The organism is Pseudoclavibacter endophyticus (genome assembly GCF_008831085.1).
GTDB lineage: Bacteria > Actinomycetota > Actinomycetes > Actinomycetales > Microbacteriaceae > Pseudoclavibacter > Pseudoclavibacter endophyticus.
Window position 1 is genome coordinate 229,082 of the sequence record NZ_WBJY01000004.1, and the last position, 57,279, is coordinate 286,360.

Genomic DNA, 57,279 nt, shown 5'->3' on the forward strand with positions numbered 1-57,279 from the left:
CGCACTCGCAGCGGTATGAGCGTGCCGAGGAGATGGTCGCCACGGTGCAGAAGCTGTGGGACTCCTGGGCCGACGACGACCTCGTCGCCGACAAGGATTCGGGCGTGTTCGTGCGCGACGCAAACGCCGGCGCCTACGAACACCACAGCAGCCAGTTCGACATCCGCGGCCAGTTCACCGTGCCGCGGAGTCCGCAGGGGCGGCCCGTCATCGTGCAGGCCGGCGTCTCGCCGCGCGGCCGCGACTTCGCCGCGTCGAGCGCCGACGTGATCTTCTCGCCATTCCTGAAGCTGGAGCAGGCGCAGCCGTTCCACGCCGACATGAACGCGCGCGCCGTCGCGCACGGCCGCGGCGAGGGTGCGCTCAAGATTCTTCCGTCCGCGAACTTCGCGATCGGCGACACGGAGGCCGAGGCGCGTGACAAGGCGCGACACATCATCGAGCAGCAGCTGAGCCCGCGCGCGATCCAGGTGCGTTTCGAGCAGGTGTGGAACCGCGACCTGTCGGGCTACGACCTCGACGGCCCCGTGCCCGAGATCGAAGCCGAGACGTCGCCGGATGCCCCGCAGATCATCCAGGGCCGGGCGCTCATCCACTCCGATCGCGCCGCGACCGTGCGCGAGTGGCAGCAGTTGGCACGCGAGAAGAACCTAACGCTGCGACAGCTCGCGCACGAGGTGATCGCAACACCCCTCGACTTCGTGGGCACGCCGTCACAGGTCGCGGAGCGCATGGACGACTTCGTGCAGGCGAATGGGTCGGACGGTTTCGTGGTGAGCCCCGAGGTCGTGCCAGCCGGGATCGACGAGTTCGTCGACCGGGTGATCCCGATCCTGCAGGAGCGCGGCGCCGTGCGCACCGAGTACGAGGGCACGACCCTGCGCGACAACCTGGGCCTGCAGGTGCCGGCGCGGGTGCCGGCCCGGGCTCGCTGAACCGGCGCGAGCGGGTGGGGGATCTCAGTCCGCGAGCAGATGGCGAAGGAAGCGGCCGGGGGAGTCGAGGAAGTTGCGGTGCAGCTGCACGACCTCGAGGTCGTCCCACACGGTCTCACGGATGCCCCAATCGCCGAGCTCGAGGATCGTCGCCCCCGGGAGGGCGGCGAGAACGGGGGAGTGGGTGGCGCAGATGACCTGGGTTCCGCGTGCGCGCATGCGGTCGAGCGCCGCGAGCCACCGCAGCGTCGATGAGAACGACAGGGCGGCCTCGGGCTCGTCGAGGCAGACGAGGCCCGCCACGTACCGCTCGTGGTTGAGCTTGTCATCGAGGAGCGCGTTGAACATCTCGCCGTGGCTCCGCTCGTGCAGCGGCCGGCCCGGTCCGGGCAGATCGTCTGCGTAGCTGGCGTAGCCGTGCATGGTCTCGGCGCGCAGGAAGAATCCGAAGCGTGGGGCGCGCGGCGAGCGGTCGACGCGCAGCCACTCCCCGAGCGGCGAGACGGCGCGGCGAGTCGTCACCCCGCCGTTCGTGCTTCCGCCCTCGACCGGCAGGCCGGCGGCCTCGGCGATGCCTTCGATGAGCGTCGACTTGCCTGAGCCGTTCTCGCCGACGAGGAACGTGACGCCCTCGCTGAACTCGAAGCCCTCGCCGGTGTCGGGGTCGGCGCGTCTGAGGACCTCCGCCACCGAGGGCACAGTCGCCGGCCAGCGTCGTCGGTCGACCGGTGCATCCCGAAACGTGTACAGCCGCTGAATCGGCCTCGGATCGTTCAACCAGGCCTCGGCATCGCTCATGCGGCGAGGGTACCGAGGCAGCGTGGCCAGCGGGCGAGCGCTCGGGCGCGTTGAACGCTGCGTGTTCGAAGGCGGGTGCTCCATGGGGTCGGCTCGGGCTCCGTGAGCGCGCATGCCACGCTGCAGAACTCGGCCGAGTCGCGGCACACCGGGTCTTGACACGGGCCGGCCGCCGTGAGCTAATAAAGGAACACATTAATTAAGGAACGGGCGAAATGGCGGCTTCGGACCCCCTCAGCCTCGTGTTCGCCGCACTCGCGGACCCGACACGGCGCGCGATCCTCACGAGGCTTGCGAAGGGGCCGGCGACGGTCGGTGAAGTCGCCGAACCGTTCGACGTGAGCGCGCCCGCTATTTCGCAGCATCTGAAGGTGCTCGAGCGTGCGGGACTCGTGACCCGCACGGCGCAGGCGCAGTGGCGAACGCTCACGATGCAGGCCGAACCCCTCGACGAGGCGTCGGCGTGGGTTGAGCAGCAGCGCCGCCAGTGGAATCTGCGCTTCGACGCACTTGCGGCGCACCTCGAAACCATGAAGCACGCATCACAACCGCAGCATCCCGAGAGGAACGAACCATGAACACGACAGGCACGACCGAAACCGAGACCCCGGAGTTCACGATCACTCGCACGTTCGACGCGCCCCGCGACCTCGTGTGGCAAGCGTGGACGGACGAGGCCGAGATGGCGCAGTGGCTGCACCCGTTCGGCGTCTCGACCGATGGCGTCTCGCAGGACCTGGCCGTCGGCGGCCGCTACCGCTACACGATGACGAACACGGAGACGGGCGAGACGTTCCCGACGGGAGGTGAGTACCTCGAGATCGAGCCGAAGACGCGGCTCGTGTTCACCTGGGGCGACCCGGATGCCCCGGCTGCCGACGCCCCGGTCATCACCCTGACCTTCACCGAACTGGGCGCGCAGACCGAACTGGTCTTCCACCTGAGCGGCATCGACGGAAAGCCCGGCGATGGATGGGTCTACGACGGCTGGGACGAGGCGCTCACGAACTTCGGCAGGCACCTCGCCGGCGAGTCGCTGGGGTAGCGGTCGTGTCGATCCGACTGCACAACGTCGGAATCGTCGTCGAAGACCTGACGGCGGTCACCGAGTTCTTCACCCACCTCGGCCTCGAACTCGAGGGCCGTGCCATGACCGAGGGGGAGTGGGCCGGGCGCGTGACCGGCCTCGGTCGGCAGCGAGTCGAGGTCGCCATGATGCGCACCCCGGATGGTCACGGGCGCCTCGAACTCTCGCGCTTCATCGAACCCGAGATCGTCGCCGACAACCGGAGGGCCCCGGTGAACGCGCTCGGGTATCTGCGCGTCATGTTCGAGGTCGACGACCTCGACGACGTGCTCGAGCGGGCGACCGCACGCGGCGCCGAACTCGTGAGCGACGGGGTCGTGCAGTTCGAGCACGTTTACCGGCTCTGTTATGTCCGCGGCCCGGAGGGAATCCTCATCGGGCTGGCACAGAGCACGCGGGAGCCTGCGTCGTCGTCGACGGAGTGAACGCCCGACTCAGACCGCCTGCGGCGAGGCCGTGCTGCTCGATCACCCCGAACACGGGTGCGAGCGCGCGTCCCGTCCAGAGCGTCAGTCGTGCTTCGCCAGCAGCTTCTCGATCAGCAACACCAGCAGTTGCTTCTCGATGTCGGTGAGCGCGTTGAACCACTCGCGTTCGAAGGCGAGGTGCTCGGTGTAGCTCTGGCGGATCTTGGCCTCGCCGAGCGGCGTCAGCTCCACCGTCACGGAGCGTGCGTCGTCGGTCGAGGCCTCCTTCGTCACGAGCCCGTCGTCGACGCTGCGCTTGAGGGCCGCCGAGACGGTCGCGCGGCTCATGTTCGTCATGGCCGTGACCCGGTGCGACGGCAGGGGGCCCATAACCCACAGCGTGATGCAGATGCGGTACGAGGCGTGCGACCACCCGGCGGGCTTGTACACCTCGCGGTGCGAGTCGTCGAGCATCGTCTGCCCGAGGCGCCGCGCGAGCAGGCTGAGCTTCGGCGTCAACGGGTCGACTTCGATGCCCTCCTCGATGGCCTTCACGGCGACGAGATCGGCGAAGGTCGGGAACTGCTGGCCGAGCCCGCCGGGCCCGACCTCAGTGATCGCGTCGCTCACGGCTTGGCCTGTTCACCCGCCGGCACGAATCGCGTGACGGTCACGAGTTCGGTGAACGCGTCGATGCCCGGCTTTCCGCCCTCGCGTCCGATGCCGCTCTGTTTCGCGCCCCCGAACGGCACGGCAGGGCTCGGCATGCCGAGCCCGTTGACCCATACCATGCCCGATTCGATGCCCGGCACCACCTTGGCGAGGAAGGCGTCGTCGCGTGACCACACGGTCGCCCCGAGCCCGAACGGGGTCGCATTCGCCAGCTCGATCACCTCTGCGGCGGTCGCGAACGGGATCACCGGCAGCACCGGCCCGAACTGCTCCTCGTCGACGACGGCCATGCCGCTCCGGGCGCCCGCCACGATCGTGGGGTGGGCGACGAACGCGGTCGCTTTTGTGCGCTCGCCGGCGAACGCGAGCTCGGCATCCGCGCTCGCCTCCGTGATCAGCCGATCGATCGTGTCGAACTGCGCTTCGGTCGTGAGCACCGGCACGGTCGCGTCGGGGTCGAAGGGATGCCCGACTCGCGCCGACGAGGCCAGCTCGACGAGGCGCGCGGTCACCTCGTCGGCGATCGACTCGTGGGCGTACACGCGCTTTGCGGCGACGCACGCCTGCCCGCTCGAACCGAACGCGCTGCGGTAGATGAGCGGCACGACCTCGTCGAGGTCGGCGCCCGGCCCCACGATGGCGGGGTCGTTGCCGCCGAGCTCGAGCTGTACGCGCGTGAGATTGGCGGCGGCCGAGCGCATGATCGCCTTGCCGACCGGCACACTGCCCGTGAACGACACGATCGCCACGTCGGGTGACGATGAGAGCGCCGGCCCGGAAGCGTCATCGCCTGCCACGAGATTCACCCATCCGGCGGGCACGACCTCGGCGATCGCCTCGGCGAGTCGCATGAGCGACAGCGGCGTGGCGGGCGATGGCTTGCCGACGAGCGTGTTGCCGGTCGCGAGCGCCGCGCCGATCTTGTTGGCCATCATGAGCACCGGCATGTTGAACGGCGTGATGGCGGCGACGACGCCGAGCGGGCGGCGCACGAGCTCGGTGGTGTGCGTGCCCGTGCTCGCGAGCACCTCCGTCTCGGGCGTGACGCCCGCCCAGTAGCGGAATGAACCGGCGACGGCTCCGGCCTCCATGGTCGCGGAGCGGAGCAGCTTACCGTTCTCGAACGCGATGATCGCGGCCAGCTCGTCGGCGATCGCCTCGGCGCGGTCGGCCATTGCGAGCAGCACCTCGGCGCGCCGCTCGGCCGAGCCGAGCCCGCTCGGGTCGTCCTTGCCGGCCCGGAAGGCGGCGGCCGCCGCCGTGACGGCCTCGAGCATCCCGTCGGCATCGACGGCGCGGTAGTCGACCGAGCGCGCGCGGTCCCACGGAGCCGTGACACGAGCTGCGACGGTGCCCTCGACGAGCGCGCCATCAATGAGGTGGGCGCTCCGCTCCGCGACTGCGGCGGCGAGCCGGTGAGCGCCCTCGGGGGAGAAGAGCTCGGCGGCCCCGGCCGGCGCGGGTGCCGTGCCTGCGGAGCCGGGCTTGGGGGAGGCGGTGCCGGTCATGGGAGCGATCCTTCCAGTTTGGTCACGAAGTGCTCAGCCATGGCGAGCACCGTGAGGTGGGTGTTCGCGCTCGCGACCGTCGGCATCGACGAGGCGTCGATGACGCGCAGCCCCTCCACGCCGTAGACGCGGCAGTCGGCGTCGAGCACGGCGCCCTCCGAGCCCTCGGCACCCATGGGTGCGGTGCCGCTGAGGTGCATCGTGTCTTTCACGGTGGCGACGATCTCGTCGTCGGTTTGCGGCATATTGGGCTCGCCCGTCATGATCGCGGCGAACGCCTCGTGGTCCATGAGCGAGCGCGCCCGTTGCAGGCCGTCGCGCATGCGGTCGAGATCGGCCTGCGACGAGAGGAAGTCGAGCTCGAAGTGCGGCTCCACGTGCGGGTCGGCCGACCGCAGCGACATGGTGCCGCGCGACGCGGGCGACTGCAGCGACACGGCGATGCCGGCGGTCTCGCGCCCGAACCAGTAGTTGTGGTTGGTCGCGAGCAGCATCATGTCGGCCTGGCGGCCGAGGCCCGACGTGTAACGCACAACGATGTTCGTCGGGCGGTTGCCGACCGACGTCTGCGCGGTCGGAACGACCGGCACCTCGACGAACGTGACGGCGTGGTCCTGCGCGCCCCTCGCGACCGGCAGGTCGACGCGCACCTCGATGCCGTGGGGGGTGAGCTCGTCGCGCGGTCCGATGCCCGAGCGAAGGAGGATGGCCGGCGAGAAGGTCGAACCGGCGCACAACACGACCTCGCGCCCCGCCTCGAGCTCGCGCCCGTCGTCGAGCACGACGCCGACGGCGCGGTCGCCGCGGAACAATACCCGGTCGACGAGCGTGTCGCCGACGATCGTCAGGCCCGGGCGCTCGCGCGCGGGCTCGAGGTACGAGTGGTTCGTCGACACGCGAAGCCCGTCCCGGATGTTCATGGCCGTCGGCGAGATGCCCTCCGATCCCGGCGCGTTGTGATCGGGGTGCCATGCGTAGCCCGCGGCGAGCGCGGCGTCGCGCATCGCGAGGTCGACTCCGCCCCACCCCGACTCGGGCTCGCGGTACACGGGGGTCGGCCCGCCGGTGCCGTGATACGGCTTATCGCCGAAGTCGTGGTCGTCCTCGATGCGGCAGAAGGCCTCGAGCATGGGGCCGGGGCCCCAGCCGGTGGCGCCGAGGCGTTCCCACTCACGAAAGTCATCCTCGACACCGCGGATCGCGTAGAGCCCGTTGATGGTGGAGCTGCCGCCGAGCCCGCGGCCGCGGCGGTACTGGAACGGCTCCTGCCCTCGGGCACGGCGAGCGGTCGTTTCATGCCAGTAGAACTCAGGGTTCAGGTAGTTCTTGGGCGCCTCAAGCGCGAGGCCGAGCCCCTTCGTGCGGTCGAGGAACTCCTTCGGCGTGTCTGCCGTGCGGAAGTCGGGCCCCGCCTCGATCAGCAGCACGGAGATGGCGGGGTTCTCCGTGAGCCGCCCCGCGATGAGCGCCCCCGCAGATCCTGCGCCGACCACGATGTAGTCCCATTCGGCCATATGCACCGGCTCCCTTGCCCGTCGGAGATGCTCTGTGCTGCGGGCCGGCGCGCGGGGCGCGGCCTCGCAGCAAATGCTGGAGTGTCGGCCTCATCGCCCGACGCTCACATCGTGACCAACTCACCCGATTTTGTCAATTGATATGTCAATTCAGCAGCGAATTATGCAGAGTCGGGCCGCGCGTCGCGGCGGGGCTCGAGGCGTGGCGCCGGCCTCAAATGGCTCGACATCGACGTACTTCGGCGAGAAAACACCGACGAAGTCGGACGATCGTCCAGCGATGCCACGGGTACGGATGCGAGACCGGAGGCATCGAGGCGTCAATCCACGTCCCCCGTTTTGTTGCGCACTTGACAAAATTTGTCGGGGCAGACACGCTGTTCCGCGAGACCGGTTCGCAGACGAATCGGCCCCCCTCCGAGCGTTCATCCCGATTGGATCTGCAATGAAGCACTCCCGAACTGCCAAGCGCGTCGCCGTCACCGGCGTCGCCATGACCAGCATCGCCCTGCTCGCCGCCTGCGGCAGCGGCGGCGGCGCACCCGCCGCCGACGGCGAGCTTGACCTGTCGCCTCTCCAGATCTCGGCCGAGCAGGAAGCCGAGCTCACCGCGCTCTACGACGCGGCGATGGAGTCGGGCAACAACGAGATCACGGTCTACGCGGGCCATCACGACGAGTTCCGTGAGATCTACACCCAGTTCGAGGAGCGCTTCCCCGGCCTCACGATCGTGCCCGAGACCCTCGTCGGGGCCGAGCTCCAGACCGCCCTTGAAGCCGAGCGCGACACGGGCCAGCACAATGTCGACGTCATCTCGAACCCGAACGCCGACCGGTACGCCGAGCAGGGATTCTCGGAGGAGTTCAAGCCGGCGACCTACGTGTCGCCCGAGTGGGCCGATGGGCGCATCGCACAAGACCAGTTCGAAGACCCAGCCGGCTTCTACCACTCGCCGTGGGCGCTGCTGTTCTCGTCGGGCTACAACACCGAGACGATGGACGAAGCCGACCTTCCGGCGAACTGGCCCGACTTCGCCGACCCGAAGTACGCCGACCAGGTCACGTTCATGACGCCGTCGACACCGGGCGGCATGCAGACGGTGCTCTCGATCCTGCTGCAGAGCGACCTTGTCGACGAGGACTGGCTGCGCACCGTCGCGGCGCAGTCGCGCATCGTGGCTCAGGACCAGCTGGCGCTCCAGTCGGTGAGCTCTGGTGAGTACGGAATCGACCTCACCTCGGCCGCAACGAGCATCCGGAAGGCCGTCAACGACGGTGCTCCGGTCGATCTGCACATGCTCGAGAACCCCGTCGTCGCGACCGAGAAGTGGATGCTCGCGGCGAACGCGCCGAGCTCGGACGGCGGCAAGCTGTTCCTCAGCTACCTGTTCACCTATGAGGCGCAGGAGCAGGCCCTCGTGACCGGGAACTTCCCGCTCAACCAGCACGAGGACCTCGAGTCGCCCTACGGCTGGCCCGCCATCGAGGAGATCGACTTCGTGCACCTGCCGTCGCAGTCGACGATGCGCGAAGAGATCGACAACAACCAGGACCTGTTCCAGGAGATCACGGCCTCCTAGCGACGGCCTCCTGCGACGGACGCCGACCGCGTCGCGCCGTTCACCACCACCACCACATTCAGGGGGACAACCATGTCCAATGTCGAAGCGCTTGCCGCGCGTCTCGAATCACTCGAGTCGAAGGTCGACGCACTCACCTCAGCCCAGGAGGTCCAGCAGCTGCAGCAGAAGTACCTGCGCGACCTTTCGGACCGCAACTGGGACGGCGTCGCCGAGGCGTACGCCGACGACGCGGTCTGCGACATCCGCCAGCACGGCGTGCACCGCGGGATCGACGAGATCAGGGCGATGTTCGCGAGCGACCTCAGCCCGGTCGTGAAGAGCAAGGACGCCTACATGCTCTCGTCGCCGCAGATCACGGTTGACGGCGACACGGCGTACGGCGAGTACGTGTGGCACCGCTTCGTGTGCGAGTTCCGCACGTCGTTCGGCATGCAGCGCATCTGGGGCCCGTGGTCGGAGGGCATCTACAAGGTGCACTACCGCCGGATCGACGGCGTGTGGAAGATCGCCGACCTGTGGACTCGCGTGATCCGCCCGGACCACGACGACGAAATCGCGAATCTGCCTGAGGGCGCCGTTATCGGCGGTGGCTTCGTGCAGCCCGCCGGAAGGTAGTCGTCCGACATGACGGTGCTTCGACAGATCGGGCGCTACCTCAGCAACCCGCAGGTGATCATCGCCCTGCTGTGCCTCGTCTGCTTCGTCGGCCCGGCGGCGATGATCGTGCTGGGAGCGTTTCAGACCGAGATGTTCGGTGGCCGCGGCCAGTTCACCGTCGAGGCATTCGTCGACGTCCTCACCTCGTCGCGCGTGCACTCGGTCGCCATCACGACCGTCGGAATGGGGGTGGCGGTCATCGCGGTCTCGACGACCGTCGCCCTCTTCTTCACCGCGGTCTACGCCAAGACGCGCACACCGCTGCGCAACGCGATCCCCGTTGTCATGTTCATCCTCGTGGCGACACCTGGACTGTTCTTCGCCATCGCGTGGGGCCTGCTCGGCAACCCGAACATCGGGCTCGTCAACGAGGCGCTCGGGGCCCTGTTCGGTGACGGCGGTCGCATCGTGAACGCCGAGTCGTGGTGGGGGATCGTCCTCGTCTCGGCCATCAAGCTCATCGGCCTGCAGTTCTTCCTGCTCCTCGGCCCCTTCCTCGCGCTCGACAAATCGCTCGAAGAGTCGGCGCGCATGAGTGGGGCCGGGCCGCTTCGCACGTTCTTCCAGATGGAGATCCCGATCCTCGCGCCCGCCATCACCGGCGCCATGATCCTCGGCTTCGTCCTGTTCCTCGAATCATTCGACGCGCCGCAGATCCTCGGTGTGCCGGCCGGCATCTTCGTCGTGCCGACCGAGATCTACCAATTCCTGTCGGCGTCGACCGGTCCCCGGTACGGTCACGCGAGCGCCATGTCGATCCTGCTCATGGTGATCCTGCTGCTCCTCGTGTTCGTGCAGATGCGGGTGCTCGGGCGCCGCTCGTACGTCACCGTCGGCGGCAAGGAGTCGCGCGCGCTGCGTCGCGACGTCGGGCCGTGGAAGTGGCTGTTCACGGGGCTCGTCGTGGGCTTCGGCCTGCTGACGGTCGCGCTGCCCATGTACCAGCTGATCCTCGTGTCGCTCTCGCCGTTCCTCGGCGCCACGAGCGGGTACAGCCTGGCGAACTTCGAAGCCGTGGTGAACAACGACCGCATGATGCAGGCGCTCGGCAACTCGCTCGGGGTCGCCGCCTTTGGCGCGTTGCTCGCGATGACGGCGTCGGTCGGCCTCACCTGGGCGGCCCGCTTCAGGACCGGCGCGCTGTCGCGCTTCATCGAGTTCAGCCAATGGCTCGGCCTCGCCATGCCCGGCCTCATCCTCGCCCTCGGCGTGCTGTGGTTCTTCCTCAAGGTGCCGGGGCTGTCGACGTTCTACGGCACCCCCGTCATCATGATCTTCGCGATGTTCATCGCGGTCATCCCGCTCGCCGGCCGCACGACGAGTGCCGCGATGGCACAGATCCCGAAGTCGCTCGAAGAGGCCGCCTGGGTGTCGGGCGCCTCGAAATACCGGGCGATCTGGGATGTGATCGTGCGGCTGATGCTGCCGAGCATCGTGAGCGGCTGGGTGCTGTGCTTCGTCGTGCTCTGCGGCGTGCTGTCGACGCCGCTCGTGCTCTCGGCGCCGCGCAGTTACTACTTCTCGGTCGAGATCTACAGCCGCTACGTCGAAGGGGCCGCGCCGACCTCGGCCGCCGCGTCGCTCCTACTCATCGGGGTGTTCATCGCCATCGGCGCCGTCGCACTCGCCATTGCGGCGATCCTGCGACGCCGCGCGAATGCCGCTTCGCCGGCGGCCGTGGCTGCGCAGGCCGACCCCGATCCATCAACACAGGTCATCGCTGCCCGTGAAGCCGTCAAGGCCGGCGCCGACGGTTCCTCACCGACCCGTACGAAGTAGAGAGAGAACTCCGACATGCACGTCGAACTCACGAACATCGAGAAGACCTTCGGCGCCACGCGGGTGCTGAAGGGGATTGACCTTGCGATCAAGGACGGCGAGTTCGTCACCTTCCTCGGTCCGAGCGGCTGCGGCAAGACGACGACGCTCCGCTGCATCGCCGGGCTCGAAGACCCGGACGGCGGCTCGATCGTCGCCGGCGACCGCGTCTTCGCCGACGCGGGCCAGCACAAGTACCTGTCGCCGAACAAGCGCAAGGTCGGCATGGTGTTCCAGAGCTACGCCCTCTGGCCGCACATGACCGTCGAGGCGAACATCGCGTACCCGATGAAGCGGCGCCGCGCATCCCGTGCCGAGATCACCAAGCGGGTGGCCGAGATCCTCGAAGCCGTCGGCATGGCGCAGCACGCCAAGCGCTACCCGCACGAGTTGTCGGGCGGCCAGCAGCAGCGCATCGCCCTCGCCCGGGGACTGGTCTCGTCGCAGGGCCTCATGCTCTACGACGAGCCGCTCTCGAACCTCGACGCGAAGCTCCGCATCGCGATGCGCGCCGAGATCCAGCGGCTCCACCGGGAGTTCGGCGTCACCTCGGTGTATGTGACGCACGATCAGGAGGAGGCGCTCGCGCTCTCGGATCGCGTCGTGATCATGAACGGCGGACAGATCGACCAGCAGGGAACGCCGGAAGAGATCTACTCGCGTCCGGCCTCGCGGTTCGCCGCCGACTTCATGGGCTTCGAGAACATCCTGAGCCCGGCCGGCGGCCGCGCGCGGGAGCTGAGTGGCGGGCTGAAGGTCCTCGACGACTCGCTGCCGCTCAGCGGTGAGGGGAAGACGATCGCGTTCCGCGGCAAGCACGTGCAGGCAGGCACCGGCGAAGGCGAACCCGCCGTCGCGCTCGCCGGCCGCGGCATGATCCGCGACAGCGTCTACGTCGGCGAGGTCCGCACGGCCACGATCGTCACGCCTGGGGAGGGCGCCGTCCGCGTCGCGTTCCCGGCCGACTCCAACCGCTTCGGTGCCGACGGCGCCGAGACCGACTTCCATGTGCGCGCCACCGACGTCGTCGCACTCGACGTCTGAGAGAGGGGACCAGGATGACTGCGAACGACGAGACCGTGACGAGGGGCCCTGACGGGGTCATCGACCGCCCCGGCGCCGATCCGACAAACGCTCCTGGCAAGCCGCCGCTGCCGCCGTTGCGGCACGAGATCATCGAGCACGGCGACTTCGTGCAGGAGAAAGACGTCGCGCTCCAGCTGCGCGACGGCGTGACGATCTACCTCGACCTCTATCGGCCGCGTGACGTGACCGGCGACCTGCCCGTCCTGCTCGCGTGGGGGCCCTACGGCAAGCACAACACGAAGGCGCAGCTGTGGCCTGGCGCCGGCATCGAGGACGGCTGGATGTCGGAGCGCACCGGCTTCGAGGCGCCGGACCCCGCCTACTGGTGCGCCCACGGCTATGCGATCGCGAACGTCGATCCGCGGGGCCTGTGGAACAGCGAGGGCGAGGGGCGCCACAACGGCCCGCAAGAGGCCGCCGACCTGTACGACACGATCGAGTGGCTCGGCGCCGCCGACTGGTCGAACGGCAAGGTCGGGATGCTCGGGGTCTCGTACCTCGCCGGCGCCCAGTTCATCGCCGCCGCCATGAAGCCGCCGTCGCTTGCCGCCATCAGCCCGTGGGAGTGCTTCACCGACTGGTACCGCGAGTTCGCGTTCCACGGCGGAATTCCCGAAACCGGATTCATTCCGCGAGCGTCGGCGAACATGGCTTTTTCGCGCACCCGCACGGAGGACACGGCGGCGAACGTCGCCGAGAATCCGTTGCTGACCGACTACTACCGCACCAAGGAGGCCGTGCTCGAGGACATCGAGGTGCCGGCCTACGTGGTGGCGAGCTGGAGCGACCACGGGCTGCACTCGCGCGGCACGCTCGAGGCGTTCGCGCGCATCTCCTCGACCGAGAAATGGCTCGAGGTGCACGGCCAGAAGAAGTGGGCCGAGTTCTACCGCCCCGAGCGTGTTGAGCGGCAGCGTGAGTTCTTCGACCACTATCTGCGGGGCATCGGCGACGGCCCTCGCGACTGGCCGCGCGTGCGCCTCGAGGTCCGTGACACGGCCGAGGCGCGCACGCACCGCAGCGACCTGCCGTGGCCCGTCGACGAGTCGCGCTCGATGCGCATGCACGCCGATTTCGCGAACGGGCTGCTGTCGGAAGAGCCGGTCGCCGCTGCCTCGTCGATCGACATCGACAGCCAGACGGGCGAGGCGACCGTGCGTTTCACGTTCGACGAGGACACCGATGTCGTCGGGCCCATGCGCCTTCGCCTGTGGCTTGAGACGATCGATGGTGCCGACGGAATGCCCGCGGCCACTGACGCCGACGTGTTCGCCGTCGCCCGAAAGTTCCGCGCCGACGGCAGTGAAGTCCGCTGGGCCATCGGCGCCCTCTTCGACGATGGGCCCGTCGCCCTGGGCTGGCTGCGCGCCAGCCACCGCGCACTCGACGAGTCGGCGAGCAGCGAGCTTCGCCCCGTGCACCCCCACGACGCCGAGGTGCCACTCGAGCCGGGCGTGCCGACCCCGCTCGACATCGAGCTGTGGCCGTCAGCGACACGGTTCCACGCCGGCGAGCAGCTGGCCATCACGGTGCTCGGCCACGACTTCCTCTACCGTGACCCCGACATGATGTCGCCCGTCACGCGCCACACTGACCTCCGCAACCGCGGCGCGTGGCGCCTGCACTCGGGCGGCGAACGTGACGCCCACCTCGCGCTGCTCGCGATGCTGGCTGGAAACGACGACGAGGCGGGGCAGCAGGCATGACCGCGGTCACGGCATCCGGACCCATGGCACCCGGCGAGACCACAGCATCCGTCACCCCCACCGCTGCGACGACGAACGGAGTCGACCGATGAAGCGACGTATGGCCCTCACGACGTTCCTGCTCCCAGCCGGCTACCACCGCGACAGCTGGCGCCGACCAGGGAGCCGGGCGGACGAGCTCGCGGGCCTGTCGCTCATGGCCGACCTCGCGCGCACCGCGGAGCGTGCGAAGCTCGACGCCGTGTTCCTCGGCGACTGCGTGCACGCCAACTCGACCATGCGCGGCGACATCATGATGAACGGCTTCTACGAGCCCATCTCTACCCTGTCGGCGCTTGCGGCCCTCACGTCGAAGATCGGCCTCATCGGCACGATGTCGACCTCGTTCACCGAGCCGTACAACGCGGCGCGGCAGTTCGCCGGCCTCGACCACATGTCGGGCGGGCGCGCGGGGTGGAACGTCGTGACCTCCCGCGACGGGTTCCAGAACTTCGGCGGCTCTGGCGCGCCCGACCCCGAGGTGCGCTACGACCGGGCGGCGGAGCACGTCGAGGTGGTGCAGAAGCTGTGGGACAGCTGGCACGATGACGCCATCCTCGTCGACCGCGAAGCCGGCCGCTGGCTCGACACCGACGAGCTCGTGCCGATCAACCACTCGGGCGAGCGCTTCCAGGTCGCTGGGCCCATCAACATGCCGCGCCCGCCGCAGGGGCGGCCGGTGCTCGTGCAGGCCGGCTCGTCGTCGAGCGGCATCGAGTTCGGCTCGAAGATCGCCGACATCATCTACACGGCACAGCCGCGGCTCGAGGGCGCGATCGACTTCTACGGGCGGCTCAAAGACGCCGTGCGCGGGCACGGGCGCGACCCCGAAACGGTGACGGTGCTGCCCGGCATCGTGCCCGTGATCGGCCGCACCGAGGCGGAGGCGCACGAGATCGCCGCCGACCTGAGCTCGATGATCGACCTCGACGCCGGCCGTCGGCAGGTCGCCGGCGACCTCTTCCTCGAGATCGACGACATCGACTTCGACGAGCACATCCCCGCGGAGCGGTTCTCGGAAGACCCGAAGATGGGCACGAGGTACCACATCTTCCGGAGCAAGGCCGTCGACCAGGGGCTCACGCTGCGCGAGCTCATCATCGACCGGGCGCGGTCGACGGGGCACATGTTCTTCGTCGGCACGGCCGGGCAGGCCGCCGACCGCATGATCGAGTGGTTCGACGCGGGCGCCTGCGACGGCTTCAACCTCAATGCGCCGTACAACCCCGACGGGCTCGAGCTCATCTGCGACCTGCTCGTGCCCGAGCTGCAGGAGCGCGGGTACTTCCGCGAGGACTACGAGGGCGACACGCTGCGCGACCACCTGGGGCTCGATCGACCCTCGGCGTAGGGGCGCTTCGGCGGGGGCGGTGGCGTCGGTGGCGGGCCGGCGCTGTTCCCCAGCGGCCGTCCATCTGCTGCCCGCCGTTGGAGCGAGCGACGAGGCGGCCCACCATTCCCCTGGGGGCGGTGCCTGCCTAGGCTCCTCCCTTGCGATTGCGGGGTGAGCCCCAGCCGTCCCGCCCGCGCCTACACCGTGGGATTGCGCGCGTCATACGCGCGCCACCGCGGCGACAGCCGCAGAAGCAACGCGATGAGCGCGATGATGACGACGCCGCCGAAGAGGGGCGGCGCCCAAAGTGTGAGCAGGGCTACGGTCGTGCCCGCGACGAGATCGCCGAGGCGCGGCCCGCCCGCAACGACCGCCATGAACAGGCCCTGCGTGCGGCCGCGCATCTCGTCGGGCACGGCCGTGAGAAGCATGGTGGCGCGGAAAATCGCGCTCACCTCATCGGCCGCGCCGGTGCCCAGGAGCGCGAGGAACGCGAGGATCAGCGCCGTCCACGAGACGCTCGAGAAGTCTTCCCCGGTCTCGCCGAACCAGCCGAGCATCCCGCCGAGGACGACGAGGCCGAAGAGTGCGGTGAACACCCCGTAGACCATGATCGCCCAGCTGATCGCCACACCGTGGCGATGCACATGCGCGACCCGGCCGCTGAAGAGTCCGGTCAGCAACGTGCCGATCGCCATCGCCGCGGTCAGGAACCCGACGGTCACCGAACCGCCGCCGATCGCGAGCACCCCGATCGCGGGGAAAAGCGCGTGCGGCCGGCCGAGCGACATCGCGATGATGTCGACGATGAAGCTCATGCGGATGTTCGGCGCCGTGCGAAGGAATCTCACTCCGTCGATGAGCGATTGCAGCCCGGGCTTCGCGACTTGCCCGATCGGGGGCAGTTTGGGCAGGCCGATGATGCCGATGAACCCCGCCGTGAACAGGATCACGTCGATGAGGAACGTCAGTGGGTAGCCGAGGCCCGCGATCATGATGCCGGCGAGCGCCGGCCCGACCGCGACCTGCGTGCCCATCGTGATGCCGTTGAGCGCGGTCGCCCGCGACACGTATTCGACGGGCAGGATGCGCGGAATCGCAGCCGTGCGGGCCGCCGAGGTCATGGTGGTGGTGACCGCGTTGATCGTCGTGAAGATGTAGAGCGGCCATACGTCGACGCGGACGCCCTGGGCGGCGAGGACACCGTCCGTGAGGGCGAGCGCGAACAGGCCCAGGGTCGAGAGCCAGCCGAGGATCGTGGTGGTGATGGCGACGGTGCGTCGGTCGAATGCGTCCGCGAGCATCCCGCCCCAGATGCCGGCAGCGACCATCGGCACGAGGGCGATCCCGCCGACGAGCGCCACCATGAAGGTCGACTGCGTGATGTCGTAGATCAGCAGGCCGACGGCCGTGAGCGTGAGCCATGAGCCGATGCCTTGGATCGAGCTGCCGATCCACAACCGCGCGAACGTCGGTGAGACCCGCAGGGGAGCGAGATCGACGAGCGCGCGCTTCCGCTGCGGTGCGCCCGAATCGTCGGTGGTAGCTGGCACTCGGCCGAGCCTACTCCGCTCTGAGCGCGCGCCAGGCGCGGTCGCTCCTACCCGTCGACGCTACCGCCGCTCATCAGCTCGTTCATGAGTGGGCAGTGCGGGATCTGCATCGCGGAAGAGGGCCGCACGCCGAGCGGGGGCCGCGTGCGCCGCCGGCAGGAAGGCCAAGCTGGCGATGGCCGCGAGATAGCCTCGGGACGCGGGGCGGGTGGCGTCGCCACCCACCCCGCCGCCGCGGGCCTCGCTACGACATCGACACGAGGATCTTCACCTCGCTGCGGTCGCGCAGCAGCTTCTGGTATCCCTGCTCGATGATGTCGTCGACCCGGATGCGGCTCGTGATGAACGGCGCGAGGTCGATGAGTCCCTCGCGCACGAGGCGGATGGCCTCATCGTGGGCGTTCGCGTATCCGATCGCCGAGCCGAGCACGCGGTCGTGCATCGTCAGCCGGTCGGTGATGTCGAGCTCGTACGGCTTCGCGTGGAGCGCGATCACCTCAAGGCGTCCACCGGGAGCGAGCGCGTCGAACAGCTGGTCGAGGACCACGCCGACACCGGCCGCGTCGAAGGCGACGGCCGCCATCAAGCCGTCGCTCTGCTCGCGCACGATGTCGGTGAGCGACTCGGTCGACGGGTCGACCGTCACGTCGGCGACCCCCGTTTCCTGGGCCTTCGCCCGTCGCACCTCGGCAATCTCGCTCACGATCGTGCGCATGCCGTAGGCGCGCAGCACCGCGGCCGTGAGCAGGCCGATGGGGCCCGCACCGCCCACGACGGCGACGCCGCCCCCCGAGTCCGAGCCGATGCCCGCGTGCCGCACCGCGTGCACCGTCACCGCGAGCGGTTCGATGAGCGCCGCCTGGTCGAGCGGCATGTCGCCCACCGGGTGCACCCACCGCTTGTCGACGACGATGTGCTCCGACAGCCCGCCGCCGTGCCCCGAGATGCCGATGAATCCCATCCGCTCGCACAGGTTGTACTTGCCCGCCTTGCAGGCCGGGCAGGTGCCGTCGACCATGAGCGGTTCGACGGCGACGTGGTCGCCTGGCTGGAGACCGTCGACGCCTTCGCCGACCTCCTCGACCACGCCGGCGAACTCGTGCCCGAACACGACCGGCAGCGTCTCACCCGACAGGGGGTGCGGTTCGCTCTCGGTGGGCGCCGGCGGTATGGGGCCGTCGTGGTACAAGTGCAGGTCGCTGCCGCAGATGCCGTTGTAGGCCGGCGCGATCTTCACGGTTCCGGGCCGCACCTGCGGCTCGTCGATCTCGTCGATTCGGACGTCTTCCTTGCCGTAATAGCGTGCTGCTCGCATTGGCGCACTCCCTTGACCCTTGGTCCTGCATGGATGCTCGCGGCCGCCGCGCGCAGGCCTTCGGCCGCCCGAGTCACCACCGTAACGAGGGCGCCCGAGAGCGCCATGCACAACCGTCCGCCCGGTACAGCAGTGGGTAGAGTAGCCGGGTGCCAGACCCAGCCCACATGTCGCCGTCGCCGCACATGTCGCGCGCCCGCCGATGGACCGTGCTCGTCACGGTCTCGATCGGCTTGCTGCTCATCAGCCTCGATAACTCGATTCTCTACACCGCGCTGCCGACGCTCACGCGCGACCTCGGGGCATCCGGGCTCGAGAGCCTTTGGATCATCAACGCGTATCCCCTTGTCATGGTTGGCCTCCTGCTCGGCATCGGTACGCTCGGCGACCGACTCGGGCATCGCCGCATGTATCTCGTGGGGCTCGTCGTCTTCGGAATCGCCTCGGCCGGTGCCGCATTTGCGCCCAACGCCGCGGCGCTCATCGGCGCACGCGCCGTGCTCGCGGTGGGCGCGGCGTTCATGATGCCGGCCACGCTCGCCCTCATTCGCATCACATTTCGCGTCGAACGCGAACGGAACATCGCCATCGCGATCTGGGGCAGCATCGCCGTCGTGGGCATGTCGCTCGGGCCGATTCTCGGCGGCACGCTGCTCGAGTTCTTCTGGTGGGGATCGGTCTTCCTCATCAACGTGCCGGTCGTCGCGGTGACGATCGTGCTCGTGCTGGCGATCGCGCCGCGCGACCTTCCCGACCCGACCAAGCGGTGGGACGCGATCTCCTCCACCCAGGTGATGGTCGGCCTCGTGGGGGCCGTGTTCGCCATCAAAGAGGCCGCGCACGCCCAGCCGTCCTGGCTCATCGTCGGCGTCGCCGTGATCGCCTCGGCCCTCGGCTTCTGGCTGTTCGTGCGGCGCCAGCGGCGGCTCGAGCATCCGCTGCTCGTCTTCTCGATCTTCCGCAACGCGGCCTTCTCGTCGGGCGTCATCGCGGCTGCCGTGGCGTTGTTCGCGATCGCGGGCATCCAACTCGTCACGACGCAACGATTCCAGCTCGTCCAGGGCTTCTCGCCGCTCGAAGCGGGGCTGCTGGTGGCCGCGCTCGCGGTCGGCACGGTCCCCACCTCGCTGCTCGGCGGCGCATTCCTGCACCGCACCGGCCTTCGGCTGCTGATCGCGGGCGGCTTCGCGGTCACGGTCGTAGGCGGCATCATCGCCATCGCTTCACTCCCGTCGCTGGGCGACACGGCAGGCGACGCTCCGGACCCGGGGGGTGCGGTAGCGACGACGCCCGGCTTCGGGCTCTTCGTCGCCGGCCTGTTGGTCATCGGCCTCGGGCTCGGTGCGGTGTTCGCCGTGGCCTCGTCCGCCATCATCGGCAACGCCCCTACCTCGCGCGCCGGCATGGCGGCAGGCGTCGAGGAGGTCTCCTACGAGTTCGGAGGTCTGATCGCCGTCGCCTTGCTCGGCAGCCTCGTCACCTTCGTGTACACCGCGACGGTGCAGCTGCCCGACGGCACGCCGGAGGTGGCCCGCGAGAGTCTCTCGGACGCGCTCGCGGTCGCGGGAGGTGACCCGGCCGTTGTCGCGCGGGCCGGCGCCGCCTACGACACGGCGTTCGCGGTCGTCCTCGTCGTGATCGTGGCGGTGCTGCTGGCCGCGACCGTCGCGACTGCCTGGATGCTGCGCCGATACGGTCCCGGCACCCGCTCGCAGCTGCACTCCGAGCACTGAGCGGACCGGTGCGGGCGCGCCTGGCGTGTCGGGTCGCTCCGAGCTACCGAGTTGGACATTTGCTACCGAACGTTGGGTAGCGGTTGTCCGGTCGGGTAGCGGTTGCACGTTTCCGGGTGTGTCGGTGCGGGCTGAGCTACCGGGTCGCTCCGAGCTACCGAGTTGGACATTTGCTATCGAACGTTGGGTAGCGGTTGTCCGGTCGGGTAGCGGTTGTCCGGTCGGGTAGCGGGCGCCTGGTCGGGTACCGCCGCGCAGGCCCCGTGTCGCCCGCGCGCCCGCCCCGCGCACCCGCGCGCTACGCCGCCGGATCGAGCAGCACCTTGATCGCGCGCCGCTCGTGCATGGCCTCGTAGCCCTCAGCAGCTCGCGAGAGCGGCAGCGTGAGATCGAACACGCGGCCGGGGTCGAACTCGCGGCGCCAGATGCGGTCGATGAGATCGGGCAGGAAGCGCCGTACGGGCGCGGGACCGCCGTGCAGGTGCACGAGCGACGAGAACAGCAGCCGGCCGGATAGCTCGACGCCGTGACCGAGGCCGAGGAAACCGACGTGCCCGCCGGGCCGCGTCGACTGCACGGCCTGCAGCATCGACTCGTGCGTGCCGACCGCCTCGATGACTGAGTGCGCGCCGAGTCCTCCGGTCACATCCTTCACCGCCTCGACGCCTTCGTCGCCGCGCGCCTCGATAATTTCGGTGGCGCCGTAGTCCCGTGCCAGCGCCTGCCGGTCGGCGTGTCTCGACATCGCGATGATGCGTTCGGCCCCGAGCTGCTTCGCGGCGAGCACCCCCATGAGCCCGACCGCGCCGTCGCCGACCACCGCCACCGTCTTGCCGGGCATGACCTCGGCGGCGACGGCGCCGAACCAGCCGGTGCCGAGCACGTCCGACGCGGCGAGGAGCGAGGGCACGAGCGAGGCGTCGGGATGCTCGGGGGTCGCCACGAGCGTTCCGTCGGCGAGCGGGACGCGGAGCCGCTCGGCCTGCGATCCCATCGAGGCCATGCCGACGGCGTGCACGCACCGCGACTGGTAGCCGGCGAGGCAGATCTCGCATGTGTTGTCCGACGCGATGAACGACCCGACGACGAAGTCGCCGGGCGCGACCGTGCGCACGTCTGCTCCGACGTCTTCGACGACGCCGACGTATTCGTGCCCCATCGGCGCTCCGGTCGTCTCGACAATTCCGCGGTAACGCCACAGGTCTGACCCGCACACGCACGCTGCGGTGACGCGGATCACCGCATCGGTCGGCTCGAGAATCGTGGGTTCATCGCGGTCGGCGACGGTCACGTCGCCGGTTCCCTGCATGATGACGCCTCGCATGACACCTCGCTTCGTCGGGGGTGGAGATGCCATCTTCGCGCATCGACGTTGCGATCACCGCCGCTGTGTGTCACTGTATTAGGGAACTAATACAACGACACAGCGCGAGCGCCGCTCATGGCGCGCGAGCGCGCGACATCCGAGGACACCATGCAGTTCGACAGTCCATCGCCCATCTGGGCGCAACTGGAGGCCGAGTTCATCCGGCGCATCGTCGTGGGGGAGTGGGCCCCTGGCGCTCGCATGCCCGGCGTGCGTGAGCTCGCCTCGACCCTCGGGGTGAACCCGAACACGGCGCAACGGGCGCTGGCCGAGCTCGAACGGCGAGGGCTGTGTCGCTCCGAACGAACGGCCGGACGCTTCGTGACCGAGGATCTCGGCCTCATCGACTCGGTCCGCGGCGACCTCGTCGGGGGTGCGGCCGATGACTTCATCGAGCGCGCGCTCGGCATGCGCATGAGCCGAGAGGCCGCGCTACGACTCATCGACGAAAGGTGGAACGACCATGCCGATCACGAACAACGGCCCGGGGCCCGAGCCGGGGCAGCGGAGCACGACCGGCGGGCTGACCGCGGTGCTGCCGCAACGGCCGCAAGCGGGGCCTGACGTGCACGGCCGAGCCCAGCATGCCGCGAGCGGCAGTGAATCCCGCGACGCGACCCCCGTCATCCACACTCGCGGCCTCACCATGCGCTACGGCAAGACCCAGGCGCTCGACGGCATCGACCTCGAGCTGGCTCCCGGCCGTATCGTCGGCCTGCTGGGCGTGAACGGCTGCGGAAAGACCACCCTCATGAAGGTGCTCGCCGGGGTTGTGGCCGAGTACGGCGGCGAGGCGCGCGTCTGCGGCCACCTGCCGGGGCCGGCGTCGAAAGCGCTCGTGTCGTACCTGCCCGACGCCACTTTCCTTCGCGGCCGCATGCGGGTTCGCGACTGCCTGACCGTCTACCGCGACTTCTTCCCCGATTTCGACCTCGGCAAGGCGCGCGAGCTCATCTCGTTCTTCGAGCTCGGAGAATCGATGCGGCTCGGCGAGATGTCGAAGGGGATGCGCGAGAAGGTCCAGATCGCGCTCGTCATGTCGCGGAAGGCCCGCCTCTTCCTCCTCGATGAGCCGATCAGCGGCGTCGACCCGGCTGCGCGCCAGGTAATCCTCGACGGCATCCTCGGCAACCTCGACGACGACGCGCTGCTTCTCATCTCGACCCACCTCGTGCACGACCTCGAGCCGATCCTCGACTCGGTCGTCATGATGCGAGGCGGCCGTGTCGTGCTCACGGGTGACGCCGACGACCTCCGCGCCGAGCACAACATGAGCCTCGACCACCTTTTCCGGGAGATCTTCCGATGAATGCCACCGCCCCCAGCACCGCAGTAGCCCCCGAGCCGGCAGCGACCCCCGACGCCTCGACGCGTAGGAGCCCCGTCGTCGCCCTATTCCGGCACGAATGGCGGCGCACCCGCACGCTGCTCGCCGCCATCGGCGCGATCGGCGGGCTCATGGTGCTCGCCTCGTCGGCGCTCGCGGCACTCGACCTGCCGATCGTCTCGGCGGCCGGCCTCCTGATCGGCCTACTCGTGACGACCTCGCTCGTCCCGGTGGTGCAGCTGGCCCTCGCGGTCGAGTACTGGCTCTCGAGCCATCACCGCGGCGGCTACTTCACCCATTCGCTGCCCATTCGCGGCACCACCATCTACGCCGTCAAACTGACGTGGATGCTGCTCGTGTCGCTGGCAGCCCTGCTCGCGACGCTCGTGCTCGCGGCGGTGCTGTGGGTCGGCTTCGCGCTCCCGGCCGGGGCCGACCCCAACCCATTCGGCGTGGCGTCGGACCTCGTACTGCAGGCGACCACCGTCATGTCGCCCTCAATGCTCGTCGCGGTCGCGGTCACCGTCGCGCTGCTGTACATCATCTGGCCGGCGCACTTCCTCTTCGCCGCGGCGGTCGGCAGCGAATCTCCGCTGAACCGGCTCGGCGCCGGCGGGCCCGTCATCGTGTACATCGGGCTGTACGTCGTGCTCCAGGTGGTGGTCATGATCGGGATGTTCGCCCTGCCGATCGGGGTCGGCGTCACCGATGCGGGCCAGCTTGGCCTCGTGCAGTTCAGCCTCGTCGATGCCTTCGAGGGGGGAAGCGACTCGATTATGCCGATCGGCTTCCTCCCGGCGCTCCTGCTCGTCACGCTCGCGTGCGTGTGGCGCACCGCGCGGTCGTGGCGTCGCAAGATCACCATCGTCTGATCCCCGACGCGACGGTGGGGCCGGATGCACGCATCCGGCCCCACCTCGCATTGCGCCGGCACCGCTGCCGTCGCGCCCCGCCCCGCCCCGCTACGAGGCGGCGGGCGAGACCGCCGTGGTCACCGGAGCCGCGGCCTCATCGCCGACGAGGCGCTCGACCCCGTTGGGCTCGGGCGACGACAGGTAGCGCTCGAGGCTGTCGTCGAGTTCCTGCAGCCAGGGCGTGTGGTGCGCCGCCGCCATCGTGCCCGTCATGACCGACGGGTAGACCTTGTCGCGGTACGTCAGGATGTTCTCCTGCTTGTCGTGCTTCCACGCGAGGAAGATGCGCACAACCTCGTCGAGGTCGAACATCGGGTAGTCGGTCTGCTCGATGAGGTCGCGGATGTAGTCGGCCTGGAACCGCACCTGGTCGGCGGCCGACTCGAGCTTCGCGAAGCGGGCGAGCCATGCATCCATGTGCGCCCGACGCTCCTCCGCGCTCGGCAGCTCGATGTCGCCGAGGATCACGTCGCGGGCGAACCAGGCTTGCGCGTCGAACATGTTGAACGTGAACCACTGGTCCTGTGCCCCGAGGTAGAACAAGCGGTCGCTGCCTTCGCGGACGACGCCGCGGTAGAGGCCGTCCGGGTACACGTTGTTCGGCGAGGACAGCGCGAGGTCGTCACGGAGGAACGGGTAGTGGTGCAGGTAGCCCGTGCACAGCACGACGGCGTCGAAGCGGCGCTCCGCACCGTTGGTGAAGTGCACGGTGTCGCCCTCGAAGCTCGTCACGAGCGGCAGTTCCTCCATGCCGTTCGGCCAGTCGAAGCCCATGGGGGCCGTGCGGTAGCTGAACGTGACCGAGCGCGCGCCCATCTTGAACGCCTGCACGCCGATGTCTTCGGCCGAGTAGCTCGCGCCGATCAGCAGCACGTCCTTGTCGGCGAGGTCCTCCGCGCCGCGGAAGTCGTGCGCGTGGCGCAGGCTTCCCTGGAACGTCGCAATGCCGTCGAACTGGGGGACGTTCGGCGTGCTGAAGTGGCCCGTCGCGACGATGACGTGGTCGAATCGCTCGGTCTCGGTGGCCCCGGTCTTGACGTTCTCGACGGTGACCGAGAAGGTCTCGGATGCGGCGTCGTACTCGACCCACCTGGCGACGGTCGAGAACCGCACGTACTGCTTGACGTCGGATCGCTCGACCCTGCCATTGATGTAGTCCCACAGCACCTCGCGGGGCGGATACGACGAAATCGGTTTTCCGAAGTGCTCGTCAAAGGTGTACTCGGCGAATTCGAGTGCCTCCTTCGGGCCGTTCGACCACAGATTGCGATACATGCTCGAGTGCACGGGCTCTCCGTGCTGATCCACGCCCGTTCGCCAGTCGAAATTCCACTGGCCGCCCCAGTCCGCCTGTTTTTCGAAGCACACGATCTCAGGAATCGCGCGGCCGGTTCGCTTGGCCGACTCGAATGCCCGCAACTGCGCCATTCCGCTTGGTCCTGCTCCGATGATGGCGACGCGTTTCGTCACATGTTCCTCTCTGCCCCGTGGGGCCGCAGTCGGCCGCTGCGACGTGATCGTCTCCGCGGAGCACGTCTCGCCGCACGGCGATCCTTCTTCACCGGTGGGCTCCGCGCTGAGCGGCCCTCGCCTGGCGTTTGGCCGAACGGCGGGGAGTCCCCGGAGGCTCGGCAGCGTGCCGATCAGCTGCACTTCGGTCACTTTGACGGTAGCAGAGGCGTGAATTGAGTGCGTTCGTTCCAGCGCGCGGCCGTGCTCACGAGCGCTCGAAGCGTCCGCCGGGCGTTCCGCGGCAATGTTCGCGCCCGTAATGCGGCAGCCCTCTCGTAGCTCCGTTTTCGAACGCCATCGAGGGCGCAGTCGATCGATTCGCCGGTTTCACGGCCACGACAAAATCGCCATGTACAGCGTGCGCACAGGAAAGCGTCTGATCGGCGTTGGGAACGCGCACAAGGAATCGTGAGGTGAGCCTTTCCTCGGTTGCCAGAATGGGGAATCGGCGTACCGTCATTGGTACGAACGCACTGGCACAAAGGAGCACTTGATGACCACGCAGCAGACCCGCACCACGAACGACGCCGTCACGGTCGAGGCCATTCCGGCCGCCCAGGGCGACCTTTCGCGCCCGACAGCCGTCGCCAACTTCCTCGCCCCCGTCGTGCACGACCTGGTCGCCCTCGCCGTGAACGGAAAGCAGGCCCACTGGCACGTGCGCGGCGCGAACTTCATTGGGGTGCACGAGTTCCTCGATGAGGTCGTCGAGCACGCGCAAGCCGGCGCCGATGAAGTTGCTGAGCGTATCGTCGCGCTGGGCCTGCCCGTTGACGGGCGTCTCGGCACCGTCGCCGCGAAGACGAGCACGCCCGAGCTGAGCGACGGGTTCCAGAAGTCCGACGACACGGTGCGCGAGGTCGTCGCGCAGCTCGACGCCGCGCTCGCCACGCTGTACCGCGCGGTCGACGGCCTCGAAGAGGTCGACCAGGTGAGCCAAGACACCGCGATCGCGATTGCGAAGCAACTCGACAAGGACCGCTGGTTCCTCTTCTCGCACATCGCCGAGTAGCCGTCCGGACTGGACACCTGCACGGGCGCCCCCTCTGATGCAGGGAGGCGCCCGTCGTCGCGTTCCGATCCCGCGTCGGCCGTTGTATGACGGCGCATGAAAGGATGCTCGTGCTTCGAATGCGCCGAGGTGGTGCGCATTCGCGCGTCGAAAGGAGCAGTCAATGCCCGAGCCGGGGTCACCGCTCGCGAAACTCTCGTTTCTCACGATCGTGCCGTTCGACCGGGACGACCCGGCTGGAGGTATCGAGCGCGGGCTTCGCCTGTTCGAGCTCGGCGAGTCGCTCGGGTTCGACGGCGGATGGATTCGCACGCGCCACTTGCAGTACGGCGTCTCGTCGCCGGCGGCGTTCCTGTCGGCGGTGAGTCAGCACACCAGCAGGCTCGAGCTCGGCACCGCGGTGATTCCACTCGGATGGGAGAACCCGCTGCGGTTGGCCGAAGACCTCGCGACCGTCGATCTGCTCTCCGGCGGCCGTCTGCAGATCGGCGTCTCGGTTGGTACGCCGATGCACTATGGGCGTGTGAAGAACGCCCTCTACGGCGAGCTGGCCGACGAGCAGGACTTCTCGTACGCGCGCGTCGACAAATTCGTGTCGCTGCTCAGGGGTGACGCCGTGACGAGTGAGTCCGGCAAAGAGGGGGTTGTCGAGGAGTATTCGGAGCGTGTGGAACCGCACAGTGCCGGGCTCTCGGAGCGCGTGCTGTACGGTAGCGCCTCGCGTCGGTCTGCCGAATGGGCGGGAGCGCGGGGGCTCGGGCTCCTGCAAAGCAATATCACGATGGCCGAGGGAACGATGGACTTCGCTGAAGCGCAACGCGAGCAGATCGAGGCATATCGGAAAGCGGTGCCGCCGGGATCGAGTGGCCGGGTGGCAATGGGACACGTCGTGCTGCCGATCGATTCGGCGACGCCGCGGCAGCGGAAGCGTTACGAGGAGTATGTGCGCGCTCGAACACCTCGCACCGCGTCACCACAGGAATTTCCGGGCGGGCGAATGGCGTTGATCAAGCGGGATCGGCTCGGCACCGCCGAGGAAATCGTCGCCGGGCTCTACGAAGACGTCGCATTTCGGCAGGTCGACGAGTTCTTCATCGAACTGCCCTTCTCTTTTCCGCAGGCCGATACTGAGCAATTGCTGCACGACCTTGCGACGGAGGTCGGCCCGAGGCTCGGGTGGACGCCCGCGAACGCCCGGTGATGACCGCCATAAGCACGAGGAGCGCCCACTAGACAGCGGGCGCTCCTGTACGCGAGGACGCCGGCGGACGGCGTCAACGGAACTACTTGCCGTTGGCGGCTTCGTAAGCCTCGATCACCGCGTTGGGAATGCGGCCGCGGCTTGAGACCGTGTAGCCGTTCTCGCTGGCCCAGGCGCGGATGGCACCGAGGTCCCGCTTGGGGCCGGACTGGGCGGAGCGACCCGGCCCGCGGCGGCCGGACTTGCCCACGGGACGAGCGGCCTTCACGTATTTCTGCGTTGCCGCGCGGAAGAGCTTGGCATGATCGTTCGAAAGATCGATCTCGAGGTCGTTGCCGTCGATGGAGAACTGGATGGTCTCACCCTCGCCTTCGGCGAGAAGCGTGCCGTCGAGGTCGTCAACGAGCTGATACACAATCTTGCGTGCCACGGTATTCCTTTGAAATAGGGATCTGGTCTCACCATAATAGGCCGAATTGCCCCGGGGAACGCAAGTCGAGTGGGCATGTCGGCGCGGCATTCGCAGGTGCATTGGCGGGGAGCTCGCTGAGACGGAGTTCACCGATAAGCGCGTCGTGGTTCCGGCGCGAATGCGGCCAGCGGCCACCGGGAAAACGTTTCTCGGCTCCGCGACGGAGCGAGAGCATCCCGACTACTCTGGTGCAGAGCGCGGGCATCGGCGGCCCAGGAATGCGAACACCGGGAGGGGGCCGGATGCTCGGAGTCATTCAGGGCTTCACCGTCATCGGCGTCATCATCGGCGTCGGCGTGCTGCTCGGAAAGACCGGCTGGCTCGGCCCCCACGCGCCAGGCGTGCTCACCAAGCTCGCATTCTGGGTGGCGACGCCGTCGCTGTTGTTCACCGTGCTCGCCGATGCCGACCTCGCGACACTGGTTTCCGCCCAGTTCATCGTGTCGACCATCGTGATGCTCTCGATGGCGCTCCTCGTCGCGGTCATCGCCGCGGTCTTCCGCTGGGGCATCCGCGACGGGGCGGTGGCGGCGCTGTCGTCGAGTTACGTGAACGCCGGGAACCTCGGCATCCCGATCGCCGTGTACGTGCTCGGCGACGCAACGCTCGTCGTTCCCGTCATGCTCGCGCAGCTGCTCCTCATGGCACCCGTCTTCACGACCATCCTCGATGTCGCGGCGGCGCGCAGCCTCGGCACGCGGCTGCGGTGGTGGCGCATCGCGCTGCGGCCCTTTCAGAACCCCATCGTGATCGGAGCGCTGCTCGGCGCCCTCGTCAGCCTCATCGGCCTGCCCATCCCGGAGTTCGTCTTCGAGCCGCTTGCGCTCATCGGCGGCATGACGGTGCCGGCCGTGCTCCTCGCATTCGGTATCTCGATGCTCGACAACGCCGTGCCGCTGCGCGGCCCGGAGCGCGGCAGGGTCCTCATCGCGACCGTCGTCAAGATGGTGGTGCACCCGATCGTCGCGTGGCTCGTCGCCGCGTACGCGTTCGGGCTCGATGGCGCGCAACTGCTTGCCGTCGTCGTCACGGCGGCGCTCCCGACGGCCCAGAACGTGTTCACCTATGCGAGTCAGTACGGCACGGCGGTGCGTCTCGCGCGCGAGACCGTGCTCGTCACGACGGTACTCAGCGTGCCCGCGATCCTCATCGTGACGATTCTCGTACACCCGTAGGTGCCCCGCACCGTGCGAATCGGTAGCGTTACCGGCATGGATGCTTCGACGCAGGATGCCGCGGCCGAGTGGCGCGGCGAGCTTCGGTGGGTGGTCAAGGCGTCGTTCGCGGCGTACGTGCGTTCGAGCGAGGGTCGTATCGAGGTGTCGGGCGGGGCGCGCGAAGACGACGGCGAGTACGTGTTCCCCCGCGGCGTGGACGGGGTGCAGGTCGATGGCGAGCTGCCCCGCGGGATCGCGAAGTTCACGGGTGCGGTGCGCTTCATCGCGCACGGCGGCATGCTCGACGTCACGATCGCGAGCCCGGAGCTCGTATTCCAGGGCGATGTGCAGACGCTCGTCGCGGCGAATGGGGCCGGCGAGCCGATCGTCCTCGCGACGCTCGACGTCGGCGGGCCGCTCGAACGCGATGACGTGCTCGAGTGGATCGGCGTGACGCCAACGCTCACGAGCGCCGGCTCCGCCGCGTTCAACAATGTGTATCCGGCGCAGAGCGATCTCGATCCGCTGAGCTTCCAGCTCATGCGGTAGCGCGGAGACGCGCGGGGAGTTCGCTCGGTCTCGCGTCTCGGAATAGCATTCGCTGAACCGCAGCGCGGCGCCCCGTCGTGGTGAGGGGGCGCCGTCGCCACCCAGCAACCGGTAGAAGGGGCCTCCGTGAGCATCATCGACAGACTGGTCGAGCACAACGTCGAGTACGCGAAGACCTATCGCGGCGACTATCCGCTCCGGCCGTCGAAGCAGGTCGCCGTGGTCGCGTGCATGGACTCGCGACTCGACGTGTTCGCGATGCTCGGGCTGGGCCTCGGTGAGGCGCACATCATCCGGAACGCCGGCGGCGTGATCACCGACGACATGATCCGCTCGCTGACGATCTCTCAGCGCATGCTCGGCACTCGCGAGATCGTGCTGCTCCACCACACCAACTGCGGGCTCAACACCTTCACCGAAGACGAGTTCGACGACCTGCTGCTTCGGGAGACGGGGGCCCGCGCGCACTGGAAGGCCGAGTCGTTCCGCGATGTCGACCAAAGCGTGCGCGAGTCGATCCGGCGCATCACGCAAAGCCCCTTCGTGCCGTTCACCGACAACGTGCGGGGATTCGTCGTCGACGTCGAGACGGGGCTGTTGCGCGAGGTCATGCGCGACGACGCGGAGGAGTGATCGGGTTCCACGCGCCGGTGAGTGGTGCTGGCGCCGCTCGTCCGTGTCCTGTGCGTGGGCCGGCGTGTCGCGATCGTCCACAGCTGCGTTGGCCAACCGCTGGCGTGCGGTCCGTGCCTGCCACGCTGGTCTTCGGCGCCGCCGCGGCGCCGAGGAACCACGCAGTGAGGGGCGTGTCATGAGTGAGATTGCCGAGTCCGAGGCGACCAAGACCGGCCTCGTTGTCGGTGACGACGGGTTGGTGCGGCCCGCCTGGGCGGCGCGCGATCCGCTGCTGCGCGACTACTACGACACGGAGTGGGGCCTGCCCGTGCGCGATGAGCGGGGCGTGTTCGAGCGGCTGGCACTCGAGTCGTTTCAGTCAGGCCTGTCGTGGGCGACGGTCCTGCGCAAGCGGCCGGCGTTTCGTGCCGCGTTCGCCGGCTTCGAACCGGATGCCGTCGCGGCGTTCGGCCAGACCGACGTCGAGCGCTTGCTCGATGACGCCGCCATCATCCGCAACCGGGCCAAGATCGAGGCGACCATCGCCAACGCGCGGGCCACGGTCGCGCTGCGCGACGACCCCGACGAGGACGGGCTCGCGGGCATCATCTGGCGCCACCGTCCCCAGCGCACCCTCGCGCCCGCTCGCCTCGACGAGGTGCCGAGTACGTCGGCCGAGTCGGTGGCGCTCGCCCGGGAGCTCAAACGGCGGGGGTTCCGGTTCGTCGGCCCGACGACGATGTTCGCGCTCATGGAGGCGATCGGCGCCATCGACACGCACCTCGTCGGGAGTCACCGCCGGGGCAGCTCGGGCTTGTGGGACGCCACCGGCGAGTGGGTGGGGCCGTAGCGCGAGCCGACCGCGAGCGGCATGCCGGGAGAGGCCGATGGCGTGGAGGCGGGGTTCGGCGGCGGAGGAGCCGCATCTGCCACGATAGGCCGGTGACGCGCGTATCCGGACGGCTGAGATCCGCGAGCCGCGGGCGCCTCCCGAGGGCGAGTGCCATTCCAGTGGTGATCGGCGTCATCGCCGACCAGCTCGAGGGAATCGCCCGGCAGGTGCGTGTGCTCGCGTGTTCGTGGCGCGCCGCCAGGCGCTTCGTGCCTGCAAAGGCCGGGTATCCGGCCGTCGTGCCGCTCGCGGGCATCTTCGAGCGCTGGGAACACCTGCAGCCGTTGCTGTTGCACCTGAATCGCATTGGGTTCGGCGTGCACGTGGTTCCGCAGCTCAAGCGGAACTTCGACCGGGTCGACGTTCTCGCCGACGTGCTCATCGACGATCTCGATCGGCACGGGCTCCGCGACGTCGCGCTGCTCGCGCACAGCAAGGGCGGCATCACCGGCAAGGTTGCGCTGCTGCGGGACGCGCGTGCGGAACGCATCCGGCATCTCATCGCCATCGCGACGCCGTTCAAGGGCTCGCGGCTTGTGACGCTCGTGACCGGCGCGCGTGCCGCGAGCATCGCCGACCTCGGACCGTCGAGCCGGATGACCGTCAAGCTGTCGCTGCATGCGGAGGCCGATCACCGCATCACGTCGATCTTCGCGACGTTCGACGAGATGATCGCGGTCCGCACCCAGGTCGCCCTCGGACGCAACATCGAGGCGGTGCGGCTGGGTCACCATTCGGTGCTCTCGAGCCGGGAGGTGCACGAGCACGTGGCCCTCGAGCTCGCGCGTGTATACGGGTTGCCGCCGCGCCTCGAACCCGAGCACGTGCCCTGGTACGAGGTGCTGTCGGGCCGGAAGCGTGACATCGCGCGGGACTACGGCTTCGCGGTTGGCTGGCAACTGCGCAGCCTCGTTCCTGACCCCGGACGTCTACGCACGTGGCGCCGCGGCGAGTCGGGGCGCGCGCCGGTCGTGCTGCTGCCCGGCGTGCTCGAGCGGTGGCCGTTCCTGCGTCCGATGGGCGACCGGCTGCATCGCGCGGGTCACCCCGTCTACGCGGTCGAGATGCTCGGTACCAATTGGCGTGCCGCGCCCGAACAGGTGCGGCACGTGCTCGATGTCCTCGACGAGCACGGCCTGCGCGATGTCGTGCTCGTCGCCCACAGCAAGGGCGGGCTCATCGGCAAGCTCGCCATGCTCGACCAGCGTGCCACCGACCGCATCGTCGGCATGGTCACGGTCGCGACGCCGTTCAACGGGTCGCCCTACGCCAGGTATTTCCTCGACCCCGTGATTCGCGAGTTCTCGCCGCGGCATCCGGTGATTCGGGGGCTTGGTGCCGAGCTCGAGATCAACGCGAAGATCGTGTCGATTTGGCCGGCGTTCGATCAGCACATTCCCACGACCTCCCGCCTGCCGGGCGCGCGGGCCAACGTCGAGGTGCCTGGCACGGGTCACTTCCGCATCCTGTCGTCGGGCGTCGTGCTCGATGCCGTGCAGGAGCACGTACGCGGGTTCGAGCTGGGCGGCACGGCGAGCGACGGTCCGCTGTCGGGGGCGGTGAGCGCGGCTGAGAGAACAGCGGTTGACGCTGAGCGCGGCTGATCCGCTGCGGTGACGACCGGTCGTCCCCGCTCGTCGTCACCCCCCGGCTGCGGCGGCAGTCTGCGCCGCTGCGCCGGCCGCGTTCCACTCGGACCAGAGCTGCTTGAGATCCCATGCCTGCTTGGCTTGGATCGACACGCCGCGCTCGCCCGTGCGGCGGGTCGTGCCGCGGATGACGAGCAGTTTCGTGCCGAACAGCAATGGTCCCGACTTGTGCTGCGCCTCGTCGAAGAAAGTGGCGTCGGCGCATCCCGTGCCGTCGTCGACGCTGATGAACACGACCCGCTTGCCCGAGCGCATCGGCGGGGTCTGGGTGGCGACGCGAATGCCCGCGACGAGCACGTCGCTGCCGCCCCGCAGGTCGAGCAGATCGCCCGCGCGCGTGACGCCGAGCTCGTCGAGCATGGGTCGGTAGCTGTCGATGACGTGTTCGGAGAGATCGATGCCGAGGATGTCGAGCTCGTCGATGACCCGCTCGCGAGGGGCGGGCGGCGGGAGCCGCGGTTCGATGGTCCCGTGCACGTCGAACAGCATGGGCAACTGCGCCTCATCGGGCCGACGCGCGGGCGCGCGCCTGCCCGCCGAGAGCTCGCGCACGCGTGCGACGACGTCGGTGCGACTCGGGGCCGGGGGAGCCGAGGTCGCGGCGGCGCCCCTCGTGACGGTCGCGGGGCCACCTCCTCGGGGTGCGGAGATGGTCGCGAGGCCGAGGGGCTCCGGGGGGACCCCCACGACCGCGTCGAGGGCGCCGACGAGCGCGAGCCGTTCGAAGAGCCGACGCGAGGGCCTCGCCCGCTCGGCCACGTCGCCGAGCGATGTGAACGGCCGCTCGGACAAGATGCGGTCGAGCTCGGCCGCGGTCGCCCCCTGCACCTCGGTGAGCGCGAGTCGCACGCCGAGATCGCCCGGTTGCGTGGCCTGGCCCGGCGGGGTGTCGCGCACGCGCTCGACCCGGTAGTCGAGCCCCGAGCGATTGACATCGAGCGGCAGGATCGGAATGCCCATGCGCCGCGCGTCGCCGACGAGCAGCCGCTTGGGATACATGCCCGGGTCGTGCGTGAGCAGGCCGGCGAAGAACTCGGCGGGGTAGTGGGTCTTGAGCCACGCGCTCTGCCACGTTGGTAGGGCGAATGCGGCGCCGTGCGCCTTGCAGAAGCCGAACGAGCCGAACCCCTCGAGCACGCGCCAGATGCGGTCGATGTCGGCATCGCTGTAGCGGCGCCGACCGCGCTCGTCGACGTTGGCCGCGGTCTCGCGGCGGAACCGCTCCTCGATGCTCTCGCCCCGTTTCTCCATGAGGCGGCGCAGCTCGTCGGCTTCGGCGAGGTCGACGCCCATGCAGAGGTGCAGGATGCGCAGCACGTGCTCGTGGTAGATGACGACGCCGTAGGTCTCGCGCAGGAACGGCGCGAACGTGGGGTGCAGGTACTGCGGCGACGTGTAGCCGTGCTTGACGTCGAGGAACGGGCCGACCATGTTGCCCTTCATGGGGCCGGGGCGGAAGAGCGAGATATCGGCGATGAGGTCTTCGTACTCATCCGGTTGCATCTTGCCGATGAGCTCGCGCTGCCCCGGCGACTCGATCTGGAACATGCCGAGCGTGTTGGTCGTGCGGATGTGCTCGAAGGTCGCCTCGTCGTCGTGCGGGATGTCGTCGAGGACGACGCGCCCCGTCGGGGTCACGTAGGGCGCGTCGACGGGAATCCCACCGGCGAGCGCGGCTCTGGGGCCGTGGATGCGCTCGATCTCGTCACTCGCGAAGGCGAGCGCCGACTGCATGCGGACGCCGAGCACGTCGAGCTTGAGCAGCCCGAGATCGTCGATGTCGTCTTTGTCGAACTGGCTCATGGGCAGGCCGATGCCGCTCGGCTGCACGGGCGTGACCGACAGCAGCTCATCGTTGCCGAGCAGCACACCGCACGGATGCATCGAGATGTGACGGGGGAGCCGGTCGAGGCGTTCGGTGAGCTCGACAAGCAAGTCGAGCGACTCGTCATCGTGCAGCATCCCCGCGAGGGGGGCGAGCTCGGGCTTCGTTGCGATCGCCTCGCGGAACTGCCCTGCGTCGAAGCGCCACAGCTGCTTCGCTACGAGATCGATCTGTGCGTCGTCGAGGCCCAGCGCGAGCCCCGCATCGCGCACCGCGCCGCGGGCGCGGTAGCGCGACTGCATCGACAGCAGGGTGACGCGGTTGGAGCCGTACCGCTCGAAGATCGCGTGGTAGACATCGTGGCGCCTGGCCGACTCGACGTCGACGTCGATGTCGGGCAGCGTCGTGCGGGCGCGCCCGAGGAACCGCTCGAAGAGCAGGTCGTGCTCGAGGGGGTCGACGTTCGAGATGCGCAGCGCATAGTTCACGAGGCTCCCGGCTCCAGAGCCGCGCGCTTGCACACGCACTCCCATGTCGCGAATGAGGTCGGTGACGTTTGCGACGCTGAGGAAGAAGGTGGCGAATCCGAAATTGCGGATGGTCGCCAGTTCGTGGCCGAGTCGACGCAGCACGCGGTCGCGGTCGCCGCCCCGGAGACCGCTGTAGCGCTCGGTGATACCGGACTCGCAGCGCTGCAGCAACTGCTGGTCGGGGTCGCCCGCGATGCCGACCACCTCGGGCTCGGGCAGTTTCGGCTGCCGCCATCGCACATCGGCGTCAGGGTCGAGCTCAGCGCGCTCGGCGAGCTCGGCCGTGGCCGCGAGCAGCCGCTCGGCACCCGCACTGCCGAGGTCGGTGCGCCCGGCGACGAGCTCGGCGAGCGCCCGCATGAGTGGTTCTGGCTTGTGCCATGCCTGCGCGTTCGGCTGCGGCTCGAACTCGCCGAGGGGGCGCAACGTACCCGCGGCGTCGAGTACGTCGCCCGTCACCGCGTCGTCGGGTTGCAGATACCGCACCTGATTGGTGAGCACCGCCGGTACCCGGCACGCCGCCGCCAGTTCGAGCATGCGGGTGGCGTGCCGCAGACTCGCCGGGCGGCCGGGCTCGGTCAGGTGGCACACGATCTCGACCGCAACGGTACCCGGCAGCTGCTCGTGCCAGTGTCGCAGCAGGCGCTCAGCGCGCGCGCGCTCGCCGGCCGCGACCGCCAAGCCGACATCGGACGAGGGGCCGAGCAGCAGCGTGCCCACCGGAGTGTCGGTGCCGAGGAGGAACGGCGCGAAGCGTTCGCGGGCGAGCCCCGCCGTGCGGTTGACCGTGCCGGCCGCGGCCGCGCGCTCGCCGCGCCGAGACGTGTGCGCGGCCGACACGAGGCGCGAGAGCGCGGCCCATCCCGCGCCGTCGTTGTGCCCGTGCGCGAGCACGGCCACGCGGGCGCGAGTCGGCGGATCGGGCAGCGGCAGGCCGGCTGCAGCACCGCCGGCAGATGTCCCCGGAGCCCGACCAGCGCGCCCGGGGCGGCGGCGCGACGGCACGAGGGCGAGGTCGACGCCGACGATGGGGGCGATCCCGGCCGCGATGCAGGCGCGGATGTGCCGGACCGCGCCCGAGAGGCCGTCGCGGTCGGTGATCGCCGCCGCAGGCGCGCCGCTCTCGGCGGCGGCCGCCACGAGTGCTTCGGGCCAGGCCGTGCCGTGATGCGACGAAAAGGCCGATGCCACGTGCAGGTGAACGAACGCCACGGGTCTCTCCTCCCTCCAGATGGTGACGTGCTAGGCGAAGAGGCGCTGGTCGAGGTCGTCATTCCACGCCTCGGCGATCGACCACCCCCGCCGCGGGTCTCGCAGCAGGTCGAAGGTGCCGTCGGGGCCGGGGCCCGTGAGCGGCACGGCATCGACTCGCCACAGCTCGCGCTCGAGCCACCTCTCGCCGGCGGCCCTGGCCGCTCGGCCGTCACGCCACCAGGCACGCCGGCCCACCCACGGTTCCGGCGCCGATACCACGCCGTAGATCACCCCGCGCCAGGTGAAGCGCACGGGAGCCCCACTCTCGGTGAGCTCGACCTCGATCGCTTCGTCGATTTCCATGTCAGCGCCTCCACGCAGTTCGTACTCCGAAGTTCGTACTCGGAGCATCCGAACCCTTCGCCGGCCCCGAAGAGATCTTCGATGAAAGTGTACGACGGGTCGCCGACAATGTGAATGAAGGCACGAAAACCCCACGTCACCGCCACGGTCGAGCGTCCGGCACGGCGTGTCGAGCGCGCGTCATCGATCGAGGGGTCCGACGGGCGGCGCGACGCGCACGCCGTCGCCCGGGTCGTCGTCGCCCTGGCGGGTCGTCGCGGTCAGCGCTTGGGGTACATGTCGCCCGACCGTCAGCGGCCGCGGTGGGCGTTGCGTCGCGCCGTGATCTCCAGCCGGAACTGCTGCATGATGCCGTCCTCGTGGGGGTCGGTCTCGGGGAGGATGCCGCGCTCCTGCAACTGGCTGATGAGGGCCGCGCCGTCGGGCCCGTACACCCACGGAACCCCTGACGCCGACCTCGACCGGCGTGCCATGCTCCGCCCTCCGGCGAGCACCGCCTCGCTTGTCGAGAGCTGGCGGATGGCGACCGCGAGCACGTTCTCGGGATGCCGCTCGGCGAACCCGCCGTAGATCTGCTCGTCGTGCTGGCCGTCGTCGCCGACGAGCAGCCATTTCATATCGGGGAACTCCCTTGCGAGGCGCTCGAGATTCCGCACCTTATGATCGGTGCCCGAGCGGAAGAGCCGCTGCGGCGTGGGCCCCCAGTCGGTGAGCAGCAGCGGCCCGGCCGGGTAGAGATTGCGCCCGAGAAAGCGCGCAAGGGTCGGGGCGACGTTCCACGGCCCCGTCGAGAGGTAGATCGCCGGCGCCGTCGTATACCCGATCGAACGCAGGGTGCGCTCGTAGAACACGTTCATGCCCGGCGTCGGCGTGCGCGCGTGCTCGTCGAGCACGAAGGTATTCCAGGCCGCGAGGAATGGCCGGGGGAGCGCCGTCACCATGATGGTGTCGTCGACGTCCGAGATGAGGCCGACGCGCTGCTCGGGACCCACGATGAAGACGGGTGCGACCGTGACGTTGCCGTCGAAGCTCTCGAACTGCACCTCCTGCCAGCCGGGCGTGAGCGAGGCGGGCAGATTGACATCGATGACGCCGCCGCGGTCGGCCACGATCCGGTGGCGCTCGCCCGCGATGGTGACCGTCGTCGGCACGTTGCCGGCCGAGATGCGCGTGAAGCTGCGCCAGCCGCGCACGCGCCGGTCGCGTCGCCGCTGTGGCGACGAGCCGAGGCGCCGCACCGGCGGCGCCATCTGCACGCGCGCGAGCACGCGAACCCACTCCGTCGTGCCGTAGCCCGTGTACGGCTCGGCGATCGTCAGGTAGCCCCGGCGACGCACCGACGCGACACGGATGTGCCGTACTCGGTCCTCGATGATCGACGCGTTCCGGATCAGGTCGCGAATCGGAGGGAATCGTACGACGAGCGATCCCAGGAGCTCACGAAGGCTGCGGAAAGGCACTCGACCATCCTGACAGACGCGGAAACGCTGAGGTGTCACCCGGCACGAGGATTCAGCCCTCACTCACGAGCGGGGCGAGGAGGTGCGGCCCATTGCTGCGCACGTCGCCGACCGCCCGATCGACGGGGTAGAGCGTCGTGCGCGCGGCGACCTCTGCGCCGTGCTCCGCGATCGCGGCGACGAGCCCGTTGTCGCCCGTCACGGCAGGATCGAGCCACTCGTCCATGCGCTCGCGGTCGAGAAAGACGGGCATGCGGTGGTGGACGTTCGCGAGCTCGCCGGTCGCCTCGCGCGTGAGGATCGACGCACTCAGCAGCCACGGCGCTTCCGCACTATCGGCCGTCGCTGCTGGATCGCGCCACCATTCGTACAGCGCGGCCATGAGCAGGTCACCATCCCGGCGGAAAATGAAATGTGGTTGTTTGACCTTGTCGGGGCCGGTGTGCCATTCGTAGTATCCGCTCGCGGGAACAACGGCGCGGCGCCTTGCGACCGCTGTTCGGAACGTCGGTTTCGCGGCCGCGGTTTCGCTGCGGGCATTGAAGGCGCGAATGCCGACGGAGGCATCGTTCGCCCACGGCGGCACGAGGCCCCACTTCGCGGCCGCGAGCCGACGCACGCGCGCGGCGGGTGTCCCGGCCTCGCCTGCCGCGCCCTCGTCGGCGGACGTGGATGCTCGACCGGCCGAATCGACAATGATCGGAATGCTCGTGGTTGGGGCGATGTTCCACGACGGGGGTGGAAGATCTTCACCGGCCTCGTCGATGCCGTAATCTGCGATCAGGTCGGCTGACGCCCGGGCCACGACGAATCTTCCGCACATGGCTCGAGTGTATTCCCGAGCGGTGAATTGAGCGGTCGACCAAGACTTGTCAGCGAATTCGCTGTGGTCGTGACCTTATATTCGAGCCGGGCTTATCCCGCCAAGGGCTCAGTTGCCCACATGGAGAGAATCACCGAGCGGCGTTCGCTTTTCGAACTCGGCGAATGCACGCATGCGAGCGGCTGATCCCTCACACGCACGACCACGTCGAGGTGCGCGCTGTCCGTGCGCAGCTCACCCAACGCGAGCAAGTTAGGACACCCGTGTCACTTCGCACCGAACCCGTCCGCGCGCGCAGCTCGGCTCGTATCCGGGCGCTGATCGACGCCACGGCGGAGGTCGTGCACCGTGTCGGCATTGAACGCGTGACGACGAATCTCATCGCGGAAGAGGCCGGCTGCTCCATCGGGACGCTCTATCGGTACTTCCCCGACCGCGTCGCCGTGCTCCGCGCCCTCGCCCTGCAGCACGCCTCGACCTTGCACGACGACGCACAACGAGAGATCTCGCGGGTGTCGCCCGACGAAGCCGGACTGAAGCGGGCGACCGTCGCGCTTGCGCGCACCTTCGTCGACCGCTACCGCGGAACGCCCGGCTGGGCGGCGATCGGCTTCGGGCACGCCCTCGATCTCCCGATCACGGTGGCCGAGCAGAACCTCGTGTCGCCGCCGCTCCGCGGCAAGCGGACGCCGCGCCAGCAGATTTCGCGCGATGTCGCACTGCGCTTCAGCGGCGACGACGCGCAGCTCGACGCGCTGACGGTCGATCTCGAAGTCGCGCTGACGATAATCCACGCGCTCGTCGACCGCGCGTTCACCTCCTCACCGGAGGGCGACGCAGCCCAGCTCGAGACGGCGGACCTCGTCTTCGGCCAAATCGCCGAACACGTCGTCGGCGCGCACCGCGACCGCCGGCGCAAACTCGCGGCGTAGCGATACCGGACCGGTCGCGACCGCGCGCTCAATCGCCGCCGGAGCGTGCGTCGGCGCCCGGCACGGCGCCGGCGGTGCCAGAGCCCGGGCCGTCGGAAGCGTCGCGCGCGTCGGCCCCATCGCGGGCGGTCTCGGCGCGGTGCACATGCCGGCCGAGGAGGGTCTTGACGAGCCAGGCGATGAGCAGGAAGGCGACGATGATGCCGACGAACACGTACGCGGCGCCGTGCAGTCGGCCGGTGAGCTCGCTGTAGCTCGCCGATGCGGCCGCCGCGACGGACACGTACGCCGATGCCCAGATCAGACACGCGGGCAGCGTCCACAGCATGAACGTGCGGTAGCGCATGCCGCTCATGCCGGCCACCAGTGGGACGGTCGAATGCAGCACCGGTAGGAACCGTGAGAGGAAGATGCCGACACCGCCGCGTCGCTTGAGGTAGCGCTGCGCGGCCGCGATGCGCTTTGGCCCGAGCTTGCGGCCGAGCCACGACGTGCGGATGCGCGGGCCGAACCAGCGGCCGATTCCGAAGCCGACGCTCTCGCCGGCCAGTGCTCCGACGACGACGACGACGATCATCGTGATCCACTCGACCGGCCCCTGAATGCCGGTCGACGCAATGATGACGACCGTGTCGCCCGGAACGAGGAGCCCGAGCAGCACACTCGTTTCGAGCATGATGGCCACGCCCGCGATGACGACGCGGAGCACGGGATCCATGTCGCGCACGACGCCGAGCAACGTCGAGAGCACGTCGTCAAGCATCCCTGCATCTTAGGGATGCGGTGGTGGGGACTGACTCCGAGTCCGGTCCTCGTCGCCTGACCGGCGGCTGCTCTCCGGAAGAGCCGAATTTACTTCTACATGACGTAGAAGAATTTCGATCAGGTGTAGAACCGGGCGTACACTGGACACGTGACGAATGCTGCTGCCCCCCGACTCGGCGACCTCGAGCGCGCCGTCATGGACGCGCTCTGGGATTCCGACGCGCCCCGCACCGCCTATGAACTGCAGGCCGAGCTCGACCGCGGCCTCGCTTCGACGACCGTCCTCACCGTGCTCGGGCGGCTCGAGCGCAAGGGCTTCGTGACCGTCGACCGCGGCTCGCGCCCGCACCATTACCAGCCCGTGTCGTCGCGTGCCGAGCACATGGCCGAGCTCATGCACGACGTGCTGCGCGGCGGGAGCACCGACCGACAGGCCGTGCTGGAGCGTTTCGTCAATGGCGTGAGCGACACCGACGCCGACGTGCTGCGCAAGCTGCTCACACGCGGCGACTGAGCCCGCGCCGCCCGGCCCTGTTCGACTGACACGACCCCCGGGTGCACCGCATAGGCTCGGCGACTCATGCTCATTCACGCGCTCACCCTGCTGGTGCTCGCGGTGCTGCTCGCGTGGCCCGTGCCCAGGCTGCTCGCGCGCGCCGCCTGGCCGGCTCGCTCGCCCGGCGTCGCGCTGCTGCTGTGGCAGGCGATCGCCGTCGCCGGCGGACTGTCGATGATCGGCGCGCCGCTCTGCCTGGGGCTCGCGCCCTACGGCGACTCGCTGCCCGAGGCTCTCTACGCCGGCACCACGGCCGGGTTGACGGCGACCCCCGTCGTGCTGCCGATCTGGTCGTTCCTGGGGCTGATCGTCGCGGCAGCGATGGCCGGCTACCTGCTCGCCCACCTGGCCACCACCATCGTGCGCGTCTCGGCACAGCGGCGACGTCACTGGCAGCTGCTTCGCCTCCTCTCGCAGCCGCACCCGAGTCGCGACCGAACGCGTGTCATCGATGACGACCGCGCCGTCGCGTACTGCCTGCCCCACGGGGCAGGCAGTCTCACCGTGCTCTCGCGCGGGCTGCTCGACGAACTGCCCGAGAATGAGCTCGCCGCCGTCATCGCGCATGAGGCAGCGCACCTGTGGCAGCGGCACGACATCGTGCTCGTCGCATTCCGGGCGTGGCATCAGGCATTGCCCTGGTTCCCCGTCGCCGCGCTCGCCGAACAGCGCGTCGCCGTGCTCATCGAGATGCTGGCCGACGACCGGGCGCGCGCCGCCGTCGGCGACGGTCCCACCGCGCGCGCGATCATCACGGTCGCCGAGCTCGGGCACCTGCCGGGCGACGAAGCCGCCGGCTCGACGGGGCCGGTCGGGGCGCTTGGCAGCGGGGCCGTATCGCCGGATTCCTCGGGTCGGGGCCGGGAAGACCGTCCCGTCGGCAACGATGGGTGCGACGACGCCGGCGATGGCATCGAGGGGTCCAGCAACGCGGATGTTGACCTCTCGCAGAGCGCCGCCGTGCTCCACGAGCGCGTCGCGCGAATCGCGGCGCCTCGCCCCCTGGGGCTTCCTGCCCGCCTGCTCGCGGTGGCGACCGCGGTCGCGCTCGTCACGGTGCCGACGCTCCAACTCATCCTGCCCGCGTGACCTCACCGAGCAGCCCGCCCGCGCTCCCCGCGCCGGCGCCACGTCGTCGCACAGCCCGCCTCGGCTCCGGGTGCGCGCGGCGCGCTGCGCGCGAGTACCCTGGCCAAGTTGACGACGAGACTTCCGAAGGCTGAGGGGCAGTGACCAAGAACCGAACGGACGACGCCCACGACTACGACTTCCGCGCGCTGCAGGAGAAGTGGGCGCCGGTGTGGCAAGAGCTTGGGCTTTTCGACTCCAGCAAGGACGGTGACAACCGCCCCCGCAAGTACGTGCTCGACATGTTCCCGTACCCGTCGGGTGACCTGCACATGGGTCACGCCGAGCAGTACGCCCTGGGCGACGCGGCCGCGCGCTACTGGCGCCACCAGGGCTTCAACGTGCTCCACCCCATCGGATGGGACTCGTTCGGCCTGCCTGCCGAGAACGCCGCGATCAAGAACGGCGGCGACCCCCGCGACTGGACCTACGCCAACATCGCCCAGCAGCGCGAGAGCATGCAGCGGTACGGCGTCAGCTTCGACTGGAAGCGCGTGCTGCACACGTCTGACCCCGAGTACTACCGCTGGAACCAGTGGCTCTTCGTGCAGATGTACAAGAAGGGGCTCGCGTACCGAAAGTACAGCGACGTCAACTGGTGCCCGCAGGACCAGACGGTGCTCGCGAACGAGCAGGTCGTTGACGGACTCTGCGAGCGCTGCGGCGCCGAGGTCACGAAGAAGAAGCTCAACCAGTGGTACTTCAAGATCACCGACTACGCCGACCGCCTGCTCGACGACCTCAAGCAGCTCGAGGGGCACTGGCCGGCGAAGGTGCTGGCGATGCAGCGCAACTGGATCGGCCGGTCGCTCGGCGCCGACGTCGACTTCGAGATCGAGGATCGCGACGAGAAGGTGACGGTGTTCACGACGCGGCCCGACACGCTTTACGGCGCGACGTTCATGGTCGTCGCGCCCGACAGCGAGCTCGCGGCGGAGCTCGTCGCGAACGCGAGCGAGGAGACGCGCGAGACGTTCCGGCGCTACCTCGATGACGTGCACTCCCTCGGCGCGATCGAGCGGCAGTCGGCCGAGCGCCCGAAGACGGGACTCTTCCTCGAGCGCTACGCGATCAATCCCCTGAGCGGCGAGCGGCTTCCCGTCTGGGCCGCCGACTACGTGCTCGCCGACTACGGTCACGGCGCCATCATGGCCGTGCCGGCGCATGACCAGCGCGACCTCGACTTCGCGCGGACCTTCGACCTGCCCGTTCGCGTGGTCGTCGACACGACGCAGCCCATCACCGGCGCAATCCCGATCATCACCGAGGACACGGAGCTGCCAGAGCTCGATGACCTCAACCCGGCCGTCACGGGCGAGGCGCTCACGGGCGATGGGCGCCTGTGCAACTCCGGGCCGCTCAACGGCCTCTCGAAGCGCAACGCGATCTCGCGGGCGATCGAGATCCTCGGCGATCGCGGCACGGGCCGCCCCGCCAAGAACTTCCGGCTCCGCGACTGGCTCATCTCGCGTCAGCGGTACTGGGGCACGCCCATCCCGATCCTCCACGGCGAGAACGGCGAAGAGGTGGCCGTGCCCGAAGACCAGCTGCCCGTGGTGCTGCCGGATGCCGAGGGTCTCGACCTGCGACCGAAGGGTTCTTCGCCGCTCGGTGGCGCCGAGGAATGGATGCGGGCGGAGCATCCCGTCACCGGCGCGCCGATGCGACGCGATGCCGACACGATGGACACGTTCGTCGACTCGTCGTGGTACTTTCTGCGATTCCTCTCCCCGAACGACGACACGCGCGCGTTCGATCCGGCTGAGGCGGAGAAATGGGCGCCGGTCGACCAGTACATCGGCGGCGTCGAGCACGCGATCCTGCACCTGCTGTACGCGCGGTTCATCACGAAGGTGCTCTACGACCTCGGGTTCATCACGTTCTCCGAGCCGTTCAGCGCCCTGCTCAATCAGGGCATGGTGATCATGGACGGCGCGAAGATGTCGAAGTCAAAGGGCAACGTCGTCAAGCTCTCCGATGAGCTCGACACATACGGCGTCGACGCGGTGCGCCTGACCATGCTGTTCGCGTCGCCGCCGGAGGACGACGTCGACTGGGCCGACGTGTCGGTCGCCGGGTCGGCGAAGTTCCTGGCCCGCGCGTGGCGCGTGGCGAACGACGTGACGAGCGACCCGGACGTCGACACGGCCCGCGGCGACCTCGCGACCCGGCGGGCCGTGCACCGCTTCCTCGACGAGATCGGCCCGCTCGCCTCGTCGTTCAAGTACAACGTGATCATCGCGCGTCTCATGGAGCTCACGAACGTCACGCGCAAGGCCATCGACTCGGGCCCGGGCCCCGCCGACCCCGCCGTGCGCGAGGCGGCGGAGGCGATCGCCGTCGTGCTCGACCTGTTCGCCCCGTACACGGCCGAGGACATGTGGGTGAAGCTCGGTCACGAGCCGGGCGTCGCGCTCGTGAGATGGCCGAAGGCCGTGTCGTCGCTGACGCAGGAGGACGAGATCACGGCCGTCGTGCAGATCAACGGCAAGGTGCGGGCCCGGCTCGAGGTATCGCCGCGCATCGGCGAGGCCGAGCTCGAGAGACTTGCGTTCGAGGCGCCACCGGTCAAGCGCGCGCTGGAGGGGAAAACGATCGCCAAGGTGATCGTCCGGGCGCCGAAGATCGTGAACATCGCGGTCAAGGGGTAGTCGCCGCGGGTCCGCGGCGGCGGTACTCCGGAGTCCCCGGCGAGCCGTCGCCCTAGTCCCGGCCGAGTTCCGGCTCCGTGTCCTGGATGCTCCGGAGCCGGTACTTCTCGCGCTGCCCGTAGGCGACCTGGCGCACGGAGGCTTCGGATTCGAAGCTCGACCCCACCGCGCCGGCGAGCACACCCATGGTGGAGAATCCCCAAGCCAGCCCGAGATAGCTGGTGAAGCTTGGCGGCCGGAGCAGGGTTTCCTCGAGGAGCGCCTCCGGCACGAGGAACCAGGCGATCGCGAAGTTCATCACGAACAGGCCCGCGTAGAGGGCGGCCACGCCGATCGAGAGCGTCACGAGGGTGGCGGCGTTGTAGAGGCCCACCAGCCGGTGGGATCGGCGCTCGCGCTCACTGACCCGCTCCCACAGCCCGTGGCGGAAGATGAGCCACGACACGAGGATCGTCATCGCCAGCAGGCTGGCGAACACGCGCCGGTCTGGGGTGAGCATGTCGCCGATCTGCCAGATCGTCGTCGAGGAGAGGCCGAAGGCGCTCGTCGCGAGCGCCGCCGCCATGGCGCTCGACAGGCCGAACACCACGTTCCAGGGCCGGTTGGCCCGCACCATGCCGACCACGAGCAGCGGCCAGGCGATCGCCGGATGCTTGGTGTAGCGCACGCCGTTCTCGCCGGCATCGTCGACGCTGGCCATCGCGATCTGATTCTCCGCCGCATCGGCGATCCCGCGATCGCCGAGCAGTTCGCCGAGCATCCGCGCGGCGACGCGCTTCAGCCGGCGCTGCATGAGCGGCCCGAGCGCCGGCATCGAGATGACGGCGACGCCCCGGCCCGTGTCGCGCTGCGCGATCACGGGGCGGCTCCTGAGCAGGAGCGGCAGGTCGGTCACGCAGAGCGCGTATCGCCAGCCGCGCGCGATGCGGATCTCGTCGACGACCTCCATGAGCTCGTCGATGTTGTCGGCCTGCGCGGACCGCGGGTCGGTCGCGACCTCGACGTCCCAGCGCTCGCCCGTGTGCTCGTCGAGCCAGTCGGCGAGCCCGAGCGTGAGGTGCTCGCCCGCTTCGGTCGGCGAAACCGGATCGAGGATGATGCCGACGCTCGGCGCGTCCGACTCGGCGCTCTCGGGCGGGGCAGGTTCCCGCGAGCGTCGATCCGCTACCGATTCGTGTGACGCGTCCCGCGGAGCGGAGCCGTCACCCCGCCTGCGAGGCGCCGCTGGCCCGGAGAGGTCTGCAGATGACTCCATGTGGGTACATTCGCACGACAACCGTGGCGGAGGCTCAGCACCCGGCGTCGTCGCCGGTTGCGTGTGGAGCACGCCGCGCGCGGCCACTGTCCACAGCCGGCCCGACGGCTCGCGCCGGCGGCTGCAGCGCCCGCTTACCGTGCTCGCATGCGGCAGGAGCGTGGCGGGGGTGGCGGTGCCTTCCGGGCGCTCGTCGACGGCGCCGTTGCCCGGAAGGAGCGCGCGGGCGAGCGGGCCGCCCCAGCCGGTGGCGACAGCGAGCCGGCGAACGGTGACGCCCGGCGCACGCCGCCCGAGCTGATCGACGCGACCGGCCTGCACGTCGCCGGCCTGGAGCCCGGCCCACCGGATGAGCCCGCCACCGAGCGAGGCTCCGGCCCAGACACCGCGAGCGAGCGGTCGCAAGGCGCAGTCGAGCCCCCCGAGCCCGACACGGTGACCCTCACCGGCGCCGAGCTCGACGCGCTCTTCGAGCGACCGGCCCGACCCCGCGTGCGCATGGGCGTCGGCGCCGGTATCGTGCTCGCGCTCGTCGCGCTCGCCGTGGGGCTCATCGTCGCGGCGCTGCAGCCCTCACCCGCCACCTCGATCGGCGGCGACCCCGATCCCGCCGTCACCGGCGACGAGCTCGGGGGTGAGCTCGGCGATCCGCTTGCCGGGCCGGGCGCGGCCCCCGATGGTCCCGGGGCGGCGAGCGCGGGCGGCACGGGAGCGGGCGGCGCGGCCACCCTGCTCGTGCACGTCGTGGGAGCGGTCACCGACCCGGGCGTCGTGACGCTCGCGCCGGGGTCGCGCGTCGTCGACGCGATCGATGCCGCGGGCGGCTTCACCGCCGAGGCCGACCGAGCGGCCGTCAACCTCGCGCGCGCCGTCGTCGACGGTGAACAGCTCTGGGTGCCGCGGGTGGGCGAGCAACCGCCCGACACGGCCGGGCAGGGGCAGGCGGTTTCCGGCGACGACGCCGGTGGTGGTGGTGGTGGCGGACCCGGCGCGGCGGACGCGGGCGCCGGTGCTCCGGGCGGGGCTGGCGCGCTCGTGAACCTCAACACGGCGACGCAGTCGGAGCTCGAAACACTGCCCCGGATCGGGCCGGCGCTCGCCCAGCGCATCATCGACTACCGCGATCAGCACGGCGGTTTTGCGACGGTGGACGAGCTGAAGAACGTGAGCGGCATCGGCGACAAGATCTTCGAGGCGCTCGCCCCGCTCGTCACGGTGTGACGTTGGATCGAAGCGGCGGGGGCGACGGCCGCGTGCGGTCCCGCGGGGAGGCGTCGTTCGCCGAGGAGCCCCGTGACGATGACGGGCGTCGCCTCGACCTGCGGCTCCTGCCCGCGGCGCTGACGGCGTGGGCGGTGGCGCTCGTGGTGGCCCTCGAACCCGGCGCGGGATGGCCCGTGGCGATCGGATGCGCCATTGCGGCGATCGCGTTGCTCGCGGTGATCGCCTGGTTACGGCCGCGCGGACACCTGCGTCTGGCGCTCGTGCTCGTGCAGGGGGCATGGTGCCTCGCGCTCGCGTCGCTCGTGGCGTGCAGCGGCGCCGTGCAGTGGCAGGCCTCGCGAGGGCCCGTCGTGGAGGCCGCGCTCGATCACGGCAGTGCCGTGCACGTGCGCGCCGTCGTGACGGGCATCGTGCCCGATGACGCGCTCATCGCGGCGGACGACGGCACCCCACGCGCCGGGGCGTCGCGGTCCGCGTGGACCGCCGCGGGTGGGGCGAACGGCCGGTTCCGCGCGAGCGCGAGCGCGCTCGATCTCGGCGACGGATGGGCCGACGTCGACGTGCCGCTGCTCGTGTTCGGCAGCGTCGAGGCGGTCGCGACCGGGAGTGCCCACGAGGCCGCTCTGCGCGCCCCAGCCATCGGCGCGCAGATCGTGTTCGAGGCGCGGCTTCGCGAGTTCGAGGGCGGCGGCAAACGGCTCATGGCGCTCGCGACAGATCCCGCGGCGCAGACGGCACCCGCGCATCCGTTCCTGGCCTGGTCCGACGAGCTACGGCACCGCTTCGTGACGGCGGCGCAGGCGCTGCCCGGTGCCGGCGGGCAGCTGTTGCCTGGCCTCGCGGTCGGCGATACCCGCGCGGTCGACGACGGGCTCGAAGCGGCCATGAAGTCCTCGTCGCTCACCCACCTGGTGGCCGTCTCCGGCTCCAATTGCGCGCTCGTTGTCGGGGGGATCGTGCTCATCGGCCGGCTGCTCGGTGCGCCGCGCGGCGTCCGGATCGCCGCCGCGAGCGCGGCGCTCGCGGCGTTCGTCGTCATCGTGACGCCGGAGGGCAGCGTCGTCCGAGCGGCGGCCATGGCGGCGATCGTCCTCGCCGTCGACGGCTGGGGCCGGCACGTGCGCGGGGCGCCCGTGCTGTGCCTCGCCGTCATCCTGCTGCTCACCGCGAGCCCCGACCTCGGCGTCGACTACGGCTTCGCGCTTTCGATCGCCGCGACCGGAGGGCTGCTGCTCGGCACGCGACCGCTCGCGGACCGGCTGGAGCGGTGGATGCCGCGGTGGCTCGCCGTCGCGCTCGCGGTGCCGGTCGCGGCCCAGCTCGCCTGCCAGCCGATCCTGATCCTGCTGCAGCCCGTCATCCCCGTGTACGGCGTCGTGGCGAACCTTCTCGCGGCACCCGCTGCCCCCGTCGCGACCATGGTGGGGCTCATCGGGGCGTTGCTCGCGACCCTCGCGCCACCGCTCGCGCCGCTCGCGCTGTGGGCCGCCTGGCTGCCGGCGCACTGGATCGGCGTGATCGCGACCGGCACCGCCGGATGGCCGTTCGCCACCCTGCCGTGGCCGCCAGGCATCCTCGGCGCGTTCCTGCTCGCCGTGCTCACCGCGACCGCTGTCGTCGCGTGGCTCGTGCGGCCGCGGGAGCCGGGCGGACGCCGAGTCTCGTTCGTGGCCGGCGGCCTCGTCATCGTGACCGTCGCCATCATCGTGGGATCCGGCGTCGGCTCGGCGCTCGTGCGCTCGGCGACGTTCCCGAGCGAGTGGCGGTACGCAGCCTGTGACGTGGGGCAGGGCGATGCGATCGCGGTGCGGGCGGGCGACTTCGTGGCCCTCATCGACACGGGGCCCGACGCCGAGCCCCTCGCCGCGTGCCTTGACCTGCTCGGCGTCGAGCGGATCGACGTGCTCGTGCTCTCGCACTTCGATCACGACCACGACGGCGCCGCGGTCCATCTCGTCGATCGCGTGGCGGCGCTCGTCGTCCCCCACACGGGCGAGGCGCTCACGGAGCCGGTCGTGGCGCAGTACGCGACCAGTGGCATCCCCGTGCGCACGGCAGCGGCGGGCGACGTGTGGCAACTCGGCGACACGACGTGGCGGGCACTGTGGCCGGCCGCCGCGGCAGACGGCGGCCCGTCACCGATGTCGGGCAACGACGGCAGCCTCACGGTTCATGTCGAGCCGGCGAACGGTCCATCGCTCCTCGCGCTCGGCGACCTCGGTGAGGAGCCGCAATCGCAGGTGCTGCGCGCGGCGCGCGCGGCGGGCGACCGCTCGCCCGCCGCACCCGTACCCGCGGTGCGGGCCGACATCGTCAAGATGTCGCATCACGGCTCGAGCGACCAGGCGGCCGAGCTCTACGCCGCGACGGGAGCGCAGCTCGCCCTGGTCTCGGTCGGCGCCGGCAATGGATACGGGCATCCGACGGCGGCGGCGCTCGGCATGCTCGACGCCGCGGGCATCACGGCGGCGCGTACCGACCTCGCCGGGACGATCGTCGTCGGCGGTGGTGGGAAGGCCCCGTTCGCCGTCTGGATGTCGGGGCGCGCGATCGACGAGGCGGGGACCAGTGAAGCCCAGCGCATTCGTTATGCTGCTTCGCACCCGGCCGGCATATGGTTGCGCGCATTCCGTCGCCGGAGACCGCCGAAGCGGAGGTGAGCACCGTGCCGGATCCGAAACCGCACGAACCGGAAGCGTACGAACCGGAGACCAACCCGAACGTGCCGTGGTACGAGCGCGGCGGCTTCACGACGATCGCCATGATCAGTCTCGTGCTCGGCCTCGTGTGCTGGCTGGCGATCGGCGGGGGAGCCGTGTTCGGCGACTTCAGTCTGGTGCGTGGCTTTCTCCCGTTCCCCGCGTTCGGCGGCCTCGTGTTCGGACTGCTCGGCTTTCTTGGACCCTGGCGCATCGTGGCCGGTGCCGGCGCGCTGCTCAACCTCGCCGCGGTCGTGTTCGCCATGTTCCTCTAAGCCGTGCTCCGGTGCCGGCCCAGTTCCGCTGCGTCCGCGGCGGGCCGGTCGCGTTCGTTGCCAGGGGGGCTCAGACGGGAATCAGGTCCAGCCGCCGGAGCGTGCGGGACTCCAGGTCGACCACGGCGGCCGTGTCGGGCGGAACCGGCGTCCATCCCGTCCGGCTCAGGCCGCTCGAGATGATCTGCAGGCAGCTGGGCGATGCGCGGTACCCCATCGCGTAGTACTCGGTCTCGTGGTACGCGGGAATGGCATCCGGCGACTCGAAGAGCTCGCGCAACCCTTCGCGCGGGGAGTCAGCCTTGCTGTTGACGTGGATGCCGAAGAGCTTGCTGCCCGTGAGCAGCAGCGCGTTGAGGCTCGAGTGCGGGAACTCCCGCATGAGCAGCCGGAGCGCCGTCGTGACCCCCGCCGCCTCGTCGCCCTCGTCCTGGATGCACTGCACGATGAGTCGGAAGTATCGCTCGCTGTCGGTCGTGCCGCGCAGCTTGGCCCGCTGCTCGGCACCGAGCAGGCCCTCGAGCTTGTCGATCGGGCCGATGTGGCCGTTGTGCCCGAACGCGAGGTCGCCATCGACGAACGGGTGCGTGTTGTGCTCGTTGACGGCGAGCCCGCCCGTCGCCCAGCGCAGGTGCACGAACCCGGCCGAACCGAGTCGCTGCGCGGCGAGCCTCGCGTACTCGGGGTCGTCGTCGGCGCGCTCGAACGAGCGCGCCGACCGCGTACGTCCGGTTTCGGCGTCGTGCCACGCCATGCCCCACCCGTCCGCGTGCACACGTGTGAGCGAGGTGAACGCTTCGAACTCCTCGGCCCCGAGCTCGTCGACGAGGGCGGTGGGCGCATCGGCGACGTAGCCGAACAATCGGCACATGTGGTGACTCCTCTCGTTGCTGTCGCACTCGAGAGTTTCGCGAACGCCTCAGATTTTCAACCTGGCTCTGGCATGGTGTGGCGATGCGAACCTTCGGATTGGAAGAAGAACTGCTGCTCGTCAACCCTGAGACGGGCATGCCGTGGGCGGTGGCGGAGCGGGTGCTGAGACGCGCCGATGAGCGCGAGAACGACCGCGAGAACGACCGCGACGAGCATGACGATGAGGCAAAGGCCCCCGGCGGCTCCCTCGACGGCGAGCTGCAATCGCAGCAGGTCGAAACCGATACCAAACCGACTGCCGATCGCGTCGAGCTCGAGGAACAAGTGCGGGCCTGGCGCCGCGAAGCGATTCTCTCCGCACGCGAGGCCGGCGTGAAGGTGGTCGCGACAGGCACCTCGCCGATACAGGTCGACCCGACTCTCGCCCGCAAAGAGCGATACCGCTGGATGGCCGAGCACTTCGGCATCACGACCAGCCAGCACCTCACGTGCGGCTGTCACGTGCACGTGTCGGTTGAGTCGCGTGACGAGGGCGTCGCCGTGCTCGACCGCGTGCGCACGCTCACGCCGATCCTCACCGCGATCAGCGCGAACTCACCGTTCTGGCACGGTGAGGACAGCGGGTACGCCAGTTTCCGGTCCCAGGTGATGCAGCGCTGGCCCACGGCTGGACCGCAAGACGTCTACGGATCCGTGCGGGCGTACGACGCGCAGATTGCGGCCATGCTCGCCTCCGGGGTCATCTCGGACCAGGGCATGATCTATTCCGACGCGAGGCTGTCGCACCGGTACCCGACCGTCGAGCTCCGCGTCGCCGATGTGTGCCTCGACGCGCGCGACGCCGTGCTGGTCGCCTCGCTCGCGCGCGCCCTCGTCGAGACCGCCGCGAAGCAGTGGCGCGACGGGGTGGATGCTCCGGCCGTCTCGGCCGCACTCGTGCGATTGGAGACGTGGCAGGCCGGTCGGTACGGGCTGACGGGAGACCTCCTCGATCCGCACACGCTGCGCCCGCGCCCGGCGCGCGAGGTCGTCGACGGGCTGGTCGAGTCGGTCGCACCGGCGCTCGAAGCCTCTGGAGACCTCTCGTTCGTGCAGCAGCGCATCGACGAGCTGTTCACGCACGGCACCGGCTCCGAAGTGCAGCGGGCCACGCTCGAGAAGACCGGCCAGCTCAGCGACGTCGTGGCCAGGCTCGCTCGCGTGACCGCAGGCCAGGACGACTAGCGCGCGGCCGTCCCGCGGCGCCCCGTCACACCTCTGGGTTGACGTCGGGCGGCGACTTGTCCGGGCGCCAGCCGCGCCAGGCTGCGTGTCGCAAGCGCCCGTCCGCGGTCCGCTCCCGGTATCGCACCTCGGCGACGAGCTTCGGCGTCGCCCAGCGTGCGTCGCGGGCATCGGCCCCGGGCACGCCGTCGGCCGGCGGCGTCTTCCTCGCCAAGCGTTCGAGGCTGCGTCGGATCTCGCGACGCTGTGACGCCGAGAAGCCCGTCCCGACGCGCCCGGCATACCGCAGGCCGTCGGCGGTCGGGACCGCGAGCAGGAGCGAGGCCAGCCCGGATGGGTCGGCCGAGCTCGGCCGCCAGCCGATGACGACGACCTCGGCCGTCTGCACGTGGGCGACCTTTCGCCAATCGCTCGATCGTCGGCCCGGTCGGTACGGGCTCTCCAGTCGCTTCGCCATGATGCCCTCGAGTCCGAAGCGACTGCTCGAGTCGACGGCCGCCTCGACGTCCCCGTCGAAGGCGGGAGGCACGAGCACGAGCCCGTCGACGTCGTGCACGACCTCATCCAGCAGCTCGCGCCGGTTCGCATAGGGCAGCTCGACCGACGGACTGCCGTTGATCTCGAGGACGTCGAAGACCACGAGGCTCACGGGCACTTCGTTCCGAAGCCGGGCGGCCTCGCGCGGATTGGTCACGTGCATCCGCCGCTGAAGCCGTCCGAAGTCGGGCGCGCCGTTTCCGCCGAACGCGACGATCTCGCCGTCGAGCACGCACGACTCCGTGTCGACCGCGTCGACGACCCCGTCGAGTTCAGGGAAGCTCACCGTCACGTCGCGCGCATTGCGGCTGTGCACGGTGACCTTGTCGTCGACGGTGACGATTGCGCGCATCCCGTCCCACTTCATCTCGAACGCCCACTCGTTCTGGTCGAGTCGCTCGAGGGCATCCGCCTCGCCGCGGACCGCGAGCATCGGCCGGTATCGGGCCGGCGCGGCGCGCGAGCGGCGGCTCGGCGCCCGTTTCGCCGAGGCCGGCTCCCGCGTGGTCGCGCCGCCTTCGCCGCCGGATTCGTCGTCGAGCTGCATGCGGTGGATCATCCACTGCGGCTTCTGGGGGTCGTCACCCGTGCGGAAGAGGGCGTACTTTCGCCTGCCGCCGAGGCCGCCGTCCTCGCGCCCGGTGAGCGTCGCGATGACCTCACCGTCCTCCCATTTCTCGAGTTCGTAGGTGCCGGCGTCCCAGATCTCGACCACTCCCGCGCCGTACTCGCCCTTCGGGATCTCGCCCTCGAACTCGCCGTACTCGAGCGGGTGGTCCTCGGTCGGCACGGCGAGGTGGTTGCGCTTCGGGTCGGTCGGAACCCCTTTCGGCAGCGCCCAGCTCACGAGCACGCCCTCGTGCTCGAGGCGGAAGTCGAAGTGCAGCCGCCGCGCCTGGTGCCGCTGGATCACGAACGAGGGCGGCCCGTCGCCGCCCCTGCCGTGCCGATCGGGCACCGGTTCGGGCGTCCGGCTCGCGTCGCGCTTCGTGCGGTACACGGTGAGCCGGTCGCGAGGCGGAGGATCGGCGTCGCGATCGACCGGCCCGCCCCGGCCCATCACGCCGTCGCTCGCCGTCCCGTCACCACGGGCGTCCTCCAGGCCCGCCATGGGATCTCCGCGCCGTTTGACCCGCGCCAGCACGTCGCGGAGATCGAGCTGTCGCAACTGAGGCGACGCGAGCTCGCGCCACGTCCGAGGTGCCGCGACATGCGGATGCCGGCGGCCGCGGAGCGAGTACGGCGCGATGGTCGTCTTGCTCGCGTTGTTCTGGCTCCAGTCGATGAACACTTTGCCGGCACGGGCCGACCGCCGCATCGAGCTGATGACGTCGTCCGGGTGGTCGGCCTCGAGCGCCCTGGCGAGCTCCTTCGCGACGCCCGAGACCTGCTCCGAACTCTGGGTGCCGTCGAGGCCGGCGTAGAGGTGGATGCCCTTGCTGCCGCTGGTGACCGGCACAGGATCGAGTCCCATGTCCCGCAGCAGTCCCCGCACGAGGCGCGCGACCTCGACGCACTCCCGCAGCCCGACGCCCTCGCCGGGATCGAGGTCGAACACGATGCGGTCGGGCGGCAGGTGCTCGTCGCCCTCGCCGAACCTCCACTGCGGCACGTGAATCTCCAGGGCGGCCATCTGCCCGAACCACGCCAGCGTCGCGACGTCGTTCGCGAGCGGGTACTCATTGACGTGATCGCTGTGCTGGATGCTGCGCCGCTCGACCCAGTCGGGCGCGCCCTGGCCGATGTTCTTCTGGAAGAAGACCTCGCCGCCGCCGTCCTCCCCGACGCCGCCCGGCCAGCGCTTGCGGGTGACGGGCCGGTCGCGGCAGTGGGGGAGCATGACGGGGGCGATGCGGCGGTAGTAGTCGATCACGTCGCGCTTCGTCGTGCCCGTCGCGGGGTACAGCACCCGGTCCAGATTCGAGAGGCGCAGCTTCTTACCGTCGATCGAGATCCGTTGTTCCGTCGTGCGTGCCATCGCGCCATCCTCATACAGAACGCTCCGAACAACGAGGTGCCATGCATCCGAATCGTCTTTACTTGCGGTATGAGAGCCATTTGGACAGGAGCCATCTCATTCGGGCTCGTGAACGTTCCCGTCAAGCTGTACAGCGCGACGCAGGATCACGACCTCTCGCTGCACCAGGTGCACGACAAGGACGGCGGCCGAATCCGCTATCAGCGGCGCTGCGAGGTGTGCGGCGAGGTGGTCGAGTATGAGGACATCGTGAAGGCGCACGTCGACGACGACGAGACCGTCGTGCTGACCAAGGACGAGCTTGACTCCCTGCCGCAAGAGCGCAGTCGGGAGATCTCGGTTGTGGAGTTCGTGCCGTCCGAGCAGGTCGACCCGATCCTGTTCGACCGCAGCTACTACCTCGAGCCGACGGGCAAGTCGCCCAAGGCGTACGTGCTGCTCCGCCGCACCCTCGAGGAGACCGACCGCACCGCGATCGTGCAGTTCGCGTTGCGCCAGAAGACGCGTCTCGCCGCCCTGCGCGTGCGGGGTGACGTGCTGCTCGTACAGACGCTGCTGTGGGACGACGAAGTGCGCGAGGCCGATTTCCCGGCGCTCGACGAATCGGTGCGCGTCACTAAGAAGGAGCTCGAGCTCTCATCGAAGCTCGTCGACACGTACGCGGGCGACTTCGACCTGTCGGCGTTTCGTGACGAGTATCAGGAGGAGCTGCGCGCCCTCGTGGAGGCGAAGCGCGAACAGGGTGACGCGCTCGACACCGAGGAGACCTTCGGAGCTCCCGACGAGGACGAGGGCGCTGAGGTCATCGACCTGATGGCGGCGCTCCGGCAGAGCGTCGAGAAGTCGCGCTCGTCGAAGCGCGGCAGATCGCGCTCGTCGTCGAAGCGCGAATCGGGATCGAAATCGCGCGCATCCGGATCTCGGTCGAAGGCCGAGTCGGCGACGAAATCGCGCTCGTCGAAATCCTCGAAGCCGTCGTCACAGTCGAAATCCTCCGGATCGGAGGCGAAGAAGCGCGGCTCCTCCACATCCAAATCGACGAAGCGCTCCACCAAGAAATCGGCATAGCGAGGCCGCGGCAGCGTCACACATGACCAGCAGGAACGAGCCCCTAAGGTGAAGGGATTCGAGTCAAGCTGCGCATTCCAGCCTCGACTCTGGGCGTTTTCAAGGAGGAGACGATGGCGCTCGCAACGCAGCGTTCGACCGGGGGCTCGCGTCGTCCGCCGACTCGGGGAAACGGACCGGGCAGGCGGCGGATCGCGTCGCTGATCGGGATGCTCCTCGCGGGAATGCTGCTCAGTGGGTGCGGGCTGTCGATACCGTCCGACCCGAACGGCACGATGGACCGCGTCGAGGGCGCGGTGCTCCGCGCGGGCGCGTCGGTCGAGGAGGGGCTCGTCGAGAAGGCGGCGGACGGAGGCGCATTCGGCCCCCTCGCCGACCTGGTCGAGGCGTTCGCCGAGGAGCACGGCGCCGAGGTGGAGTGGACCTTCGGCAGCGAGGAATCGCTCGTCGAGCACCTCGAGCAGCACCGGATCGACCTCGCCGTGGGCGGCATGACCGCCGACACACCGTGGTCCCAGATGGCGGGCACGACGCGCGGCTACGACGAGGTGCCGGGAGCAGAGGGCCGCGAGATCGTCATGCTCGTCCCCCTCGGCGAGAACGAGCTCGTGTACGAGCTCGAGTCGTTCCTCGATCGCGAGCTCAGCTGATGAGAAACGTCGGCCGGACGGATCTGCCCGCCGAGCAGCGCACGGCCCTCACGAAGGCGATCCGCTGGGAGTGGGCGACGATCGCCTACACCCTGTTCACGATCAGCCTGGTCGCGCTCGTCCTGGGCAACTCGCAGGCGATGAAGACCGCGTGGATCGAAGACATGCTCTCGCTGATCCCGCAGGTGAGTTTCCTCGTCGCGCTCCTGTTCATCCGTCGCAAACCGACTCGCTCGTTTCCCTTCGGCAAGCATCGCGCCATGACGATCGGGCACCTGGTCGCCGGCGTCGCGCTCCTCGCGGTCGGCGGCAACCTTGCCGTCGAGGCCGCCATCGGGCTCATCTCGGGCGAGCATCCCACCATCGGAACCCTTCAGCTGTTCGGCCAGACGATCTGGCTCGGCTGGCTCATGGTCGGCGTCATGCTGCTCATCGTCATCGGTCCGCTGATCTACGGCCCTGCGAAACTGCGTCTCGCCCCCAAGCTGCACAACAAGCTCCTCTTCGCCGACGCCGACATGGCAAGGGCCGACTGGCACACGAACGCCGCTTCCATCGTCGGCGTGCTCGGCGTCGGCATCGGTCTCTGGTGGCTCGATGGGGCGGCCGCCATCTTCATCTCGATCGGCATCGTGCTCGACGGCGTGCGCAACACGAGGTTCGCGATCCGCGACCTCATGGACGAGCGGGCGCGCACGCACGACGACAAGCGAACGCATCCGCTCGTCAACGCCGTCCTCGCCGAGATGCTGCGGCAGCCGTGGGTGCGTGATGCGGGAGTGCGGATGCGCGATCAGGGCCAGGTCTTCCACACCGAGATCTTCTTCGTGCCGACGCGCCGACGCCCGCCTCGGACCGAG

At 69.5% G+C, this 57,279-nt stretch carries 49 protein-coding genes (2 of these 49 only partly in view); 32 read left to right on the top strand and 17 right to left on the bottom strand.

The annotated features are described in order from the left end of the window. Window positions 1-935, top strand: partial view of an NtaA/DmoA family FMN-dependent monooxygenase gene (locus tag F8O04_RS14005; protein WP_158030007.1) — the 3' portion only. 439 nt of this gene lie to the left of the window's left edge; 935 of the gene's 1,374 nt are visible here — the last part of the coding sequence; its start codon lies off the left edge, out of view; it ends in the stop codon at window positions 933-935. A 24-nt stretch (window positions 936-959) separates the two neighbouring features. On the opposite strand, the gene F8O04_RS14010 is transcribed toward F8O04_RS14005, so the two are convergent. After that, the gene (locus tag F8O04_RS14010) at window positions 960-1,733 is read right to left on the bottom strand and encodes an AAA family ATPase (RefSeq protein WP_158030008.1); all 774 of its coding nucleotides are present in this window, start codon (window positions 1,731-1,733) and stop codon (window positions 960-962) included. Window positions 1,734-1,948: 215 nt separating this feature from the next. Between F8O04_RS14010 and F8O04_RS14015 the strand changes: the two genes are divergently transcribed. From F8O04_RS14015 to F8O04_RS14025, 3 genes are read left to right on the top strand one after another with little or no spacing between them, the layout of a single operon-like run. After that, complete coding sequence (locus F8O04_RS14015) at window positions 1,949-2,311, top strand: ArsR/SmtB family transcription factor (RefSeq protein ID WP_158030009.1); 363 nt, start codon at window positions 1,949-1,951, stop codon at window positions 2,309-2,311. Then, the gene (locus F8O04_RS14020; protein WP_158030010.1) at window positions 2,308-2,778 is read left to right on the top strand and encodes an SRPBCC family protein; all 471 of its coding nucleotides are present in this window, start codon (window positions 2,308-2,310) and stop codon (window positions 2,776-2,778) included. Before F8O04_RS14015 ends, F8O04_RS14020 begins: the two co-directional genes overlap by 4 nt. Window positions 2,779-2,783: 5 nt before the next feature. After that, complete coding sequence (locus F8O04_RS14025) at window positions 2,784-3,245, top strand: VOC family protein (RefSeq protein ID WP_225735097.1); 462 nt, start codon at window positions 2,784-2,786, stop codon at window positions 3,243-3,245. 84 nt (window positions 3,246-3,329) lie between these two features. On the opposite strand, the gene F8O04_RS14030 is transcribed toward F8O04_RS14025, so the two are convergent. Genes F8O04_RS14030 through F8O04_RS14040 form a run of 3 tightly spaced genes read right to left on the bottom strand, consistent with a single transcriptional unit; the run spans window position 3,330 to window position 6,921 of the window. Further along, window positions 3,330-3,857 (bottom strand): MarR family winged helix-turn-helix transcriptional regulator, encoded by a 528-nt coding sequence (locus F8O04_RS14030; RefSeq protein WP_158030012.1) that lies wholly within the window; start codon window positions 3,855-3,857, stop codon window positions 3,330-3,332. Next, on the bottom strand, window positions 3,854-5,407 hold the full coding sequence (locus F8O04_RS14035; RefSeq protein WP_158030013.1) for an aldehyde dehydrogenase family protein: 1,554 nt from the start codon (window positions 5,405-5,407) through the stop codon (window positions 3,854-3,856). The genes F8O04_RS14030 and F8O04_RS14035 overlap by 4 nt, the downstream gene beginning before the upstream one ends. Beyond that, window positions 5,404-6,921 (bottom strand): GMC family oxidoreductase, encoded by a 1,518-nt coding sequence (locus F8O04_RS14040; RefSeq protein WP_158030014.1) that lies wholly within the window; start codon window positions 6,919-6,921, stop codon window positions 5,404-5,406. Before F8O04_RS14040 ends, F8O04_RS14035 begins: the two co-directional genes overlap by 4 nt. Window positions 6,922-7,366: 445 nt before the next feature. Here F8O04_RS14040 and F8O04_RS14045 point away from each other — a divergent pair, with 445 nt between their 5' ends. From F8O04_RS14045 to F8O04_RS14070, 6 genes are all read left to right on the top strand, one after another. Continuing rightward, complete coding sequence (locus F8O04_RS14045; RefSeq protein WP_188726495.1) at window positions 7,367-8,500, top strand: ABC transporter substrate-binding protein; 1,134 nt, start codon at window positions 7,367-7,369, stop codon at window positions 8,498-8,500. 72 nt (window positions 8,501-8,572) lie between these two features. Continuing rightward, the gene (locus tag F8O04_RS14050; protein WP_158030016.1) at window positions 8,573-9,118 is read left to right on the top strand and encodes a nuclear transport factor 2 family protein; all 546 of its coding nucleotides are present in this window, start codon (window positions 8,573-8,575) and stop codon (window positions 9,116-9,118) included. Window positions 9,119-9,127: 9 nt separating this feature from the next. Next, the gene (locus F8O04_RS14055; RefSeq protein ID WP_158030017.1) at window positions 9,128-10,939 is read left to right on the top strand and encodes an ABC transporter permease; all 1,812 of its coding nucleotides are present in this window, start codon (window positions 9,128-9,130) and stop codon (window positions 10,937-10,939) included. 15 nt (window positions 10,940-10,954) lie between these two features. After that, window positions 10,955-12,022: an ABC transporter ATP-binding protein gene (locus F8O04_RS14060; RefSeq protein ID WP_158030018.1), complete on the top strand. Its 1,068-nt coding sequence runs from the start codon at window positions 10,955-10,957 to the stop codon at window positions 12,020-12,022. A 14-nt stretch (window positions 12,023-12,036) separates the two neighbouring features. Beyond that, complete coding sequence (locus F8O04_RS14065; protein ID WP_158030019.1) at window positions 12,037-13,770, top strand: CocE/NonD family hydrolase; 1,734 nt, start codon at window positions 12,037-12,039, stop codon at window positions 13,768-13,770. 88 nt (window positions 13,771-13,858) lie between these two features. Further along, window positions 13,859-15,160, top strand: coding sequence for an NtaA/DmoA family FMN-dependent monooxygenase (locus F8O04_RS14070; protein WP_158030020.1), 1,302 nt, complete (start codon window positions 13,859-13,861; stop codon window positions 15,158-15,160). Window positions 15,161-15,339: 179 nt separating this feature from the next. Here F8O04_RS14070 and F8O04_RS14075 read toward each other — a convergent pair whose 3' ends face one another. Together F8O04_RS14075 and F8O04_RS14080 are read right to left on the bottom strand one after the other, a co-directional pair. Next, window positions 15,340-16,695 (bottom strand): MFS transporter, encoded by a 1,356-nt coding sequence (locus F8O04_RS14075; protein WP_158030021.1) that lies wholly within the window; start codon window positions 16,693-16,695, stop codon window positions 15,340-15,342. Window positions 16,696-16,939: 244 nt separating this feature from the next. Next, window positions 16,940-18,010 carry a 2,3-butanediol dehydrogenase gene (locus F8O04_RS14080; protein WP_158030022.1) on the bottom strand — a complete coding sequence of 357 codons (1,071 nt, stop codon included), beginning with the start codon at window positions 18,008-18,010 and terminating at the stop codon, window positions 16,940-16,942. Window positions 18,011-18,195: 185 nt separating this feature from the next. On the opposite strand from F8O04_RS14080, the gene F8O04_RS14085 reads away from it, so the two are divergent. Beyond that, on the top strand, window positions 18,196-19,743 hold the full coding sequence (locus F8O04_RS14085) for an MFS transporter (protein WP_158030134.1): 1,548 nt from the start codon (window positions 18,196-18,198) through the stop codon (window positions 19,741-19,743). 298 nt (window positions 19,744-20,041) lie between these two features. Here the strand turns inward: F8O04_RS14085 and F8O04_RS14090 are convergent, their stop codons facing one another. Beyond that, on the bottom strand, window positions 20,042-21,067 hold the full coding sequence (locus tag F8O04_RS14090) for a zinc-dependent alcohol dehydrogenase family protein (RefSeq protein WP_158030023.1): 1,026 nt from the start codon (window positions 21,065-21,067) through the stop codon (window positions 20,042-20,044). A gap of 150 nt (window positions 21,068-21,217) precedes the next feature. Between F8O04_RS14090 and F8O04_RS14095 the strand changes: the two genes are divergently transcribed. Genes F8O04_RS14095 through F8O04_RS14105 form a run of 3 tightly spaced genes read left to right on the top strand, consistent with a single transcriptional unit; the run spans window position 21,218 to window position 23,308 of the window. Beyond that, complete coding sequence (locus F8O04_RS14095; RefSeq protein WP_158030024.1) at window positions 21,218-21,673, top strand: GntR family transcriptional regulator; 456 nt, start codon at window positions 21,218-21,220, stop codon at window positions 21,671-21,673. After that, the gene (locus tag F8O04_RS14100; RefSeq protein WP_225735098.1) at window positions 21,573-22,418 is read left to right on the top strand and encodes an ABC transporter ATP-binding protein; all 846 of its coding nucleotides are present in this window, start codon (window positions 21,573-21,575) and stop codon (window positions 22,416-22,418) included. Before F8O04_RS14095 ends, F8O04_RS14100 begins: the two co-directional genes overlap by 101 nt. Next, the gene (locus tag F8O04_RS14105) at window positions 22,415-23,308 is read left to right on the top strand and encodes a lysozyme family protein (RefSeq protein ID WP_158030025.1); all 894 of its coding nucleotides are present in this window, start codon (window positions 22,415-22,417) and stop codon (window positions 23,306-23,308) included. The genes F8O04_RS14100 and F8O04_RS14105 overlap by 4 nt, the downstream gene beginning before the upstream one ends. Before the next feature lie 90 nt (window positions 23,309-23,398). On the opposite strand, the gene F8O04_RS14110 is transcribed toward F8O04_RS14105, so the two are convergent. Next, the gene (locus tag F8O04_RS14110; protein ID WP_225735099.1) at window positions 23,399-24,820 is read right to left on the bottom strand and encodes an NAD(P)-binding domain-containing protein; all 1,422 of its coding nucleotides are present in this window, start codon (window positions 24,818-24,820) and stop codon (window positions 23,399-23,401) included. Window positions 24,821-25,355: 535 nt separating this feature from the next. Between F8O04_RS14110 and F8O04_RS14115 the strand changes: the two genes are divergently transcribed. Beyond that, on the top strand, window positions 25,356-25,874 hold the full coding sequence (locus F8O04_RS14115; RefSeq protein ID WP_158030026.1) for a Dps family protein: 519 nt from the start codon (window positions 25,356-25,358) through the stop codon (window positions 25,872-25,874). Window positions 25,875-26,037: 163 nt separating this feature from the next. Next, a complete protein-coding gene (locus F8O04_RS14120) occupies window positions 26,038-27,075 on the top strand; it encodes an LLM class flavin-dependent oxidoreductase (RefSeq protein WP_158030027.1) in 1,038 nt (345 codons plus the stop codon). 82 nt (window positions 27,076-27,157) lie between these two features. Here the strand turns inward: F8O04_RS14120 and F8O04_RS14125 are convergent, their stop codons facing one another. Continuing rightward, the gene (locus F8O04_RS14125) at window positions 27,158-27,505 is read right to left on the bottom strand and encodes a histone-like nucleoid-structuring protein Lsr2 (protein WP_158030028.1); all 348 of its coding nucleotides are present in this window, start codon (window positions 27,503-27,505) and stop codon (window positions 27,158-27,160) included. 284 nt (window positions 27,506-27,789) lie between these two features. On the opposite strand from F8O04_RS14125, the gene F8O04_RS14130 reads away from it, so the two are divergent. The 5 genes from F8O04_RS14130 to F8O04_RS14910 all read left to right on the top strand — a co-directional run bounded on the left by F8O04_RS14130 (window position 27,790) and on the right by F8O04_RS14910 (window position 32,364). Then, complete coding sequence (locus F8O04_RS14130) at window positions 27,790-28,722, top strand: AEC family transporter (protein WP_158030029.1); 933 nt, start codon at window positions 27,790-27,792, stop codon at window positions 28,720-28,722. A 36-nt stretch (window positions 28,723-28,758) separates the two neighbouring features. Continuing rightward, window positions 28,759-29,253, top strand: coding sequence for an HtaA domain-containing protein (locus F8O04_RS14135; RefSeq protein WP_158030030.1), 495 nt, complete (start codon window positions 28,759-28,761; stop codon window positions 29,251-29,253). Window positions 29,254-29,379: 126 nt separating this feature from the next. Then, window positions 29,380-29,886, top strand: coding sequence for a beta-class carbonic anhydrase (locus tag F8O04_RS14140; RefSeq protein WP_158030031.1), 507 nt, complete (start codon window positions 29,380-29,382; stop codon window positions 29,884-29,886). A gap of 178 nt (window positions 29,887-30,064) precedes the next feature. Continuing rightward, entirely contained in the window at window positions 30,065-30,718 is a 654-nt protein-coding gene (locus tag F8O04_RS14145; RefSeq protein WP_158030032.1) for a DNA-3-methyladenine glycosylase I, read from the top strand. A gap of 164 nt (window positions 30,719-30,882) precedes the next feature. Beyond that, on the top strand, window positions 30,883-32,364 hold the full coding sequence (locus tag F8O04_RS14910; protein ID WP_188726494.1) for an esterase/lipase family protein: 1,482 nt from the start codon (window positions 30,883-30,885) through the stop codon (window positions 32,362-32,364). A 36-nt stretch (window positions 32,365-32,400) separates the two neighbouring features. Here the strand turns inward: F8O04_RS14910 and F8O04_RS14155 are convergent, their stop codons facing one another. From F8O04_RS14155 to F8O04_RS14170, 4 genes are all read right to left on the bottom strand, one after another. Continuing rightward, window positions 32,401-35,976, bottom strand: coding sequence for a DNA polymerase III subunit alpha (locus F8O04_RS14155; protein WP_158030033.1), 3,576 nt, complete (start codon window positions 35,974-35,976; stop codon window positions 32,401-32,403). A gap of 30 nt (window positions 35,977-36,006) precedes the next feature. Next, on the bottom strand, window positions 36,007-36,321 hold the full coding sequence (locus tag F8O04_RS14160; RefSeq protein WP_158030034.1) for a DUF6504 family protein: 315 nt from the start codon (window positions 36,319-36,321) through the stop codon (window positions 36,007-36,009). A 290-nt stretch (window positions 36,322-36,611) separates the two neighbouring features. After that, window positions 36,612-37,781: an App1 family protein gene (locus tag F8O04_RS14165; RefSeq protein WP_308420215.1), complete on the bottom strand. Its 1,170-nt coding sequence runs from the start codon at window positions 37,779-37,781 to the stop codon at window positions 36,612-36,614. A gap of 52 nt (window positions 37,782-37,833) precedes the next feature. Continuing rightward, window positions 37,834-38,604: an SOS response-associated peptidase gene (locus tag F8O04_RS14170; protein WP_158030035.1), complete on the bottom strand. Its 771-nt coding sequence runs from the start codon at window positions 38,602-38,604 to the stop codon at window positions 37,834-37,836. 263 nt (window positions 38,605-38,867) lie between these two features. Here F8O04_RS14170 and F8O04_RS14175 point away from each other — a divergent pair, with 263 nt between their 5' ends. After that, complete coding sequence (locus F8O04_RS14175; RefSeq protein WP_188726493.1) at window positions 38,868-39,536, top strand: TetR/AcrR family transcriptional regulator; 669 nt, start codon at window positions 38,868-38,870, stop codon at window positions 39,534-39,536. A 28-nt stretch (window positions 39,537-39,564) separates the two neighbouring features. On the opposite strand, the gene F8O04_RS14180 is transcribed toward F8O04_RS14175, so the two are convergent. Continuing rightward, window positions 39,565-40,299: a DedA family protein gene (locus tag F8O04_RS14180; protein ID WP_158030037.1), complete on the bottom strand. Its 735-nt coding sequence runs from the start codon at window positions 40,297-40,299 to the stop codon at window positions 39,565-39,567. 150 nt (window positions 40,300-40,449) lie between these two features. Between F8O04_RS14180 and F8O04_RS14185 the strand changes: the two genes are divergently transcribed. The 3 genes from F8O04_RS14185 to leuS all read left to right on the top strand — a co-directional run bounded on the left by F8O04_RS14185 (window position 40,450) and on the right by leuS (window position 44,636). Next, complete coding sequence (locus F8O04_RS14185; protein WP_225735101.1) at window positions 40,450-40,815, top strand: BlaI/MecI/CopY family transcriptional regulator; 366 nt, start codon at window positions 40,450-40,452, stop codon at window positions 40,813-40,815. A gap of 66 nt (window positions 40,816-40,881) precedes the next feature. After that, window positions 40,882-41,946 (top strand): M56 family metallopeptidase, encoded by a 1,065-nt coding sequence (locus F8O04_RS14190; RefSeq protein ID WP_158030038.1) that lies wholly within the window; start codon window positions 40,882-40,884, stop codon window positions 41,944-41,946. Between the two features lie 140 nt (window positions 41,947-42,086). After that, window positions 42,087-44,636 carry a leucine--tRNA ligase gene (gene leuS, locus F8O04_RS14195; protein WP_158030039.1) on the top strand — a complete coding sequence of 850 codons (2,550 nt, stop codon included), beginning with the start codon at window positions 42,087-42,089 and terminating at the stop codon, window positions 44,634-44,636. 52 nt (window positions 44,637-44,688) lie between these two features. On the opposite strand, the gene F8O04_RS14200 is transcribed toward leuS, so the two are convergent. Continuing rightward, complete coding sequence (locus F8O04_RS14200) at window positions 44,689-45,891, bottom strand: hypothetical protein (RefSeq protein WP_225735102.1); 1,203 nt, start codon at window positions 45,889-45,891, stop codon at window positions 44,689-44,691. A gap of 147 nt (window positions 45,892-46,038) precedes the next feature. Between F8O04_RS14200 and F8O04_RS14205 the strand changes: the two genes are divergently transcribed. From F8O04_RS14205 to F8O04_RS14215, 3 genes are read left to right on the top strand one after another with little or no spacing between them, the layout of a single operon-like run. Further along, window positions 46,039-47,112, top strand: coding sequence for a helix-hairpin-helix domain-containing protein (locus F8O04_RS14205; RefSeq protein ID WP_225735104.1), 1,074 nt, complete (start codon window positions 46,039-46,041; stop codon window positions 47,110-47,112). Between the two features lie 2 nt (window positions 47,113-47,114). Next, window positions 47,115-49,775, top strand: a complete 2,661-nt coding sequence (locus F8O04_RS14210) for a ComEC/Rec2 family competence protein (RefSeq protein WP_192497431.1) — start codon at window positions 47,115-47,117, stop codon at window positions 49,773-49,775. 5 nt (window positions 49,776-49,780) lie between these two features. Next, on the top strand, window positions 49,781-50,089 hold the full coding sequence (locus tag F8O04_RS14215) for a hypothetical protein (protein WP_158030041.1): 309 nt from the start codon (window positions 49,781-49,783) through the stop codon (window positions 50,087-50,089). Window positions 50,090-50,159: 70 nt separating this feature from the next. Here F8O04_RS14215 and F8O04_RS14220 read toward each other — a convergent pair whose 3' ends face one another. Beyond that, a complete protein-coding gene (locus tag F8O04_RS14220; RefSeq protein ID WP_158030042.1) occupies window positions 50,160-50,960 on the bottom strand; it encodes a class II glutamine amidotransferase in 801 nt (266 codons plus the stop codon). 83 nt (window positions 50,961-51,043) lie between these two features. Here F8O04_RS14220 and F8O04_RS14225 point away from each other — a divergent pair, with 83 nt between their 5' ends. Beyond that, entirely contained in the window at window positions 51,044-52,186 is a 1,143-nt protein-coding gene (locus F8O04_RS14225; RefSeq protein WP_158030043.1) for a carboxylate-amine ligase, read from the top strand. A 25-nt stretch (window positions 52,187-52,211) separates the two neighbouring features. On the opposite strand, the gene F8O04_RS14230 is transcribed toward F8O04_RS14225, so the two are convergent. Further along, window positions 52,212-54,701 (bottom strand): ATP-dependent DNA ligase, encoded by a 2,490-nt coding sequence (locus F8O04_RS14230; RefSeq protein ID WP_158030044.1) that lies wholly within the window; start codon window positions 54,699-54,701, stop codon window positions 52,212-52,214. A 69-nt stretch (window positions 54,702-54,770) separates the two neighbouring features. Between F8O04_RS14230 and ku the strand changes: the two genes are divergently transcribed. From ku to F8O04_RS14245, 3 genes are all read left to right on the top strand, one after another. Continuing rightward, window positions 54,771-55,769, top strand: a complete 999-nt coding sequence (gene ku, locus F8O04_RS14235) for a non-homologous end joining protein Ku (RefSeq protein ID WP_158030045.1) — start codon at window positions 54,771-54,773, stop codon at window positions 55,767-55,769. A 113-nt stretch (window positions 55,770-55,882) separates the two neighbouring features. Further along, window positions 55,883-56,419 carry a type 2 periplasmic-binding domain-containing protein gene (locus F8O04_RS14240; RefSeq protein ID WP_225735105.1) on the top strand — a complete coding sequence of 179 codons (537 nt, stop codon included), beginning with the start codon at window positions 55,883-55,885 and terminating at the stop codon, window positions 56,417-56,419. Next, on the top strand, window positions 56,419-57,279 hold the 5' portion of the coding sequence (locus F8O04_RS14245; protein WP_158030046.1) for a cation diffusion facilitator family transporter. The gene runs 108 nt beyond the window's last position; 861 of the gene's 969 nt are visible here — the first part of the coding sequence; its start codon is at window positions 56,419-56,421; its stop codon lies beyond the right edge, outside the window. Before F8O04_RS14240 ends, F8O04_RS14245 begins: the two co-directional genes overlap by 1 nt.

What these genes read in the sequence shown, in the direction of transcription:
- F8O04_RS14240 (WP_225735105.1), top strand. Translation starts at nt 55,883, where the DNA reads ATGGCGCTCGCAACGCAGCGTTCGACCGGGGGCTCGCGTCGTCCGCCG.
- F8O04_RS14080 (WP_158030022.1), bottom strand. Translation starts at nt 18,010, where the DNA reads ATGCGAGCAGCACGCTATTACGGCAAGGAAGACGTCCGAATCGACGAG.
- F8O04_RS14225 (WP_158030043.1), top strand. Translation starts at nt 51,044, where the DNA reads ATGCGAACCTTCGGATTGGAAGAAGAACTGCTGCTCGTCAACCCTGAG.
- F8O04_RS14035 (WP_158030013.1), bottom strand. Translation starts at nt 5,407, where the DNA reads ATGACCGGCACCGCCTCCCCCAAGCCCGGCTCCGCAGGCACGGCACCC.
- ku (WP_158030045.1), top strand. Translation starts at nt 54,771, where the DNA reads ATGAGAGCCATTTGGACAGGAGCCATCTCATTCGGGCTCGTGAACGTT.
- F8O04_RS14205 (WP_225735104.1), top strand. Translation starts at nt 46,039, where the DNA reads ATGCGGCAGGAGCGTGGCGGGGGTGGCGGTGCCTTCCGGGCGCTCGTC.
- F8O04_RS14085 (WP_158030134.1), top strand. Translation starts at nt 18,196, where the DNA reads ATGTCGCGCGCCCGCCGATGGACCGTGCTCGTCACGGTCTCGATCGGC.
- F8O04_RS14100 (WP_225735098.1), top strand. Translation starts at nt 21,573, where the DNA reads ATGCCGATCACGAACAACGGCCCGGGGCCCGAGCCGGGGCAGCGGAGC.
- F8O04_RS14050 (WP_158030016.1), top strand. Translation starts at nt 8,573, where the DNA reads ATGTCCAATGTCGAAGCGCTTGCCGCGCGTCTCGAATCACTCGAGTCG.
- F8O04_RS14055 (WP_158030017.1), top strand. Translation starts at nt 9,128, where the DNA reads ATGACGGTGCTTCGACAGATCGGGCGCTACCTCAGCAACCCGCAGGTG.
- F8O04_RS14170 (WP_158030035.1), bottom strand. Translation starts at nt 38,604, where the DNA reads ATGTGCGGAAGATTCGTCGTGGCCCGGGCGTCAGCCGACCTGATCGCA.
- F8O04_RS14135 (WP_158030030.1), top strand. Translation starts at nt 28,759, where the DNA reads ATGGATGCTTCGACGCAGGATGCCGCGGCCGAGTGGCGCGGCGAGCTT.
- F8O04_RS14190 (WP_158030038.1), top strand. Translation starts at nt 40,882, where the DNA reads ATGCTCATTCACGCGCTCACCCTGCTGGTGCTCGCGGTGCTGCTCGCG.
- F8O04_RS14230 (WP_158030044.1), bottom strand. Translation starts at nt 54,701, where the DNA reads ATGGCACGCACGACGGAACAACGGATCTCGATCGACGGTAAGAAGCTG.
- F8O04_RS14130 (WP_158030029.1), top strand. Translation starts at nt 27,790, where the DNA reads ATGCTCGGAGTCATTCAGGGCTTCACCGTCATCGGCGTCATCATCGGC.
- F8O04_RS14070 (WP_158030020.1), top strand. Translation starts at nt 13,859, where the DNA reads ATGAAGCGACGTATGGCCCTCACGACGTTCCTGCTCCCAGCCGGCTAC.
- F8O04_RS14180 (WP_158030037.1), bottom strand. Translation starts at nt 40,299, where the DNA reads ATGCTTGACGACGTGCTCTCGACGTTGCTCGGCGTCGTGCGCGACATG.
- F8O04_RS14065 (WP_158030019.1), top strand. Translation starts at nt 12,037, where the DNA reads ATGACTGCGAACGACGAGACCGTGACGAGGGGCCCTGACGGGGTCATC.
- F8O04_RS14200 (WP_225735102.1), bottom strand. Translation starts at nt 45,891, where the DNA reads ATGGAGTCATCTGCAGACCTCTCCGGGCCAGCGGCGCCTCGCAGGCGG.
- F8O04_RS14160 (WP_158030034.1), bottom strand. Translation starts at nt 36,321, where the DNA reads ATGGAAATCGACGAAGCGATCGAGGTCGAGCTCACCGAGAGTGGGGCT.
- F8O04_RS14120 (WP_158030027.1), top strand. Translation starts at nt 26,038, where the DNA reads ATGCCCGAGCCGGGGTCACCGCTCGCGAAACTCTCGTTTCTCACGATC.
- F8O04_RS14040 (WP_158030014.1), bottom strand. Translation starts at nt 6,921, where the DNA reads ATGGCCGAATGGGACTACATCGTGGTCGGCGCAGGATCTGCGGGGGCG.
- F8O04_RS14010 (WP_158030008.1), bottom strand. Translation starts at nt 1,733, where the DNA reads ATGAGCGATGCCGAGGCCTGGTTGAACGATCCGAGGCCGATTCAGCGG.
- F8O04_RS14220 (WP_158030042.1), bottom strand. Translation starts at nt 50,960, where the DNA reads ATGTGCCGATTGTTCGGCTACGTCGCCGATGCGCCCACCGCCCTCGTC.
- F8O04_RS14060 (WP_158030018.1), top strand. Translation starts at nt 10,955, where the DNA reads ATGCACGTCGAACTCACGAACATCGAGAAGACCTTCGGCGCCACGCGG.
- F8O04_RS14045 (WP_188726495.1), top strand. Translation starts at nt 7,367, where the DNA reads ATGAAGCACTCCCGAACTGCCAAGCGCGTCGCCGTCACCGGCGTCGCC.
- F8O04_RS14105 (WP_158030025.1), top strand. Translation starts at nt 22,415, where the DNA reads ATGAATGCCACCGCCCCCAGCACCGCAGTAGCCCCCGAGCCGGCAGCG.
- F8O04_RS14020 (WP_158030010.1), top strand. Translation starts at nt 2,308, where the DNA reads ATGAACACGACAGGCACGACCGAAACCGAGACCCCGGAGTTCACGATC.
- F8O04_RS14145 (WP_158030032.1), top strand. Translation starts at nt 30,065, where the DNA reads ATGAGTGAGATTGCCGAGTCCGAGGCGACCAAGACCGGCCTCGTTGTC.
- F8O04_RS14095 (WP_158030024.1), top strand. Translation starts at nt 21,218, where the DNA reads ATGCAGTTCGACAGTCCATCGCCCATCTGGGCGCAACTGGAGGCCGAG.
- F8O04_RS14015 (WP_158030009.1), top strand. Translation starts at nt 1,949, where the DNA reads ATGGCGGCTTCGGACCCCCTCAGCCTCGTGTTCGCCGCACTCGCGGAC.
- F8O04_RS14115 (WP_158030026.1), top strand. Translation starts at nt 25,356, where the DNA reads ATGACCACGCAGCAGACCCGCACCACGAACGACGCCGTCACGGTCGAG.
- F8O04_RS14090 (WP_158030023.1), bottom strand. Translation starts at nt 21,067, where the DNA reads ATGCGAGGCGTCATCATGCAGGGAACCGGCGACGTGACCGTCGCCGAC.